A 54,016-nucleotide genomic window follows, 5' to 3' on the forward strand; every position below is an offset into this window, starting at 1 on the left:
TGCCGTCGAATGAGAGGTTGAGCGCGAAATCCGGTGTCATGCCCTGTCCTTACCATTCCGCGCCGGCGCTTGGGAGTCACTTGGCCGTCACGGCGCGCGCCTCAGGCGCGGTTCTGCCGATCCTTGCAGGGTGACTTGCAGCTGCCGCCGCCGGGGGCAAGACTGCCTGCGAACTCCTTGCTGATCGGGAAAGGACCCTGCGATGCGCGCGATGACACTGGCCGTTCTCTGCCTCGGACTGGCGCTTCCGGCCGCCGCCCAGGAGATCGCGCCCGAGACCGGCCGCCTGACCGTCACCGGCAGCGGCGAGGCGGCGGCGGCGCCGGACATGGCGACGCTGACCATCGGCGTCAGCGAACGCGCCGATACTGCCGCGGCGGCGATGGATGCGACCTCGGCGGTCACCGCGCGGCTGCTCGAGCGGCTGGCGGAATTCGGGGTCGCTGCGCGCGACGTGCAGACCGGGTCGCTGTCGCTGAACCCGGTCTATGCCGAACCCGACGGCCCGCGGCAGGCGCCCGAGATCGCGGGGTTCGAGGCCGGCAACATGCTGACCGTGCGGCTGCGCGAGATCGACCGGGTCGGCGCGGCGCTGGCGGCGCTGCTCGACGACGGCGCCAACGCGCTGCACGGCATCGCCTTCTCGGTGGCCGATCCCGAGCCGCTGCTGAACGAGGCGCGCCGCCGGGCGGTGGCCGATGCCAGGGCGCGGGCGGAACTCTATGCCGACGCCGCCGGGGTGGGCCTGGGCCCGCTGGTGGAGCTGCGCGGCGAGACCGGCCGCCCGCCGCATCCGATGCCGATGGCCGAGATGCGCATGGCCGCCTCGGTGCCGGTGGCCGGCGGCGAGACCGGTTACAGCGCCGAGGTCACGCTGGTCTACGAGATCGCGCCCTGAGCGCGTTCCCGGCTCAGCGCGCAGCGTCGCCGCGGCCGGCGCCCCGGCGGTAATGGTCGAGCACGAAGAGCCGGATGGCGGTGGCCAGCCCGGTCTCGAGCCCGCGCGCCGCGTCGATCCGCGCGGCCAGCAGATTGACCGCGACGCCGCGCTCGCGGGCGATCTCGCGGAAGGCCTGCCAGAAGGCGTCCTCGAGCGACACGCTGGTGCGGTGGCCGCGCAGGGTCAGGGAGCGCTTGACCGGGCGGCCGGCGGCGATGGCGGCCGGGATGTCGTCATGCGGGGGCTGGGACACCGGCGCGGTCTCAGCTGTCCTGGGGATCGTCGCGGCGATGGCCGTCGAGATGCGCCCGGGCGCGCGCGGCGGCATCGTCCTCGCGCTGGCGCTGCGCCTTGCTGCGCCCGAACTTCGCGGCATTGGCGTCGCCCGCGGCGCGTTTTTGTGCGCGGGCGCGGGCCTTGCGCGCCTGGTTGAGATTGGTGACCTTGCTCATGCTCGCTCTCGACCGCGTCCTGCCTGCTCTGGTCCGGGGCGCGGGTCGGGCCCGCGGCGGGTCACAGGATGCGCCGGGGCCGGGCGCGCCGCAAGCCGTTGCGCGGCCGGGCGGCGGCGGGGGCGCGCGGCACGGCCGGCCGCGCGCCCCCGATCGGTCTCAGTCCTTCGGGCCGATCATGTCCTCGGGGCGGACCACCCGGTCGAAGGTCGCCTCGTCGACGAAGCCCAGCTTGACCGCCTCCTCGCGCAGCGTGGTGCCGTTCTTGTGCGCGGTCTTGGCGACCTTGGTGGCGTTGTCGTAACCGATGGTCGGGGCCAAGGCCGTCACCAGCATCAGGCTTTCCTTCATCAGCTTTTCGATGCGCGCCTCGTTGGCCTCGATGCCCACGACCATGTTGTCGGTGAAGGCGGAGGCCGAGTCGCCCAGCAGCTGCATGCTCTGCAGCACGTTGTAGGACATCATCGGGTTGTAGACGTTGAGCTCGAAATGGCCCTGGCTGCCGGCGAAGCCCACCGCCGCGTCGTTGCCCATGACATGCGCGCAGACCATGGTCAGCGCCTCGGCCTGGGTCGGGTTGACCTTGCCCGGCATGATCGAGGAGCCGGGCTCGTTCTCCGGCAGGATCAGCTCGCCCAGCCCCGAGCGCGGGCCGGAGCCCAAGAGCCGGATGTCGTTGGCGATCTTGAAGAGCGAGGCCGCGACGGTCTTGAGCGCGCCTGAGAACATGACCATGGCGTCATGCGCGGCCAGCGCCTCGAACTTGTTGGGCGCGGTGACGAAGGGCAGGCCGGTGATCTCGGCCATGTTCTTCGCGACCATTTCGGCCCAGCCCTTGCGGGTGTTGAGCCCGGTGCCGACGGCGGTGCCGCCCTGGGCCAGCTCGTAAATGTCGGGCAGGCAGGCATTGACGCGCTCGATCCCCTTGCGGACCTGGTGCGCGTAGCCCGAGAATTCCTGGCCCAGTGTCAGCGGCGTCGCGTCCTGGGTGTGGGTGCGGCCGATCTTGATGATGTCGGCGAAGGCGTCGCGCTTGGCCTCGAGCGCCGCGGCCAGCTTCTCCAGCCCGGGCAGCAGCACGTCGCGCGCCTGCATGGCGATGGCCACATGCATGGCGGTCGGGAAGGTGTCGTTCGAGGACTGGCCCATGTTGCAATGGTCGTTGGGGTGGACCGGTGTCTTGGAGCCCATCTCGCCGCCCAGCATCTCGATGGCGCGGTTCGAGATCACCTCGTTGGCGTTCATGTTCGACTGGGTGCCGGACCCGGTCTGCCAGACCACCAGCGGGAAATTGTCGTCGAAGCGGCCCTCGACCACCTCGCCGGCGGCGGCCACGATGGCCTCGCCGATCTCGCGGTCGATGGCGCCGAGTTCCAGATTGGCTTGGGCGCAGGCCTTCTTGACCACCCCGAGCGCCCGCACGATCGGCACCGGCTGCTTTTCCCAGCCGATCGGGAAGTTCTTGATCGAGCGCTGGGTCTGGGCGCCCCAATACTTGTCGGCGGGCACCTCGAGCGGGCCGAAGCTGTCGGTTTCGGTGCGGGTGGCGGTCATGTCGTCGTCCTCGTCCCTGGATACGGTCGCGCGGGGGATAGCGCGGCCTGCCGGGCCGGGCAACGGGGATCGGCCGGGCGCGGCGGCGGAGACGACAGGATCGGCGGCGCGGCTACTTGCGGAACGAGTCGAGGCTGACCACGTCGGCCTCCTTCTGGGCCGCCGGGGCGTCGTCGTCCTCGGCCTCGGGTTCCGGCGCCGGGCGCGGCCCGCGCTCGCCCAGATCGCTTTCCTGGGTCTCGAAGCGCAGCCCGAACTCCACCGACGGATCGACGAAGGTCTTGATGGCGTCGTAGGGAATGTAGAGCCGTTCCGGCGCGTCGCCGAAGTTCAGCGACACCGCGAAGCCCTCGTCAGTGACGTCGAGATCCTCGAACCAGTGCTGCATCACCACGGTCATTTCGCCCGGATAGCGGTCGGACAGCCAGTCGGCGATCTCCACGTCGGGGTGGCCGGTATCGAAGGTGATGAAGAAGTGATGCTCGCCGGGCAGGCCCTCGGCCGCGACGCCGGTGAGCACCTCCTGGATGAGGTTGCGCATCGCGCGGTGCATGAGGTTGCCGTAATCGATGCCCTGCGACATGGGTCTTCGCCTCTCCTGTGCCTGGACCCACCATATTCGATTTGAGGACGAGGAAAAGGGTGCCTCCGGCATTTCCCGGTCCCGGCCTCGACGCGCGGCCCGGCCCGGCCGTGACCACGGCGCGCGGCGACGGGACCGTCCCCTCGCCAGAACCAGTGCAACCGACGGCTGTGCGAAAGTGCAGGCTTCTGTTGCCAGGTGCCTGCGAACCCCGCCTTACGCTGCTAGGCGCAAGGACTTAGATTTCGGTATTGCTAACTGCTTACGCAGCCAGCGCAACCGGAGCACGATTGTCGTTGGCAATTATGCTTTACGGACCGATAACGGTGGTACCTCACCGGGACAAAGCCACACCTTTACACGTTCGTCGATCCTATTTCGGCCCCATGCCCCGCCAACGACCGGGGAGTTTGGTGGAGCCGCCGGGTACCGCCCCCGGGTCCGATCCGCTTATTACGTGCGCGTTTATGCCCATAGTCCGTTGCCGGACGCTTCCGAATATAGGCGCAAGCGCCGGCGGTGCAAAGAGGGGGCGGGGCAAAACTTCCGCCCGGGCCTCGCGGCGGCGGCGCGGCGCCCGCCCCGCCTCAGAGCGCCATGTTGGCGCCGATCAGCCACGCCGCGAAGATCGCCTCGAAGGCGAAATACCCGCCGGCCTTCTTGCGAGGCGGAGCGTCGGCGATGAGCGAGACCAGCCGCCCGGTGCCGGCGCCGAGATAGGCGATGCCCAGCATGGCATAGGCCCAGTCAGTGCCGAGGATCAGGCAGGCTGCGCCCAGCGAGACGAACATGCCGCCGGCCGAGGCGCGCAGTTCGCTCAGGCCCATATTCGTGGCGCCGGTTTTCAGGTCGAGCACGCCGGCCGTGTAGCGCGGCGCGACGAGGCCGAAGAGGCCGATCGCGATGGTGATCAGCGCCGCGGCGATGTTGAGGATGTCGATCATGGAGCACTCCCAGGGTTCGGCCGCTATCTAGGCTGGCCGCGCGGCGCTTCCATCCGCTTGCGTCACGCCGCGCGGTCCTGTCATCTGGCCCGGTCACAGATGGGAGGCGTCGCATGGTTCGGGCATTGCTGGTCGAGAAGGACGAGGACAGCGGCAAGACGCAGGCCGCGGTGAAGGACATCGCGGAGACCGATCTGCCCGAGGGCGAGGTCACGGTGGCGGTGGCACATTCGACGCTGAACTACAAGGACGGCCTGTGCCTCGGGCCGGGCGGCGGGCTGGTGCGCAAGTACCCCCACGTGCCGGGCATCGATTTCGCGGGCACCGTCGAGACCTCCGAGGATGCCCGCTACAAACCCGGCGACAAGGTCGTGCTGACCGGCTGGCGGGTCGGCGAGGCGCATTGGGGCGGCTATGCCGAGATGGCCCGGGTCAAGGCCGACTGGCTGGTGCCGCTGCCCGAGGGGCTGACCACCCGGCAGGCCATGGCGGTGGGCACGGCGGGCTTCACCGCCATGCTCGCCGTGATGGCGCTCGAGGATCACGGTCTGGCGCCGGGGCAGGGCGAGGTGCTGGTCACCGGCGCGGCCGGCGGCGTGGGCTCGGTCGCCACGGCGATCCTTGCCCATCTCGGCCACGAGGTCGCCGCGGTCACCGGCCGGCCCGAGACCGAAGCCTATCTGCGCGAGCTCGGCGCCGCCCGCATCGTGCCGCGCGGGGAGCTGGCCGAGACGGTCAAGCGTCCGCTCGAGACCGAGACCTGGGCGGGCTGCGTCGACGCGGTCGGCGGCGCCATGCTGGCGCGGGTGCTGGGGCAGATGAAATACGGCGCCTCGGTGGCCGCCGTGGGTCTGGCCGGCGGCGCCGACCTGCCGGCGCGGGTCGTGCCGTTCCTGCTCCGCGGGGTCAACCTGCTCGGCATCGACAGCGTCATGCAGCCCTACGAGAACCGCCGGCGCGCCTGGCAGCGGATCGCCCGCGACCTGCCGATGGACAGGCTCGAGGCGATGGTGCGCGAGGTCGGACTGGCGGAGCTGCCGGAACTCGGCCGCGCCATCCTGGCAGGGCAGGTGCAGGGCCGCGTGGTGGTCGATCTGAGCGCCTGAGAGCCGGGATTTGCCCCTCGGCCGGCCGGAATTGCAGAACTTTTCGAGCATACCCGGGGCCGCAAGCCGGCGCCGGGGTCGACACCCGCGCCAGATGCGTTAGGTAGCCCGCCACAACGAACCGTCAGCTTTTTTGTTCCTCGGTCGGCGGAACCCCGCCGTGCCGGGCAAAACAGCTGTCTCTTGTATGGGTAAATGGCAAAGGGAAATCCTGACTATGTCATCCTCGTCATCCGCCGACGACGTCGTCGCCGAGGGCGTGCCAGCGCCGGAAGGCAACGCCAATGTCATCGAGACCGATTACGACATCGGGCAGGACAACATTGAGGGCAAGCTCGGCCGCATCGGCTTCGACATCCACAACCCGGTCTTCGTGATCTCGGGCTCCGTGGTCGTGCTCTTCGTGCTCTACGCCCTGATCTTCCAGCAGCAGGCCTCGGACTTCTTCGGCTGGCTGCGTCCGGCGCTCACCTCGACCTTCGACTGGTTCTTCCTCGGCGCCGCCAACATCTTCGTCATCTTCTGCCTGTTCCTGATCGTGTCGCCCTGGGGCAAGGTGCGGCTGGGCGGCAGCGAGGCCACGCCGGACTTCACCTATGCCGGCTGGTTCGCGATGCTTTTCGCCGCCGGCATGGGCATCGGCCTGATGTTCTTCGGCGTGCTCGAGCCGGCCTATCACATGGCCATATCGGAGCCGCTGGGCACACCGTCGCCGATCGCCGAGGACGGCTCGATCATCGAGGCCAACGTCGCCGAGGCGTCGCGGATGGGCCTCGCCGCCACGATCTACCACTGGGGCCTGCACGCCTGGGCGATCTACGCCGTGCTGGCGCTGGCGCTGGCGCTGTTCTGCTACAACAAGGGCCTGCCGCTGACCGTGCGCTCGGCCTTCTATCCGATCTTCGGCGAAGCGGTCTGGGGCTGGGTCGGCCACATCATCGACATCCTCGCCGTCTTCGCCACGCTGTTCGGGCTCGCGACCTCGCTCGGCCTCGGCGCGCAGCAGGCGGTGGCCGGCCTGGAATATGTCTACGGCCTGCCCAACACGATCACCACGCAGGTGGTGCTGATCGCGCTGATCACCGCCGTGGCCCTGATCTCGGTGGTGCGCGGCCTCGAGGGCGGTGTGAAGGTGCTGTCCGAGATCAACATGGTGGTCGCGGCGCTGCTGCTGCTCTTCGTGCTGCTGGTCGGGCCGACGCTCCTGCTGCTCTCCGATTTCGGCACCGGCCTGCTGTCCTACGCGCGCGAGATCATCCCGCTGTCGAACCCGATCGGCCGCGAGGACGACAGCTACCGCCAGGGCTGGACCTCGTTCTACTGGGCGTGGTGGATCTCCTGGTCGCCGTTCGTCGGCATGTTCATCGCCCGCGTCAGCCGCGGCCGCACGGTGCGCGAATTCGTCACCTGCGTGCTGCTGATCCCGGCCGTGGTCTGCGTGTTCTGGATGGCGGTCTTCGGCGGCACGGCGATCGACCAGATCCTGACGAACCCCGACACCAGCGAGGTCAAGAACTACGTCATCGACAATTACAGCCCCGAGCTGTCGCTCTTCGGGATGCTGTCGGAACTGCCGCTGACCGCGCTGACCTCGACCGTGGCGGTGATCCTGGTGATCGTGTTCTTCGTCACCTCGTCGGATTCCGGGTCGCTGGTGATCGACACGATCACCGCCGGCGGCAAGGTCGACGCGCCGGTGCCGCAGCGCATGTTCTGGGCCATCTTCGAGGGCCTGGTGGCGATCGTGCTGCTGGTCGGCGGCGGGCTGAACGCGCTGCAGGCCATGGTGATCTCCACCGGTCTGCCGTTCACCGTCATCCTGCTGATGATGTGCTGGGCGATCATCGCCGGACTGCGCTCCGAACCGCGCTGAGCCGGTCCCAGGGCGTCATATGAAAAAAGGGCCCCGGCCGGATGGCCGGGGCCCTTTGCGCCTCCAGTGGCGCGGTGTCAGGGGATGATGCGGCTGTACTTGGTGCCTTCGAGCGTCGCGCCGACGCGCAGGCCGGACTGCCCGAAGATCACCGCGATCACCGGCGAGGTCGAGGTCAGCGTCTCCGCCGCCAGCGTCTCGCCGCCCTCGGGCACCGCGTATTCGATGTTCGCGCCGGCCGTCCAGCCGGGCGAGCGGCGGAAGTTCATCAGCGCGTTCTGCGTCATGAAGAACAGCACATGAGCGTATTGCTGGGCGCCGATCTGCAGCCCGCCGCTCGCCTTGGTAAGCGAGTAATAGTCGACGGTGGTGTCGTTGACGCGCAGCGCCCCGCGGCCATAGGCGCCGCCGAAGCCCAGCCCGGCCTCGGTGACCAGCGGCATGACGAGGATGCCGGCCGACTTGTTGCGCAGATCGGTGGTGCCGGGATATTGCCGGTAGAGGGTGGCGAGGGTCTGGTCGACGCGCGCGTCGATGCGCGCGGGACCGGAGCCGCCGACGGCGTTGTTGCAGGCCGAAAGAAGGCCCGCGCCGAGGGCGAGACCGAAGCCGCGTCGGGTGAAATCTGTCATGGAACCACTGCCCGTTCTGAAGGTTTTCCGCTCGGTGTCATCCGGCCGTTGCCGCCGGTTGCGCCCACCCTACCTGCGAAGGTCGGCACTGTCACCTCACAGGTGCGGATCGGCCGGCCGTGGCGCGGCGGGCCGCCGGCGGCGTTAGCCGTTCATCAGGCGCGCCGCCGCCGGGGCGAAATAGGTCAGCACGCCGTCGCAGCCGGCGCGGCGGAAGGCCATCAGGCTTTCCAGCATGATACGCTCGCCATCGACCCAGCCGCGCTCGGCGGCGCCGGCGATCATCGCGTATTCGCCCGAGACCTGGTAGGCGAAGGTCGGCGCGCCGAACTCGGCCTTCACCCGGTGGCAGATGTCGAGATAGGGCATGCCCGGCTTGATCATCACCATGTCGGCGCCTTCGGACAGATCGCGCGCCACCAGGCGCAGCGCCTCGTCGGCATTGGCCGGGTTCATCTGGTAGCTCTTCTTGTCGCCTTTGAGCGCGCCGGAGGCGCCGACCGCGTCGCGGAACGGGCCGTAGAAGGCCGAGGCGTATTTCGCCGAATAGCTCAGCAGCGCGACATTGGCGAAGCCCTCGGCCTCGAGCGCGCCGCGCAGCGCGCCGATGCGGCCGTCCATCATGTCGGAGGGGCCGATGATGTCGGCGCCGGCGCGGGCCTGGCTCAGGGCCTGGCGGACCAGCGCCTCGACGGTCTCGTCGTTGACCACGTAGCCGTCGCGGACAAAGCCGTCATGGCCGTCGATGTTGTAGGGGTCGAGCGCCACGTCGGTCATCACCGCGAGCTCGGGCACCGCCTCCTTGATCGCGCGGGTGGCGCGGTTCGACAGGTTCTCGGGGTTCCAGGCCTCGGCGCAATCCGCCGTCTTCTTCGCCGGGTCGGTATAGGGAAAGAGGCAGATCGCCGGGATGCCCAGCGCGTGCGCCTCGCGCGCCGCCTCGACCACCTTGTCGACCGAGCGGCGCACCACGCCGGGCATCGAGGCCACAGGTTCCTCGATGCCGTCGCCGTCGCGCACGAAGACCGGCCAGATCAGGTCGGCCGGGCTCAGGTGGGTTTCCTGGGTCAGTGCGCGCAGCGCCGCGGAGCGGCGGGTGCGGCGGAACCGGGCGGCGGGGAAGGGGGCCTGGACGGATTGCATGGCGGTCGGCGTCTCCAATGCGAAGGGTCGGGCGAGCCATGCATCCGGGGGGCGGGCCTGTCCACCCCCCGGAACGCTGCATCAGCCGAGCGGGCCGTCGGCGATGTCGAGCCCGTGCGGCGCCTCGCTGCGGTCGGCCAGGAAGGCCGGGCGCGGGCGGTTCGCCGCGAAGGGCGCCTGCAGCCGGTTCGACACGGCGTTGTAGACGAAGAACGCGTTCGACCGCGGGTCCGGCGTGATGTTGCCGTTCGAGCCGTGGATGGTGTTGCAGTCGAACAGGATCAGCGTCCCGGCCGGACCCTCGGCATCGGTGATGCCGTGCATCCGCGCCAGATCCGCGAGGCTCTGCTGCGACGGCGTGCCGACCTCCTGCTTCTGCAGCGAGCTTTCGTGGTTCGCGTCCGGGGTCTCGCCCTGGCAGGAGACGAAGATCTTGTGGCTGCCCGGCATCAGCATCAGCGCGCCGTTATGCGCCTTGTTATCGGTCAGCAGCAGCGAGGCCGAGATCGCGCGCATCCGCGGCATGCCGTCCTCGGCGTGCCAGGTCTCGAAATCCGAGTGCCAGTAGAATTCCTTGCCGGTGAAGCCGGGTTTGTAGTTTAGACGGCTCTGGTGGATGTAGACGTCGTCGCCCAGCAGGAACGACACGATCCCGGCCAGCCGGCGGTCGCGCGACAGCCGGTCCATCAGCGGATCCTGGGTTTCCAGCTTGAAGATGGTGCGCACTTCGTCGGTGCCGCGTTCGAAGACCACGTCCTCCTGCTTGAGGCTGCGGCCGTTGTCCCGCAGGCTCTGGGCGCGGTCCACCAGCGCGGTGACCTCGGCCGGGCTGAACAGGTTCTTCAGCACCAGGAACCCGTTGCGGTCGAAACTCTGCGCCTCGTCGCGGGTGATCGGAGCGCTGTCCGTCCAGTCGGACCACACCACGGGATCCTGACGCTCCAGCCAGCGCTCCTCATCTGGCGTCCGGGTCGGGTACAGATCCTGCGACAGGTCGGTTTCGGCGTGCCTGGCTGCGAACTCCAGAGGCATTTTCTGCTCCTTCCGTGTCATTGTGGTTGCACTGGGCCAAGTGCCGGGGCTACCGCTCGGTTCCAAGATCGTTCGGGCCTCGGCGCCGGGCGGCGGGCGGAGCGACGGGCGAGGGACGCGTGGACTGGCATCAGACGCTTTTCGAGGTCATCGACACCCGTTCCTTCTCCAATCTCTGGTTCTGGATTGCCCTGGCGGCGATCTGGTCGACCGCCAGCCACCGCGTCATCGGCGTGCCCTGGGACATGGTGGTGCGGGCCGGGCAGGGCGGCGCCTCGGCCGAGGCCGAACTCGAGGAGATGGCGCGGGTCTCGGCGGCCCGGCTGCTGCGCATCGCGCGCGAGGCCGGTCTGCTGATGACCGTGCTGGGCAGCTTCGCCCTGACCACGCTGGCGGTGCTGGGCTTCGCCTTCGGCTTCGAGATCGCCCAGGCGGTGTTCCTGCTGGCCGCACCGATGACCCTGGTCGGGCTGCTGAGCCTGCGCACGGCGCGGCGCATCCAGGCCGCGGGCTGCCGCGGCACTGTGCTGCGGCGGCGCCTCGCGGCGCATCGCCGCGCCGTGCAGACGATCGGCATGGCGGCGATCCTCGTCACCACCATGTGGGGCATGTACCGCAACCTTGTGGTGGGCCCGTTCGGCGGTTGACGCGGGCCGCGCGGAGCGCCATTTGAGCGGCCCATGGCAGAGCCTTCCTCCCTGACGATGGGAGGTGCGCCCGAAGGGTTCGACGCGCGCCTCGTCCTCGCCGAAGCCGACCGCGCCGCCGGTCCGGTGATCCATGTCGCGCGCGACGACAAGCGCTTGGCGCAGATGCGCGACGCGCTGGCCTTCTGGGCCCCCGACATGCCGGTCTTCACCTTCCCGGCCTGGGATTGCCTGCCCTATGACCGGGTCTCGCCCAATCCCGACATCTCGGCGGCGCGGATGGCGACGCTGGCGGCGCTGGTCCACGACATGCCGGGCCGCTTCGTGCTGCTGACCACGCTGAACGCCGCGACCCAGCGCCTGCCGGCGCGCACGGTGCTGCGCGAGGCGGCCTTCTCGGCCCAGGTCGGCGGCCGGGTCGACGAGGCGGCCTTGCGCGGCTTCCTGGTGCGGATGGGTTTCAGCCAGGCGCCCACGGTGATGGAGCCCGGCGATTACGCGATCCGCGGCGGCATCATCGACATCTACCCGCCGGGCGAGGCCGGGCCGGTGCGGCTCGACCTCTTCGGCGACGTGCTGGACGGCGCCCGGCGCTTCGATCCGGCGACCCAGCGCACCACCGAGACGCTCACGGCGGTGGAGCTGGCGCCGGTCTCCGAGGTCATCCTCGACGAAGAGGGCATCCGCCGCTTCCGGCAGAACTACCGCATCGAGTTCGGCGCCGGCGGCTCCGACGACCCGCTCTACGAGGCGGTCAGCGCCGGGCGCAAGCATCAGGGCATGGAGCACTGGCTGCCGTTCTTCCACGAGGATCTGGAGACGCTCTTCGACTACCTGCCGGGGGTTCCGGTCTGCCTCGACGACCAGACCGAGGCGGCGCGCATCGCCCGCTGGGAGGCGGTCGAGGACGCCTACGGCACCCGCCGCCACGCGCTCAAGGAGCGCATGGGCATGGACAGCGTCTACAAGCCGGCGCCGCCGGGCCTGCTCTATCTCGATCCGGCTTCCTGGGACGCGGCGCTGGCCGGGCGGCGGCAGGTCAGGTTCCACCCGCTGCCGCAGGCGTCGGGTCCGGGCGTGGTCGATGCCGGGGGCCGCATCGGACGGTCCTTCGCGCCGGAGCGCCAGCAGGAGAACGTCAACCTCTTCACCACCCTGGCCGACCATATCCGGGCCAAGCTGGAGACCGGTCCGGTGGTGGTGGCAAGCTATTCCGAGGGCGCGCGCGAGCGGCTGTCGGGGCTGATCGAGGATGAGGGCCTGGCCGAGACCGTGCCGATCACCGACGGCACGCGGATCGGCAAGCGCGGCCTGCATCTCGCGGTCTGGGCGCTCGAGCACGGCTTCGAGGGGCCGTGGCAGAAGGACCGCCGGATCACCGTGATCTCCGAGCAGGACGTGCTCGGCGACCGGCTGATCCGCCAGCCCAAGAAGCGCCGCAAGGCGGAGAACTTCCTCACCGAGGTGCAGGCGCTGACGCCCGGCGACCTCGTCGTGCATGTCGATCACGGCATCGGCCGCTTCCAGGGCATGGAGGTGATCACCGCCGCCGGCGCCGCGCATGAATGCCTGGTGCTGGAATATGCCGAGGGCGCGCGGCTCTACCTGCCGGTGGAGAATATCGAGCTCTTGTCCAAGTACGGCCACGAGGAGGGCCTGCTCGACAAGCTCGGCGGCGGCGCCTGGCAGGCCAAGAAGGCGCGGATGAAGGAGCGCATCCGCGAGATGGCCGACCGGCTGATCCGGCTGGCGGCCGAGCGCGCGCTGCGCAAGGCGCCGATCGTCGATCCGCCGCCGGGCGCCTGGGACGCCTTCGCCGCGCGCTTCCCCTACGAGGAGACCGACGACCAGCTGCGCGCCATCGAGGATGTCATGGCCGACCTGCAATCGGGCCACCCGATGGACCGGCTGGTCTGCGGCGATGTGGGCTTCGGCAAGACCGAGGTGGCGATGCGCGCGGCCTTCGTCGCCGCCATGTCGGGGGTGCAGGTGGCGGTGATCGCGCCGACCACGCTGCTCGCCCGCCAGCACCTCAAGAGCTTCAAGGAACGCTTCCGCGGCTTCCCGCTGGAGGTCCGTGGCCTGTCGCGCTTCATCTCCGCCAAGGAGGCCGCGCAGACCCGCGAGGGGCTGACCAAGGGCACGGTGGATATCGTGGTCGGCACGCACGCGCTCCTGGCCAAGAATGTGAAGTTCCAGAACCTGGGCCTTCTGATCGTCGACGAGGAGCAGCATTTCGGCGTCTCTCACAAGGAGCGGCTGAAGGCGCTGCGCTCGGACGTGCACGTGCTGACCCTGACCGCGACGCCGATTCCGCGCACCCTGCAGATGTCGCTGACCGGCGTGCGCGACCTGTCGATCATCGGCACGCCCCCCGTGGACCGGCTGTCGATCCGCACCTATGTCTCGGAATTCGACGCGGTCACCGTGCGCGAGGCGCTGCTGCGCGAGCATTACCGCGGCGGCCAGAGCTTCTACGTCGTGCCGCGGGTCTCCGACCTGGCCGAGATCGAGGAGTTCCTGAAGGAGCAGCTGCCCGAACTCTCCTACGTGGTGGCGCATGGCCAACTAGCGGCCGGCGAGCTCGACGACCGGATGAACGCCTTCTACGACGGCAAGTTCGACGTGCTCCTGGCCACCACGATCGTCGAGTCCGGGCTCGACATCCCGACCGCCAACACCATGGTGGTGCACCGCGCCGACATGTTCGGCCTGGCCCAGCTCTACCAGATCCGCGGCCGTGTCGGGCGCTCCAAGACCCGCGCCTATGCCTACCTGACCACCAAGCCCAAGGCGCGCCTCACGGCCACCGCGGAGAAGCGCCTGCGGGTGCTGGGCTCGCTCGACACGCTGGGCGCGGGCTTCACCCTGGCCTCCCAGGATCTCGACATCCGCGGCGCCGGCAATCTCCTCGGCGAGGAGCAGTCGGGCCAGATGAACGAGGTCGGCTACGAGCTTTACCAGTCGATGCTGGAGGAGGCGATCGCCAAGATCCGCGCCGGCGAGACCGAGGGCGTGGCGGAAACCGACGGGCAGTGGGCGCCGCAGATCAATCTGGGCGTGCCGGTGCTGATCCCGGAGGAGTACGTCCCCGATCTCGACGTGCGTCTCGGCCTCTACCGCCGCCTCGCCTCGCTCACCACCAAGGTCGAGCTCGAGGGCTTCGCGGCCGAGCTGATCGACCGCTTCGGCAAGCTCCCGCGCGAGGTCAACACGCTGCTCCTCGTGGTCCGCATCAAGGCCATGTGCAAGCGCGCCGGCATCGCCAAGCTCGACGGCGGCCCCAAGGGCGCCACCGTGCAGTTCCACGAGAACCGCTTCGCCGCCCCCGAAGGGCTGGTGGAGTTCATCAAGGAGCAGAACGGGCTGGCCAAGATCAAGGACAACAAGCTGGTGGTCCGCCGCGACTGGGGGCGCGACAAGGACAAGATCCAGGGCGCCTTCGCGATCGCCCGGGATCTGGCCGAGAAGGTCAAGGCGCGCCGCAAGGTGGAGGCCTGAGGGCGTCGGCCGGGCCCGGCGGTGGCGCGCCGATGGTTTGGCAAGTCATTGGAAAGGCGCGGATAAACGCCGCGTTGACTTGGGCGGGCCTAGTCTTTAGACGGGCGGGCGGCACGGGCAAAGGAGCGACGACTTGCGGGTGATGGTGAAGATCAGCGGCGAGGCTCTGGCGAGCGGCGCGGCGGGCGTGTTCTCTGACAGCGCGATCAGCGCGGTGGTCGAGGAAGTTCTCAAGCTGCACCGCTCCGGGGCCGAGGTGGCCTGCGTGATCGGCGGCGGCAACATCTTCCGGGGCTCGGTCTCCTCGGACTGGAACATCGAGCGGGTCGAGGCCGACAATGTCGGCATGCTGGGGACCATCGCCAACGGCATCCTCTTGCGCGCCAAGGTCGAGGCGATCTCGGATGTCGAGGTGCGGCTGATGTCGGCGCTGACCATTCCGCAGATCGGCGAGCCCTATATCCGGCGCCGCGCCGCGCGGCATCTCGAGAAGCGCCGCCTGGTGCTGCTCTGCGGCGGCATCGGCGAGCCTTATCTGACCACCGACTACCCGTCGGTGCAGCGCGCCATCGAGCTCGACTGCGACTGCGTGCTGGCGATGAAGAACGGCATCGACGGCGTCTACGAGAGCGATCCGCGCAAGAACCCCGATGCCCGGCTCTACAAGACCCTGACCTTCGAGAAGGCGATCAAGGACCGGCTGACCTTCATGGACCAGGCCGCGCTGGTGCTGGCCCAGCAGCACCGCATGAAGGTCCATGTGGTGGGCTTCGACCAGCCCGGCGCCGCCGAACGGGTCCTGAAGGGCGAGGAGCTCGGCACCACGCTTAGCGACGAGGGCAGCGTCACCTATTACTGACGCTTGCCGGCCCGCGGGCGGCGCGATACCCCTGATACGGTCTGGTGCCCGGCGCGGCTGCGCGCCGGGAGACCCGGGAAAGCGGCGCGGCTCCGCGACGGGCCCGGCGCCGGGAGGCCGACGGGGCGGCTTCGGCCAAGGGCCCCGGCCGGGAAGGCGCCGCGCCCGGCGGATGCCGGGTCGGAAGACCGGCCAGACGGCATGGCCCCGACCGCGTGGCGGCGGCGGGGCGCGCGGATGTGAACAGGGGGACCATGTCATGCCGCAACGCCCGTCCGGGCCGGCGCCCGCCGGCCCCTTCAGCGCCGCCGAGCGCGCCGCCGTCTACCGCGCCATCGAGACCCGCCGCGACGTGCGCGGCCAGTTCCTGCCCGACCCGGTCGAGGACGCGCTCCTGATGCGCCTGCTCGCGGCCGCGCATCACGCGCCCTCGGTGGGGCTGATGCAGCCCTGGAACTTCATCGTGATCCGCGACCCGGCGGTGAAGGCGCGGGTGCAGGGCGCCTTCGCACGCGCCAATGACGAGGCCGAGACGCGCTTCGAGGGCCGCCGGCGGGCGCTCTATTCGCAGCTCAAGCTCGAGGGCATCGTGCAGGCGCCGGTCAATCTCTGTATCACCTGCGACCGCTCGCGCGGCGGGAGGGTGGTGCTGGGCCGGACCCACGACCGCGACACCGATCTATATTCCACCGCCTGCGCGGTGCAGAACCTGTGGCTCGCCGCCCGCGCCGAGGGCGTCGGCGTGGGCTGGGTGTCGATCTTCCGCGACGGCGACCTGCGCGACATCCTCGGCCTGCCGGACCACGTGGTGCCGCTGGCCTATCTCTGCATCGGCCATGTCGCGGAGCTCTACGAGGAGCCGGAATTGCAGGCCCGGGGCTGGGGACGGCGCCTGAAGCTGGCCGACCTGGTGATGCAAGAGAGCTGGACCGGGTCGTGAGGGCTTCGCGGGCACAAGGCGGCGCGGGCGGGGCCTTGAGGGGCGCTGCCCCTCTGCGCGCGCTGCGCGCATTCACCCCGGGATATTTTTCCCAGGAGAAGGGCTGGGGGTGGCGCTGGTCCCTGGCCGCGGCGCTGCTGGCGGGGCTGGTGACGGGGGGCGGGGCGGCGCGCGAGGCGGGCTGGCCCGAGCCGCTGGGCGCGGCGGATTTTCCGCCTCACGCGCCGGCCGAGGTCGCGCTTGGCCAGCTGCTGTTCTACGATCCCATCCTGTCGGGCAACCGCAACATCTCCTGCGCCACCTGCCACCATCCGCGCTTCGCCACCGGCGACGGGCTGTCGCTGGGGATGGGCGAGGGCGGGCTGGGGCTCGGGCCGGAGCGCGTCGCCGATCCCGCCAACCCGCCCGAGGAGCTGATCCCGCGCAACGCGCCGCCGCTCTTCAACATGGGCGCGCGGCAGATGACGGTGATGTTCCATGACGGCCGCATCGAGGTCGATCCCGGCCGGCCCTCGGGGCTGCGCACCCCGATGGAGGAGGAGATGGTCGCGGGCTTCGCCTCGCTGCTCTCGGCGCAGACCATGTTCCCGGTGCTCTCCGCCGACGAGATGGCCGGGCATTACCAGGAGAACGAGATCGCCCGCGCGGTGCGGCAGGGGCTGATCACCGGGCCCGGCGGCGCCTGGGAGCTGCTGTCGGCGCGGGTGGCGGCGATCCCGGGCTACGCCGGGCGTTTCGCCGGCGTCTATCCCGAGATCGCCGCCGGCCGCGCCATCGCCTTCACCGACATCTCGAACGCCATCGCGGCCTTCGTCGCGGTCGAATGGCGCGCCGATGACAGCCCGTTCGACCGCGCCCTGCGCGGCGAGGCGCGGCTCGAAGGCGCCGCGGCGGCGGGGGCGGATCTGTTCTACGGCACTGCGGGATGCGCGTCCTGCCATTCCGGGCCGCTGCTCTCGGACATGGGCTTCCACGCCATGGGTGAGCCGCAATTCGGCCCCGGCAAGAAGGCGCGGTTCGAGGACCATGCCCGCGACGACGGCCGGCTGCGGGTCACCGGCCGGGCCGGGGACGCCTTCGCCTTCCGCACGCCGCCCCTGCGCAACGTCACCCGCACCGGGCCCTGGGGCCATGCCGGCGCCTTCGACGATCTCGCGGCGTTCCTGCGCCACCATGCCGACCCGGTCGCGGGGCTGGCGGCCTACCGGCCGCGCGCCGTGCTGCCCGGCGGCGCGCTGGCCGACGCGGCCTGGGAGGTCTGGGAGGCGGGCAGCGACCGCGCGGCGCTTTCGGCAGCCGCCGTTTCCGGGCGGGCGCTGTCGGAGACCGAGGTGGCGGCCCTGCTGGCCTTTCTCGCAGCGCTGACCGACGAGGCGGCGCTCGCCGGGCGGCTCGGCATCCCGGTCAGCGTGCCGAGCGGCCTGCCGGTTCAGCGCTGAGGCGGCCGTTCGCACCGCGGCGGAGCAGGTGGGTCCGGCCCGCCTCGAGGCGCTGCCAATTGCTCCAGGCGCCGTCCGGCCAGCGCACGCGGATCTCGGCCCCGGCGTGCCGGCCGAGACCCAGATGCACCGGGCCGGCGCGGCCGCCGGCATGGCCGCCGCCCACCGTTACCTCGCGCGCCTGCACGCCGTCGGGGCTGCGCGCCTCGATCCAGGCGCCGACGGCGTGGCGGTTCGGGCCGGGCTGGGCGAGCTCCAGCGCCAACGCGTGACCGGCCCCGGCGGTGACGTTCTGCCAGAGCTCCAGCGCGGCGCGCCGGTTCACCACCACCAGGTCGAGCCGCCCGTCGCCGTCGAAATCGGCGAAGCCGGCGCCGCGGGCGCGGTCCGGCGTGGCGATGCCGGCGGCCACCGAGACCTCGCGGAAGGTGCCGTCCGCCCCCTGCCGGAGCAGCGAGTTCGGGTCCGCCATGGCATTCGACGGCATCTGGTCGACATTGCCCTTGGCGATGAACAGGTCGAGCCGGCCGTCATTGTCGATGTCGGCGAACTCCGCGTGCCAGCCGGTCGAGGGGCGGCCGTCATCGCCGGCATGCGGCCGCTGGGCATAGGTGCCGAGCGCGTAGGGCGCGCGGGACAGGGTGCCGGCGGCGTTCAGCATCACCAGCTGGTCGCCCATCGAGGTCAGCATCACGTCGGGATAGCCGTTGCCGTCGAGGTCGCCCGAGGCGATGCCCATGCCCCAGAGCGAGACCCGCTCCCAGCCGTCGGCGGGGCCGCGCTCGGCCAGCGGGTCGAGGCGCCACATCTGTTCGTGGCCGTCGCGCAGGTAATAGTGCCGGTCGTTGGAGATACGCAGCTCCGGCCTGCCGGTCCGCTGCCAGTCGGAGATCAGCATGGAGAGCGCGCAATAGCCGGGCTCGAGCGGCAGCGGATCCACGTAGCGCCCGCCCTCGGGGCGGTGCAGCTCGTTGCCGTCGCAGGCGCCGAACGGCCCCTCGGGGTCGCTTCGGTCGACGTAATTGCCGATTGCGAGGGTGGGCAGGTTCCGGCCCGGCTCCCAGGTGGCGGCGAAGGCGGTGCTCCAGGCGTCGCCCGCCGCGAAGCCCCAGGCCTCCCCGTGATCGGCGAAGCCGCAGGCGCCGTCGCCCTTCAGGAGCAGGTTCGGCCCGACCCGCAGCACGGCGAGGTCGAGCGCGCCGTCGCCGTCGATGTCGAGGGGATAGGCCCCGGTGACCCCGGTGAGGTCCTTGAGCCCGCCGTCGCGGAAGGCCAGCTTCGCGCCCGGCGCCGGGGTCGCGTTGACGTAGAGCCGGGCCGGGTTGCTGCCGCCGGCGGCCAGAAAATCGGGCCGGCCGTCGCCGTTGCAATCGAGGATCGCCACGCCGCCGCCGACGAAATGCTCCCAGCCGCCGGCATAGACATGGGCCGGGCCGGGCAGGGCATCGGCGCGGTCCTCGAAGCGCGGGCTGCCGGCCGCGGCGAGGGCGGGCAGGATGATGAGCGCGGCGGCCAGCCTCATGCCGGAACCTCCTCGCGCGCCGCACCCAGTTCGCGTTCGGTCACCGCCGAGAGCGCCAGCGCGGCGGCGCCGTAGCCCCAGAGCAGGTCGCCCCAGGCATGGACCTCGATGCGCGGCGCGCCGCGGCCGGTGTTGAGCGCCAACCGGCCGGCCTCCTCCAGCGTCTCGGCGGCGTAGAGATAGTCGTAGCGCATGCGCTCGCCGGAGAGGATGATGAGCTCCGGGTCGAACAGGTTGACGACATTGGCGAGGCCCAGCGCCAGGTAGCGCCCGGCGCGGTGGAAGATGGTGCGTGCCGCGGCGTCGCCGCCCTTGGCGCGGTCATAGAGCCGCTCCAGCAGCATCGGCACCGGCAGGGCCGGGCGGTCGATGCGGTTCAGCGCCACCGTGGCCTCGCGGGCGAGGGCGTAATCGGCGACATAGGCCTCGAGGCAGCCGCGCTGGCCGCAGCGGCAGAGCGCGCCGTCGAGCTGCACCTTGGTGTGGCCGAGCTCCATGCCGAGCCCCTGGGCGCCGCGGTAGAGCCGGTGGTTGATGACCAGCCCCATGCCGACGCCGTGCTCGATGGTGACCACGGCGAAATCCGCCAGGGTGCGGCCGCGGCCGAACCAGAGCTCGGCCAGGGCCACGAGGTTGGCGTCGTTGTCGATGGTCACCGGCCGGCCGAGCCGTGCGCTGGCCGCCGCCGCCAGCGCCACGTCGGGCGCGTCGATCACCGGCGACCAGAAGACCCGGCCGCTGGCATTGTCGACGAAGCCGGGCAGGCCGAGCCCCACCGCGGCGAGCGCCTCGCGGCGCAGCCCGGCGCCGGCGCAGACCTCGTCCAGCAGCGTCTCCATGGCGTCGAGCAGCGCGCCCAGCGTGTCGACGCCGCCGCCCGGGGCGCTGGCCGAGGCCAGCGCGTTGCCGGCGAAATCGACGATCACCGCGCTGTGCTCGCGGTCGGAGAGCTTCAGCCCGGCCACCACGAAGGCGCCGGGCCGGACGCCGAGCCCGACCGGCGGGCGGCCGCAGCCGCTGTCGTCGGGGTCGCGGTTGAGCCGCAACCCGGTGAGCAGGCCGCGCTCGATCAGTTCCGAGGTCTGGGCGGTGACCGAGGCGGGACTGACGCCCAGTTCCTTGGCTATCTGGGCGCGGCTGATGGCGCCGGCGGCGCGGACCCGCTCGAAGACCTGCTGGCGCAACGGCCGCATGGATTCCGACATCGGGGCGATTCGCGGACCGCAGCCCGGGTTCGGCGCCCCGTCACCGGAGATCTCCGCACACATTATGTTCGGCCCCCGAACTAAAATTCTGAGAAATCGCCGCAGCGCAGCGCCATCGGAGCAAGAGACGCGCCAACCTTCGGTATTTCCTCCCTGTGCCGCAGTATGGGGCGCGAGTTTTATTTTGACAACCGAATTTAATATGCGAGTATGACCGGGCCCCGGCACACTGACCGGAGACCCGCAAAGGGTCAGACCCAAGGGAGGACATCATCATGCATCGTAGAACGCTGTTCGCAGCGCTGGCGGCGGCCACCTGCCTCACGGCGCCGGCCTTCGCCCAGGACATGACCGTCGGCGTCAGCTGGTCGAACTTCCAGGAGGAGCGCTGGAAGACCGACGAGGCGGCCATCAAGCAGGCGCTCGAGGCCGCCGGCGCGGAATACGTCTCGACCGACGCGCAATCCTCCTCGGCCAAGCAGCTCTCCGATGTCGAGAGCCTGATCGCCCAGGGCGTCGACGCGCTGATCGTCTTGGCGCAGGACGCCAGCGCCATCGGCCCCGCGGTGCAGGCCGCGGCCGACGAGGGCATCCCGGTGGTGGCCTATGACCGCCTGATCGAGGACGAGCGCGCCTTCTACCTGACCTTCGACAACGTCGAGGTCGGCCGCATGCAGGCCCGCGCCGTGCTCGAGGCCGCGCCCGAGGGCAATTACGTGATGATCAAGGGCTCGCCCACCGATCCCAATGCCGACTTCCTGCGCGGCGGCCAGCAGGAGGTCCTGCAGGAGGCGATCGATGCCGGCAAGATCACCATCGTCGGCGAGGCCTATACCGACCAGTGGCTGCCGGCCAACGCGCAGCGCAACATGGAGCAGATCCTGACCGCCAACGACAACAACGTCGACGCGGTGGTTGCCTCCAATGACGGCACCGCCGGCGGCGCCGTCGCGGCGCTCTCCGCGCAGGGGCTCGAGGGCATCCCGGTCTCCGGCCAGGACGGCGACCACGCGGCGCTGAACCGGATCGCCAAGGGCACCCAGACCGTGTCGGTCTGGAAGGATGCCCGCGAGCTCGGCAAGCGCGCCGGCGAGATCGCCGTGGAGCTGGCCGGCGGCACCGAGATGTCGGCGATCGAGGGCGCCGAGGAATGGACCTCGCCCGCGGGCACCACGCTCTGGGCGCAGTTCCTCGAGCCGGTGCCGGTGACCAAGGACAACCTGTCGGTGGTCTCCGATGCCGGCTGGATCGAGGTCGACGCGCTCTGCCAGGGCGTGGAGAACGGCCCGGCGCCCTGCAACTGAGCTGAGACCCGGCCCCGGGACCCGCGGCGCACGCGGGGTCCGGGGCCCCGGGCACCGGCGGTCCGCCGCCGCGCCCGGGCCCGCGCCGCCGGCCGACCTCGGGGGGACGCCCCGGCCGGCGCGGGCCGCAACCCTGTCTGCCACCGCCATCACGAGGATCGAGGGATGAGCGATTCCGCCGGCGCCACCGCCACACCACCGCGCCGCAAGGGGCTTCTCGACACGCTGGAGGTGGATACCCGCCTGCTCGGCATGATCGGCGCCTTCGTGGTGCTTTGCCTGGTCTTCAACGTCTTCACCGACGGACGTTTCCTGACCCCGCGCAACATCTTCAACCTGACCATCCAGACCGTCTCGGTGGCGCTGATGGCGCAGGGCATGGTGTTCATCATCGTCACCCGCCACATCGACCTGTCGGTGGGCTCGCTGCTCGCCACCACCTCGGCGGTGATGGCGATGACCCAGACCGTCTGGCTGCCGCAGGTGCTGGGCCTCGATCTCGGCTCGGCGCTGATCGCGCCCCTGGCGATCCTGGTCGGGCTGCTCGCCGGCATCGCCATCGGCGGCTTCCAGGGCTGGCTGGTGGGCTACCTCGCGATCCCGGCCTTCATCGTCACGCTGGGCGGGCTGCTGATCTGGCGCAACGTCGCCTGGTACCTGACCCGCGGCCAGACCATCGGCCCGCTCGACGAGACCTTCCAGCTGTTCGGCGGCATCAATGGCACGCTGGGCGAGCAGGCCTCGTGGATCGTCGGCATCGTCGCGGTGATCCTGGCGCTGCTGGCGCTGGCCGCCGGACGGCGCTCCAAGCTGAAGCACGAATTCCCGGTCAAGCCGCTCTGGGCCGAGGTCGTGCTCGGCGCCATCATCGCCGCGGTGATCTTGGGCTTCGTCGCGGTGCTGAACGCCTATGACGTGCCTTCGAACCGGCTCGAGCGGATGTTCGAGGCGCGCGGCGAGACCATGCCGGAGGGCTATTCGGAGGGCTACGGCATCCCGTATTCGGTGCTGCTTTTGATCCTCGTCGCGGTGGTGATGACGGTGGTGGCGCGCAAGACCCGGCTCGGGCGCTACATCTTCGCCACCGGCGGCAACCCGGACGCGGCGGAGCTGTCGGGCATCAACACCCGCTTCCTGACCGTCAAGGTCTTCGCCATCATGGGCTTTCTCTGCGCCCTGGGCGCGGTGGTGGCCTCGGCCCGCCTGACCTTCCACTCCAACGACATCGGCACGCTGGACGAGCTGCGGGTGATCGCCGCGGCGGTGATCGGCGGCACCGCGCTGGCGGGCGGCATCGGCACGATCTACGGCGCCATCCTCGGCGCGCTGATCATGCAGTCGCTGCAATCGGGCATGGCGATGGTCGGGGTCGACGCGCCGTTCCAGAACATCGTCGTGGGCGGCGTGCTGGTGCTCGCCGTGCTGATCGACATCCTCTACCGCAAGCGCACGGGAGCGAAATGATGGTGGACCGCAGCGGAACCCCCCTCGTGGAGATGCGCGACATCTCCATCGCCTTCGGCGGCATCAAAGCCGTGGACCACGTCTCGGTCGATCTCTACCCCGGCGAGGTGGTGGGCCTGCTGGGCCATAACGGCGCCGGCAAGTCGACCCTGATCAAGTGCCTGTCGGGCGCCTACAAGCAGGATTCGGGCGAGGTCTTCGTCAACGGGGAGAAGGCCGTGATCAACAATCCCCGCGACGCCCGGCGCTACAATATCGAGACGATCTACCAGACGCTGGCCCTGGCCGACAATCTCGACGCCGCCTCCAACCTCTTTCTGGGGCGCGAGCTGACCACCGCCACCGGGCTGGTGGATGACAGCGCTATGGAGGCCGAGACGCGCAAGATCATGGCGCGGCTGAACCCCAACTTCCGCAAGTTCAACGCGCCGGTCTCGGCGCTCTCGGGCGGCCAGCGGCAATCGGTGGCGATCGCGCGCGCGGTCTATTTCAACGCCAAGATCCTGATCATGGACGAGCCCACCGCGGCGCTCGGGCCCCAGGAGACGCAGATGGTCGCCGAGCTGATCGAGGAGCTGAAGCGGCAGGGCCTCGGCATCTTCCTGATCGACCACGACGTACATCAGGTGAAGAAGCTCTGCGACCGCGCCGCGGTGATGAAGAACGGCGAACTGGTGGGTGTGGTCGATGTCGACGCGGTGACCACCGACGACATCCTGGCGATGATCATTGCCGGCAAGAAACCGGCGCACCTGGCCGCCTGAGGCTGGCCGCGCGTCCGCCCGGGGGGCGGGCGCGCGGGCGCCGGGCCGGCTCAATCCTCGAGCGAATCCTCGCGCTTGGCCTCGACGAGCTTCATCTCCTCGTCCTTGCGCTTCTTGAACTCTTCGCCGTAGCCCTTGATCTCGCTGGCGGGGATCACCTCCTTGGCGCGGCCGAAGACCTCGTCCTCCTCCTCGTCCATGTGGTGCTCGTATTCCTCGCGCAGCGTCTTGAACTTGGTCAGCCAGCCCGACGAGGACATGTCCATCTCGTTGAGTTCCTCGAGCAGGTCGTCCATCTCGGCATGCTCCTCGACCGAGTGGCGCGCCGCGTCCTGACCCCAGGTCTTCGACATCAGCTTGGAATAGAAGGTCTCCTCCTCCGCCGCGGCGTGGCTCTTGACGTCGTGGTAGAAGGCGTCCCAGGCCTCGCGGCGCTCGTCGGAGGCGCCCTCGGTGGCGGCGATGCGCGCCATCAGGTCGCGGTGGGTTTCGTGATCGGCCTTGATCGCCTCGTAGATCGACATGTCGGCTCCTGCTGTGAGAAATATCTGGCTGACTGCATGTGACCCAGACGAACTTCGGCGGTGCGGCCCGGGTTCCCGGGCGGGCCCGAAACGCGACGCGCCCGCCCGGGGATGCCGGACGGGCGCGCAGGGACCGGCGGTGCCGGGGTCAGGCTTCGGGCGCGGCCCGGCTCTCGGGGTTGCGGGAGGTGAGCCCGCCCGACACCTCCTCGGTGGCTTCGGCGCTCAGCTCCTGCGGCAGCAGCAGGTTCAGCACGATGGCGATCAGCGCCGCCGGCAGGATGCCGGAGGTCAGCAGCACGCGCGCCGTCTCCGGCAGGTGCTGGAGCGCGCCGGGTTCGAGCTGCAGGCCGAAGCCCAGCGACAGCGCGATGGCGAAGATCACCATGTTGCGCCGGTTCCAGTCGACATCCGACAGCATCGAGACACCGGCCGCCACCACCATGCCGAACATCACGATGACGCCGCCGCCCAGCACCTCGATCGGCACCGTGGAGATCGCCGCGCCGACCTTCGGCATCAGCCCGCAGAGGATCAGGAAGATCGCCCCGATGGTCACCACGTGGCGGCTCATCACCCCGGTCATCGCGATCAGGCCGACATTCTGGCTGAACGAGGTGTTGGGCAGCGCCCCGAACAGCCCCGAGATCGCGGTGCCGATGCCGTCGGCATAGGTCGCGCCTTCGATCTCGCGGTCGGTGGCCTCGCGGCCGGCGCCGCCCTTGGTGATGCCCGAGACGTCGCCCACCGTCTCGACCGCCGAGACGAAGGCCATCAGGCAGAAGCCGAGGATCGCCGCGAAGGAGAAGGACATGCCGAAATGGAAGGCGTCGGGCAAGGCGATCACCGCGGCATTGCCGATATTGCCGAAGCTGACCATGCCCATCGGGATCGCCACCAGGTAGCCGGCGATCAGGCCGAGCAGCACCGCCGAGACCGACAGCATGCCGCGGGCGAAGAATTTCAGCCCGAGCGTCACCAGGATCACCACGAAGGCCACGAACCAGTTGCCGAGGCTGCCGTATTCCTCGGTGCCGATGGCCGGCACGCCGCCCGCGGCGTACTGGATGCCGACCCGCACCAGCGCCAGGCCGATCATCGTCACCACCAGCCCGGTGACCAGCGGCGGCAGGGCGAAGCGGATGCGGCCGATGAAGAGGCCGAGGCTGGCGTGGAACAAGCCGCCCACGAAAACCCCGCCCATCAGCACCGAGATGGCGCCGACGCCCTGGCCGGCGACCAGCGGGATCATGATCGGCAGGAAGGCGAAGGAGGTGCCCTGCACGATCGGCAGCCGCGCGCCGACCCGTCCCATGCCGAGGGTCTGGAACAGCGTGGCGATGCCGGCGAAGAACATCGACATCTGGATCATGTAGATCAGCTCGGGGAAGTCCGGGCTGTTCGAGCCGAAGCCGAAGCCCGCCGCGCCGGCGACGATGATCGCCGGCGTGACGTTCGAGACGAACATGGCGAGGACGTGCTGGATGCCCAGCGGCACGGCCTGGGCCAGGGGTGGCGTGTAATCCGGATCGCGCAGCTGCTGCGGCGTTCCCAATGCGGCATAGGTCATCAAAAATCCCCCTGTCGGGTCTGGGCCTGCAGGCGGTCTTGGCGCCGCGTTCCGCAGGGATGGGCGCCGCCCTGGCGGGCGACGGGGACGACGTCGCTCAGGCGACGGTGTAGGGCGTGTCGAACCAGTGTTCCTCGAGGTTGGCCCCCGGGCCGATGCGGTCGATGACGGCAAACAGCCCGGGCGCGGAGAGCGGCGTCAGCACGCCGTGCCAGACGCCGCGGTGGAAGTTGACGGCCTGGCCCGGGGCAGTGCAGAAGGCCCGCGGCCGGCCCGGCCGGCCGGCCTCGTCGGGGGCCACCACGACGAGGAAGGCGTCATGGCTCATCGGCACGAAGCACTGGCTGCCCTCGGGGTGGCGCTCCACCATGTCGAGGAGCAACGGCAGGCTGCGCGGCTCGGCGTCGAACAGGCTGATACCGGCCCGGCCGTCGCCGAAATCGAGCCGCGCCCGGTCGTGGTAGCGCCCGCAGAGCCCCTGGTTGATGAGCCGGTCCGGCGCGCCCTCGGTGTCGAGCACATCGCCGAAGGGCGCGAAGGCCGCCCGGTCGAGCGGTTCTATGGCGATGTGCACGCTCATCGCCCGAGCTTCTCCAGCAGGCGCAGTTCGGCGATGCGCTCGACCTGGCGGCAGGCCTCGGCGAACTCGGTGTCGCGGGCATTGTCGAGCCGGCGCTCGAAGGCCGCGAGGATGCCCGCCTTGTCGTGGTCGCGCACCGCGATGATGAAGGGGAAGCCGTGCCGCGCGGTATAGGCGTCGTTGAGCTCGGTGAAGCGGGCGCGCTCGGCATCGGTCAGCGCGTCGAGCCCGGCCGAGGCCTGCTCGGAGGTCGATTCGGCGGTCAGCCGCTTCGCCGCGGCGAGCTTGCCGGCGAGGTCGGGGTGGGCCGTCAGCACGCCCAGCCGCTCCTCCGGGCTGGCGCCGCGGAACATTCGGGCGAGCGCGGCATGGACGCCGCGCGCGGTGTCGTGGGTGGGGCCGAGTTCCAGCCCGTGCGCGCGCTCGGCGATCCAGGGCGAATGCTCGAAGATGCCGCCGAATTCGCGCACGAAGGTCTCGCGGTCCATCTCCGAGGGCCGGGCGCGACGCGGCGCCGGATGCGTGGCGGCCCAGTGCTCGGCGATCTCTAGCCGGGTGGCGAACCAGACGCCGTCATGGCCGGCCATGTGGTCGAGCGCCCGCTTCAGCGCCGCGGCGCGGCCCGGACGGCCGGCGATGCGGCAATGCAGCCCGATCGAGAGCATCTTCGGCGCGCCGGCGCAGCCCTCGGCGTAGAGCTGGTCGAAGCTGTCCTTCAGGTAGGTCTCGAACTGCCCGCCCTCGGTGAAGCCGGCCTGGATCGCGAAGCGCATGTCGTTGCAATCCATGGTATAGGGCACGATGAGCTGGTCGTGTCCGCCCAGGCGCTGCCAATAGGGCAGGTCGTCGGCGTAGCTGTCGGCGATGTAGGCCAGATCGCCTTCCTCGGCCGCGAGCCGCAGCGTGTTCATCGAGCAGCGCCCGGTATACCAGCCGCGGGCCGGGCTGCCGGTCACCTCCTCGTGCAGCCGCAGCGCCTCGCGGATCTGGGCCCGCTCCTGGCATTCCGGCATGTCCTTGTGCTCGACCCATTTCAGGCCGTGGCTGGCGATCTCCCAGCCGGAGGCGCGCATCGCCGCGACCTGTTCGGGCGCGCGCGCCAGCGCCGTGGCGACGCCGTAGACGGTGACCGGCAGCTCGCCGAGCATCCGGTGCAGCCGCCAGAAACCCGCGCGGGCGCCGTATTCGTAGAGCGATTCCATGTTCCAGTGCCGCTGCCCCGGCCAGGGCTGGGCGCCGGTGATCTCGGACAGGAAGGCCTCGGAGGCCGCATCGCCGTGCAGGATGTTGTTCTCGCCGCCTTCCTCGTAATTCAGCACGATCTGCACCGCGATCCTGGCGCCGCCGGGCCAGCACGGATCCGGGGGTGTGGCGCCGTAGCCGGTCATGTCGCGCGGGTATCTCTGCACGTCTTGCTCCCTCTTGCCTTCATTTCCTTGTAATCCGAACGAACCGGATCGTTTTTCAAATTCCATTGGAAGCTGTTGCCAACCGCCACGAAATTGCGGGACGGACAGGCCTGTAGGACACTGCCCTGCAACAGAGGAGACGGAAATGGCAGGATATCTCACCACCCACGTTCTCGATACCGCGCGGGGCCGTCCCGCCCAAGGCTTGGGCATCACGCTCTACCGCATCGAGGGCGACCGCCGCAGCCGCATCGCCGAGGCGACCACCAACGCCGATGGCCGCACCGACACGCCGATCCTCGGCGAGGGCGACTTCGCGCCCGGCACCTACGAGCTTGAATTCCGCGCCGGCGCCTATCTCGACGCCAGCGGCGTGCCGGCCGAGGATCCGCGCTTCCTCGACGTGGTGCCGATCCGCTTCGGCATGTCCGAGCCGGTGCATTATCACGTGCCGCTGCTGCTCTCGCCGTTCGGCTACGCGACCTATCGCGGCAGCTGAGGGGCGGCCGCGGCGCGGTTTCCTTCCCGCCTTTGAGGGCTACATCTTGTTGCAGCGGCCGGACGCCCGACGAAGGGAGGGCGTTCCGGCAGCTTTCGCTCTGGCAGGGCGAGCTTGAAAAGGGTTAGTCTCGCCCCCAATTTCAGAGACCGAAAGAGGAGACGGCGGCGCTGCCGGACTGGGGCGCGGGCCGTCTTGCCGAGACGAAGGAAAGCTCATGCAACAGCCTCTCAACACGTCCTATCCGGTGCTGCCGCTCCGCGACATCGTGGTGTTCCCGCACATGATCGTGCCGCTCTTTGTCGGGCGCGAGAAATCGGTGCGCGCGCTGGAGGAGGTGATGGCCGACGACAAGCAGATCCTGCTTGCCAGCCAGGTCGATCCGGCCGAGGACGATCCGAGCTCCGATGCGATCTACAAGGCCGGCGTGCTGGCCAACGTCCTGCAGCTGCTGAAGCTGCCCGACGGCACCGTGAAGGTGCTGGTCGAGGGCCAGGCGCGGGTGAAGATCACCGAATATCTCGAGAACGACGCCTTCTTCGAGGCGCGCGCCGAATATCTCAACGAGATGCCGGGCGACGCCACCGCGATCGCCGCGCTGGTGCGGTCGGTGGCCGACGAGTTCGAGCGCTATGCCAAGATCAAGAAGAACATCCCCGAGGAGGCCCTCTCGGCGGTCGGCGAGACCACCGAGCCGGCGAAGCTGGCCGATCTCGTGGCGGGTCATCTCGGCATCGAGGTGAAGCAGAAGCAGGAGCTTCTGGAGACCGTCGCGGTGTCCGACCGGCTGGAGAAGGTCTACGGCCTGATGCAGGGCGAGATGTCGGTGCTGCAGGTCGAGAAGAAGATCAAGACCCGCGTCAAGAGCCAAATGGAGCGCACCCAGCGCGAGTACTACCTGAATGAGCAGATGAAGGCCATTCAGAAGGAGCTGGGCGACGGCGAGGACGGCCAGAACGAGGTCCAGGAACTGGAGAAGAAGGTCTCCGAGACCAAGCTCTCCAAGGAGGCCCGCGAAAAGGCCGATGCCGAGATCAAGAAGCTCAAGAACATGAGCCCGATGTCGGCCGAGGCCACGGTGGTGCGCAACTATCTCGACTGGATGCTGTCGATCCCGTGGGGCAAGAAGTCCAAGGTCAAGAAGGATCTGGGCCGCGCCCAGGGCGTGCTCGACGCCGATCATTACAGCCTCGACAAGGTCAAGGAGCGCATCGTCGAATATCTCGCGGTGCAGCAGCGCTCGAAGAAGCTGAAGGGGCCGATCATGTGCCTCGTGGGTCCCCCGGGCGTCGGCAAGACCTCGCTCGGCCAGTCGGTGGCTAAGGCGACGGGGCGCGAGTTCATCCGCATCTCGCTCGGCGGCGTGCGCGACGAGAGCGAGATCCGCGGCCACCGCCGGACCTATATCGGCTCGATGCCGGGCAAGATCATCCAGGCGCTGAAGAAGGCCAAGACCACCAACCCGCTGATCCTGCTCGACGAGATCGACAAGATGGGCCAGGATTTCCGCGGCGATCCGGCAAGCGCCATGCTCGAGGTGCTCGACCCCGAGCAGAACGCGACCTTCGTGGACCACTATCTCGAGGTGGAATACGACCTGTCTGACGTGATGTTCATCACCACGGCCAACTCCTACAACATGCCGGGCCCGCTTCTGGACCGGATGGAGATCATCCCGCTCTCGGGCTACACCGAGGACGAGAAGGCCGAGATCGCCAAGCGCCACCTGCTGTCGAAGCAGATCGGCAATCACGGGCTGAAGGAATCCGAGTTCGAGGTGACCGATGCCGCGCTGACCGACGTGATCCGCTACTACACCCGCGAGGCGGGCGTGCGGAATCTCGAGCGCGAACTGGCCAAGCTGGCGCGCAAGGCGGTGACCAAGATCGTCAAGAAGGAGGTCGAGAAGGTCACCATCACGCCGGAGAACCTCGCGGATTATCTGGGCGTGCGGAAGCACCGCTACGGCTTGGCCGAGGAAGAGAACCAGGTCGGCGTGGTGACCGGGCTGGCCTATACCTCGGTGGGCGGCGACCTGCTGCAGATCGAGGCACTGCGCCTGCCGGGCAAGGGCCGGATGAAGACCACCGGCAAGCTCGGCGACGTGATGAAGGAATCGATCGACGCCGCCTCGTCCTATGTGCGCTCGATCAGCCCGCAGATCGGGGTGAAGCCGCCGCGCTTCGAGAAGTGGGACATCCACGTCCACGTCCCCGACGGCGCGACGCCCAAGGACGGCCCCTCCGCGGGCCTCGCCATGGTGACGGCGATCGTGTCGGTGCTCACCGGCATTCCGGTCCGCAAGGACATCGCGATGACCGGCGAGGTGACGCTGCGCGGCAATGCCAGCGCCATCGGCGGGCTGAAGGAGAAGCTCTTGGCGGCGCTCCGGGGCGGCATCAAGACGGTGCTGATCCCCAAGGAGAACGAGAAGGACCTGGCCGAACTGCCCGAGAACGTGACCTCGGGGCTCGAGATCATCCCGGTGACGCATGTCTCCGAGGTCCTGAAACTGGCCCTGGTGCGCGAACCCGAGGCGGTCGACTGGGACGAGGAGGCCGAGGAGGCCGCGGCCCAGGCCATCGCCAAGTCCGACGCCGAAACCGGCGCCGTGGCGCACTGATCCGGGCTGTCCCGGAGCGACCTCGACAGGGGCGCCGCGCATCCGCGCGGCGCCCTTTTTCGATCGCGATAGCGGGCGCCCGACCGCCGGGAAAAACCGCTTGCACCCGCTCCGGGGCCTCGCTAAGACGCGCGGCATCGGGTGATTAGCTCAGTGGTAGAGCGCTTCGTTCACATCGAAGATGTCGGGGGTTCAAATCCCTCATCACCCACCATCCTCTCCCGATATCGACGCTGACCGGCACGCTGCACGCGGCCCGTCGCGGCGGCGCGCGCCCACCGCCGCCCCTTCTTCTGAGCCGAAATATCCCGGGGGTCCGGGGGCAGCGCCCCCGGTCCGCCCCCCGCCGCACCTCCCGCCGGCACGACAAGGGGCCGGCCCCGCCTCCGGCCTCGACGCGGCACCAGCGCCGGAATATCACCGGAGCACGGCCCCGTGCCGGCCCTGTGCCGGTGCTCCCGGGGGGCAGGAACAGGAGCGCGGCGCATGAGCTATCTCGGTCTCGATCTCGGCACGTCCGGCCTCAGGGCGCTCCTCGTCGACGATGCCGGACGGGCCATCGCCTCGGTCGAGGAGAGCTACGCCGCCAGCCATCCGAAGCCCGGCTGGTCGGAACAGGATCCGGCCGACTGGATCGCCGCGCTCGACCGGGCGGCCGGGCGGCTCGCGGCCGAGCAGCCGGCCTTCCGCGCGCTGGCCGGGATCGCCGTGGCGGGGCACATGCACGGCGCCACGCTGCTCGACGCGGAGGACCGGGTGCTGCGGCCCTGCATCCTCTGGAACGACACCCGCGCCCATGCCGAGGCGGCGCGGCTCGACGCCCTGCCGCACCTGCGCGAACGCTCCGGCAACATCGTGTTTCCCGGCTTCACCGCGCCCAAGCTGCTCTGGGTCCGCGCCCATGAGCCCGAGATCTTCGCCCGCACCGCGCGGGTGCTGCTGCCCGCGGCCTACCTGAACCTCTACCTGACCGGCGAACACGTCACCGACATGTCGGACGCCGCCGGCACCGCCTGGCTCGACACCGCGCGGCGCGACTGGTCGGCGCCGTTGCTGGAGGCCGGCGGCATGCGCCGCGCGCAGATGCCGCGGCTGGTCGAGGGCTCGGAGCCGGCCGGCACCCTGCGCGCCGATCTGGTGCGGCGATGGGGGCTCGACCGCGCGCCGGTGGTGGCCGGAGGCGCCGGCGACAACGCCGCCGCGGCCTGCGGCATCGGCGCGCTCGACGAGGGCCAGGGCTTCGTGTCGCTCGGCACCTCGGGCGTGCTGCTGGCGGCGCGCGACGGCTACCGCCCGGCGCCCGAGACCGCGCTGCACACCTTCTGCCACGCCGTGCCGGGACGCTGGTACCAGATGGGGGTGATGCTCTCGGCCACCGACAGCCTGAACTGGCTCGGGCGGATCACCGGGGCGCGGCCGGGAGACCTGGCCGCGTCGCTCGACGGGCCGCTGCAGGCGCCCGGCCGGGTGCGGTTCCTGCCCTATCTCTCGGGCGAGCGCACGCCGCACAACGATTCCGCGATCCGCGGCAGCTTCACCGGGCTCGGCACCGACACCACGCGCGACGACCTGACCCGCGCGGTGTTCGAGGGCGTGGCCTTCGGCCTGCGCGATTCGCTCGAGGCGCTGCGCGGCGCCGGCGCGCGGCTTGAACGGCTCGCGGTGATCGGCGGCGGTGCCCGGTCGCGCTACTGGGTGGAGCTGATCGCCACCGTGTTCGGCCTGCCCCTGGTCCCGCCCGAGGGCGGCGAGTTCGGCGCGGCGATCGGTGCGGCGCGGCTGGCGAGGATCGCCGCGACCGGCGCGCCGCTCGAGGAGGTCATCCGGCCGCCGGCCATGGCCGAGCCGGTGGTGCCCGACCCGGCGCATATCGGGGCGTTCGAGGACGCCCATGCCGCCTTCCGCACCGCCTATCCGGCGATCCGCGCGGTGCAGTGACGCGCGCGGCGCGGCGCCCGGCGATGCCGCGAAGCGCGGGCGGGGGCCGTCATGCCCGGCGCACGCGCCGGGGTTGACTTGATCTCGGTCAATGCATCCGGCCGTCGATGCGCTAGGATCGCGGTATCACCAATCAGGGGAGGGCATGGGATGGCCGAGGATCACACCCAAAGCAGCGCGGAGACCGCGACGCCGGCGCCCCCGTGGCGCCAGGCATCGCCCGATCTGCTGCCGGCGGTACTGATGGCGGAACGCTGGACCGCGTTCGGCGCGGAATGGATGGACTTCGCCGCCCGCCGGGCGCGGGCCGGGACCGAGGCGCAGCAACGCATCCTGCATTGCTCCAATGCGCTCGACGCGCAGGTCGAGCTGCTGCGCTACGGCTGCCGGATGCTGGACGATTACCAGCGCGAGGGCGCGCGGCTGGCCGACATGCTGGCCGGGAACGGGGCCGCGCCGGAAGACGCCGCGGACGAGGCCTCGCGCAACGTCGCGGTCTGAGCCGCACGAAACGCCGCCCGGCGCCGGAGCGCGCCGGCCGTCCCGGAAGCGGGCGGCCGGGCAGGGACCGTGCGCGCGGATTTCTGCACAACCCGATCAGGGAGGAAGCCATGCGCGCCATCGCGTCGATCCTCGTCTTCGCCGCCTCGGCGGCGCTGGCCGAGACTCCGGAAACGCCGCCCTCGGTCGAGACCGGCGGCCGGCTCTACGCCGAATTGTGCAGCGGGTGCCACGGCCGCGACGCTCGCGGAGACGGCCCCTTTGCCGAACTTCTGGTCGCGCGGCCGCCCGATCTCACCGGGCTCGCCGCGCGCAACGGCGGCGCCTTCCCGCAATTCGAGGTGGTGCGCAAGATCGACGGCCGCGCCCTGGTGCGCGCCCACGGGCTCATCATGCCGGCCTTTGGCCCGGCGCTCGACACCGAGCCCGCCTTCGGCCGGACCTGGACCGGGCAGAGCATCCTGACCAGCCGCGCCATCGCCGACCTCGCGGCCTACCTGAAGAGCATCCAGGCGCCGCAGTGATGGCCCGGCCCGCGCCCGTTCGGACCCCGCATCCGCGGGGCTGCCGGGCGGGGTCCGCCGGTGGCCCGCGGAGCCCCGCGGCCTTCCGGTTGCCGGCCGCGCGGTGCTAGTCCTGCGCGCCGCTCCCGGCGATGGCGGGCGTTTCTCCCTGCCGGGCGGCCCCGGCGCAGAACGTGTCGTAAAGCGCCGCCATCATGGTTTCGACCTCGCCGTCGGCCAGGCGGTAGAAGATGGTCTGGGCCTCGCGGCGCGTCGCCACCATCTCGGCGTTGCGCAGTCGCGCCAGGTGCTGGCTGAGCGAGGACTGGCTGATCCCGACCTTGCGCTGCAGCTCGCCCACCGAGGTCTCGCCCTCCGCCAGCGCACAGAGGATCAGCAGCCGGCTGGCATTGGCCATCAGCCCCAGCCGCTCGGCAACGTATTCGGCTTTCTCCCGGAGCTCCGGGAACCCTTCGGACGCGTCTTGCATTGTCATATTATCTTATCGTAATAAACGAGATGCGAATATAACCCACCTGCGCGGATTTGGGAAGTTGAACCGGAAGGGGTGCCCCATGGAGCTCGAGACCGCAACCGCCTTCACGCCATGGGCCTCGCTCTTCGGGGGCATCCTGATCGGCATCAGCTCGGTGATGGTGATGGTCCTGCTGGGCAAGATCGCCGGGATTTCCGGGATCACCAAGGGCCTGATCGGCGCGGTGGTGCCGCAGGCCGGCGGACCCCGGGACCGGGGCTGGCGTATCACCTTCATCCTCGGCCTGCTGGCGGCGCCGCTGCTCTACGCGGCCTTTGCCGGGCAGCGGCCCCCGCAGACCGTGCCCGACAACCTGTTCGGCATGGTCGCGGCGGGCCTGCTGGTGGGCCTCGGCACCGCGATCGGCTCGGGCTGCACCTCCGGGCACGGCGTCTCTGGGCTGGCGCGGCTCTCGAAACGCTCGCTGGCGGCGGTGCTGACCTTCATGGCGACGGCGGCGCTGGCGGTCTTCGTCCTGCGCCACGTGATCTGAGGAGAGCGCCATGCGTCTCATTGCAGGATTCGTCTCGGGCTTGGTCTTCGGCCTCGGCCTCGTCATCTCGGGCATGGCCAACCCGGCCAAGGTGCTGAATTTCCTCGACCTGTTCGGGACCTGGGATCCGAGCCTCGCCTTCGTCATGGGCGGCGCCTCGCTGACCGCCTTCCTGGGCTATCGCTGGGCCTGGAAGCGTCCGGCGCCGGTTTATGGTGAAACGTTCGACATGCCGACCAACAATGCGATCGACGGCAAGCTGCTCACCGGGGCGGCGATCTTCGGCCTGGGCTGGGGCATCGGCGGCTTCTGCCCCGGCCCGGCCTGGACCGCGCAGCCGATGCTGGCCCCGGGCGCCCTCGTCTTTTTGCCCGCCATGCTGATCGGGCTGTGGCTCGGGCAGGGCGGGGCCAAACCCCTGATGCAAGCGAAAGGAGCCTGAAATGGCCAAGGATTACAGTGAGGGCGACAAGAAAGTCCGCTTCTCGCCCTCCACCGGAGCGGGCAGCCCCGAGGTCTGGGGCATCTACGAGCCGGATACCGGGTCCATCCAGTACATCTGCGCCGATCCGGCGACCCGCAAGGCGGCGCTGATCGATGTCGTGCTGAACTACGATCCCGGCGAGTCGACGACTTCCGAAGAGAGCATCGACCAGGTCATGAGCATCGTCGAGGGTCAGGGGCTCGAGGTCGCATGGGTGCTCGACACCCACCCCCATGCCGACCACGTCATGGCCTCGGCTCGACTGAAGGCGCGCACCGGGGCGCCCAACGCGATCGGCGGCATGGTGCCCGAGATCGCCGAGATCTGGCGCGGCATCTACAACATGCCCGATGCCTTCGATCCGGAGAAGGATTTCGACCGTCTGTTCAAGGCCGGCGAGACCTTCAAGCTCGGCGAGCTCGACATGCGGGTCATGCTGTCGCCCGGGCATACGCTGGGCTCGATCTCCTATATCTGCGGCGATGCGGCCTTCGTGCACGACACGTTCATGCATGTGGATGTCGGCACCTCGCGGGCCGATTTCCCGGGCGGCACCACCGGGGAATTGTGGGACTCGATTCAGGAGATCCTCGCGCTGCCCGACAACACCCGTCTCTTCGTGGGCCACGATTACGGCACCAAGGAGCGCAAGGAGCCGGCCTGGGAAGCCACCGTGGCCGAGCACAAGACGCGCAACCCGCATGTCAAGGAAGGCACCCGCAAGGAGGATTTCATCAAGCTGCGCGACGCGCGCGATGCCACCCTGCCGCTGCCGGACCGGATGCTCGCCGCGCTGCAGATCAACCTGCGCGGCGGGCGCCTGCCGGAGCCCGAGAGCGACGGCCATTCCTACCTGAAGATCCCGATCGACAAGGACCTGTGAGAGCCCCCGAGACCTCCGAGACCCCCCTAGAACTCTGAAAGGAGCGTTGCGATGCCGATGAGCGTGAAGGACCTGGTGGCCGATGCGAAGGCCAACATCACCTCGGTCACCCCGGAAGAGGCGCAGAAGGCGCAAGCGTCGGGCGATTTGATCCTCGATGTCCGCGAACCCGGCGAGCTGGACAGCGACGGCCGGATCGACGGGGCGCTGCACGTGCCGCGCGGCGTGCTGGAGGCCAAGGCCGATCCCGACAGCGGGGCGACCGAGGCGCGGCTCGCCGGGATCCGCGACAAGGCCAGGGTGCACGTGCTCTGCGCCTCCGGTGCCCGGGCCGCCATGGCCGCCCACACCCTGACCCGCATGGGCTACCGCGCCAGCGTGATCGAGGGCGGTCTGAAGGGCTGGACGGAGGCCGGGCTGCCGGTCTCCTGATCCGCACCGGGCAGGGGGTCCGTCATGCTGAAGCGCTATCTCCCGATCCTCGACTGGGGCCGGCGCTACAACCGCGCCTGCCTCTCCGGCGACCTGCTCGCCGCGGGGATCGTGACGATCATGCTGGTGCCGCAATCGCTGGCCTACGCGATGCTGGCGGGCCTGCCGCCCGAGGCGGGGATCTACGCCTCGATCCTGCCGATCATCCTCTACGCCGCCTTCGGCACCAGCCGCAGCCTCGCGGTCGGGCCGGTGGCGGTGCTGTCGCTGATGACCGCGGCGGCGATCGGCAAGCTCGGCGGCGCGGGCATCGACCCGGTCACCGCGGCGCTGTCGCTGGCGCTCCTGTCGGGGGCGATGCTGCTGGCGCTCGGCCTGCTGAAGCTCGGCTTTCTCGCCAATTTCCTGTCGCACCCGGTGATCGCGGGCTTCATCGCCGCCTCCGGCATCCTGATCGCGGCCAGCCAGCTGCGCCACATCCTCGGCATCGAGGGCGGCGGGCACGACCTGATCGAGATCGGCGCGAATCTCTACGAGGGGCTGGGCGACATCCACCTCGTCACCGTCGTGATCGGCGTCGCCGCGCTGGCCTTCCTGTTCTGGGTGCGGCGTGGGATGAAACCGGCCCTGCGCCGGATCGGGCTCGGGGAGCGCGCCGCCGATGCCGGCGCCAAGGCCGGGCCGATCCTCGCCGTGGTGGTGACGACGCTGGCGGTCTCGGCCCTCGACCTGGAGGCCCGGGGCGTGGCCATCGTGGGCGCCGTGCCGGGCCAGCTGCCGCCCCTGACCCTGCCGGATCTCTCGCCCGCCACCTTGGGCGCGCTGGCCCTGCCGGCCTTCCTGATCTCGATCATCGGCTTCGTCGAGTCGATCTCGGTGGCGCAGACGCTGGCCGCCAAGAAGCGCCAGCGCATCGACCCCGACCAGGAGCTGATCGGCCTCGGCACCGCCAATCTCGGCGCCGCCTTCACCGGGGGCTTCCCGGTCACCGGCGGCTTCGCGCGCTCGGTGGTCAACCACGATGCCGGGGCCGAGACCCAGGCGGCGGGCGCCTTCACCGCGGTGGGGCTGGCGCTGGCGGCTTTGTTCCTCACGCCGCTGCTCTATTTCCTGCCCACCGCCACGCTGGCGGCGACCATCATCGTCGCGGTGCTGAGCCTCGTCGATCTCACGGTGCTGCGCCATGCCTGGTGGATCTCGCGCACCGATTTCGCCGCGGTCAGCCTCACCATCCTGCTCACCCTCCTGATCGGCGTCGAGGCCGGCGTGGCCGCCGGCGTGGCGACCTCGATCCTTTTGCATCTCTACAAGACCTCGCGGCCGCATATCGCCGTGGTGGGCCGGGTGCCCGGCACCGAGCATTTCCGCAACGTGCTGCGCCACCGGGTCGAGACCCAGCCCCACATGCTGATGCTGCGGATGGATGAAAGCCTCTACTTCCCCAATGCCCGGTTCCTCGAGGACCGGCTCTCCGAATACATCGCCGACCGGCCCGAACTCCGCGAAGTGGTGCTGCAATTCTCCGCGGTCAACGAGATCGACCTCTCGGCGCTGCATTCGCTGGAGGCGATCAATGCGCGGCTCCACGAGGCCGGCATCCGCCTGCATCTGAGCGAGGTGAAGGGCCCGGTGATGGACCGCCTGCGCCGCAGCCATTTCCTAGACGCGCTCACCGGGCGGGTCTTCCTGTCGCAGCAGGAGTCCTGGGATGCGCTGCGCCACGGCGGCCGGGTGGACGTCTCGACCCCGACCGTGGGGCCGCATGCCAAATGCGCGCCCGACGCCGCGGGCGTTTCGGGGGAGAGGGCCAGAGTGATCCGCGGGAAGTAGACCAGATCGGCGGTATCGATCGCCCGCGCCCGCGCCTGCCGGTCGTCGCCCAGGTGCCGGGCGGCGGATTGCCCCCGCCAGTAGGAGAAACTGCGCTCCCCCCGATCGAGGGCGATGAGATAGAGCCCCACGGTCCGACCCGGCAGTGTGCGCACATGGACATCGTCGATGCCGGCCGCCGCGAAGGGCGCGGGCCTCTCGCGCGACAGCTTGTCGGTGCCGACAGCGGTGCCATGGGAGACGGCCGCGTCGGGCCGCAGGCGGGCCAGATACCAGGCGGTGTTGGACGTATCCCCGGCGAACCCCCGGGCGATAGTCCCCCGGTGCCTAGAGCGGCGCGCGTTCGGCCATGCACTCGCCGCTGGCAAGAACGCGGAGCCCCAGCCGGCTGGGGGTCAGTAGTTCCACATCGTGCCATCCGTGAGCCGGACGACCGGGTGGCTGCCGGGCGTGTACTCGTAGCGCGCGGCCTCAGCCTCGTCGAAGTCGACGCCGAGGCCCGGTGCATCACTGACATGCATCATTCCGTGCTCCATCCGGTGCTCCGAGGGAAACAGCGCGTCGCATTCGGGCGTGCCGAGGACGAGGTATTCCTGGATTCCGAAGTTCGGCGCCCAGGCGTTCAGGTGCGCCTGCGCCGCCATGCTGATCGGGGAATGGCTCGGGGCGCCGTGAAACCCGGTGCGCACGTGGTGCAGACCGGCCAGATCGACGATGCGCCGGACATGGGTGATGCCGCCGGCATAGGTGACGGCGACGCGGATGAAGTCGATCATCTCGGTCTCGATCAGCCGGTTGCACTCCCAGATCGAGTTGAACACCTCGCCGATCGCGATGGGCGTGGTGGCGTGCTGACGGATGAGCCGCAGCGCCTCCTGGTCTTCGGCCGGTGTCGGATCCTCGAGCCAGTAGAGGCCGACCGGCTCGACGGCCTTGGCGAACTCCGCCGCCTCGCGCGGCAAGAGCCTGTGGTGGACGTCGTGCAGGATGTGCAGGTCGGGGCCGAAACGGTCGCGGATCTCCATCAGCGCGCCGGGCATGTAGCGCATGTAGCGCCCGGTATCCCAGGTCTCGATCTTGGGCCGGATGCCGGAGAAATCGGAGATGTAGTGCTTGCCCTCGCCGCGGGTCTCGGGAACCGCGTAGCTGGCCGAGGGCATGCCGGGGATGCCGCACTGCACGCGCACGGCCTTGTAGCCCTGGTCCACGTAATGCGTGATCGCCTCCATCAGGTCCGGCAGGTCGGTCCCGGTGGCGTGAGCATAGACCAGCGCACCGTCGCGGCTCTTGCCGCCGAGAAGCTGGTAGACCGGCAGGCCCGCCAGCTTGCCCTTGATGTCCCAGAGCGCCATATCGACGGCGCCACACGCGGCCATCGCGACTGGGCCGCGCCGGAAATAGGCGCCGCGATAGAGAAACTGCCAGATGTCCTCGCTGTTGCGCGGGTCCATGCCGATCAGGTTCGGGACGATGTAGTCGCGCAGGTAGGCGGCGGGCAGGGTTTCGCGGTTGTTCAGCGTGGCGTCGCCCAGCCCGTAGACGCCCTGGTCGGTCAGGATCTTGAGCGTGACGTAGTTCTTGCCGGGGCCGCCGACGAACACCTTGGCATCGGTGATCTTCATGGCCGGGCCGCCCTAAGTTCGGTCGATCCGTCCAACTCCGTCCAGCTGCCGTTCCGCCGGATCAGGTCGATGATGTGCTGGTACTGGCTGCCTTCGCGGAAGGTCGGATAGGGCTCCACCGCCTCACCGCTTATGTCGCGCAGGAACTCCCGCACGAGGTGATGCCAGCACTGTTCCGTCTCGCCGGCGACATCCGGCACCGCCTCCGCGATATCCTGCGGCAGCGGCGGTTGCCGCCACGCCCCGTCCCACAGGTGGAGCGGCCCGCTGCCGTAATGGCCTTCGAGGTAGAGCGCGCCTTTCGTGCCGTAGAAGACGATGTGATCCTCGCGAAAGCGGGGCACCAGCGCGCCATGGCGAAACAGCGCCGAGACCGGGCGATCGGCGTAAGGGCTCCCGATCTGCGCGAGCGCCGTGTAGGACCATTCGACGTTGCTGTCGCCCCATGTCAGCGCGGGATCGGACAGGTCCTTGGGGATGAAGTCGCGCCGTTTGGTGAAATCATGCACGCCCTCGACGATGGGCGCGCGGCCGAGATCGTCGCGCACCTCTCCGGCGACCCGGAGGATGTCGTCGCCGATCACCGAGCACACGATGGACAGCGTGTGCGTGAAGTTGTTGTTGAGCCGCCCGCCGCCCTGTTCCGCCCGGTGCGACCAGCCGAACGGAATGCCGCGTTCGAGGTTGAAATGCGAGATGCACTCGACCTCGGTCGGCGCCCCGATGGCGCCCTCGGCGACCAGCCGCCGGGCATGCAGGACCGACGGGGTATAGCGAAAGCTGGCCGCATAGGCGGTCTTCACGCCTTTCGCCTGTGCGAGGTCACGCAGGGCGGCCGCCGTCGCGCCGCTTTCGGTCATCGGCTTGTCGACAAAGACGTGACAGCCCGCTGCGATGGCCTGCCGGATGGGATCGTAATGCGCGCCGCCCGGCGTCGCGATCGACACGATATCCGGGCGGCACAGGGTCAGCGCCTCCTGCCAGTCGGTTCCGGCATGGGGAATGCCCTTCTTCGCGGCGACGTCGCGGACAATCTCGGGCGTGCGCCCGACCATGCCCACCACTTGGGCCCCCGCCGCGCGGAAGGCATCGGCGTGTCCCTGGCCGGCAAAGCCGGTTCCGGCAATGAGGACTTTCAGCATGCAGGTCTCCTGTGCGCCCGAGGGCGTGGCGATGGCGGCGGCGGGATTGCGGGGTGGCGGGGCGCTCAGCTGAAGAGCACGCCGCCGTTGATGTCGACATTGGCCCCGGTGATGAAGGCCGAGTCGTCGCTGGCCAGGAACAGCACGAGGTTCGCGATGTCCTCGGGCAGGCCCTGGCGTTTCACCGGGGCCGCAGCCTCGTAGCCGCGCCGCGCGGCGTCCGCGGTGTGGATGTTGTGGAAATCGGTGTCGATCATCCCGGGACAGAGAGCGTTCACGCGGATCGCCGGGCCCAGTTCCTTGGCGAGGCCGCGGGTCATGGTCATCACCGCGCCCTTGGACGTGGCATAGGCCACGGCGCCGGGCCCGCCGCCGTCGCGCGCGGCCTGACTGGCGATATTGACGATGGTGCCGGCCGTCATGTGCGACAGGCATGCCTTGATCATGAGGAAGGTGCTGGTGAGGTTGACGTCCATGACGGCCCGCCAGTGCTCGAGCGGCATCTCGGCAATGGACTTGCGGGCGATCAGGCCGCCTGCATTGTTGACGAGGATATCGACGCGCCCGAAGGCATCGACCGCTCGGGATACAAGCGTTTCGACATCTGCGGGATCGTTCAGATCGCCTTGAACGGCGATGGCCTTGCCGCCCAGCCCCTCTATCTCAGCCACGGTGGCTTCAGCGCCTGCGCTGCTGGAGAAATAGTTGATGGCCACATTGGCGCCCTCGGAGGCCAGCTTGATCGCGCAGGCCCGACCGATATCCCGCCCGCCGCCGGTCACGATGGCTGTCTTGTTTCTCAGTCTCATCAGGTTGCTGCCATCGTCTTGCGCGCTTCGGCGCCTTTGCCGTCGATCTCCAGGTTCAGGAAATAGTCGAAGATTTCCGGCACGTTGCCGTCGCCCAGACCGGCCTCCACGGCGGCCTGAAGGTTGTGCGACGTGCCTTCGGCAATCTCGGCCCGGGTGCCAAGATCCTCGGCCATCTTGAGGAAATAGCCGAGATCCTTGTTGGCGTTGTTGATCGAGAACCCGAGGTCGCTGACACCGTCGACGGCGTAGTTCTTGCAGAAGCCCATGAAGGGCGAATTCGACGGCCCGGTCGACATGATCTCGTAGAGCTGCTGGCGGTCGACGCCGGCGCGGGCCGCGACAGCGAAGGCCTGGCTCATCGTGCAGACCGTGGTCATGCCCATGAAGTTGTTGATCAGCTTGGTGGTATGGCCCGCGCCAAGCGCGCCCAGGTAGAAGACGTTTTCGCCCTGCTCGTCGAGCACCGGCTTGACCTTGTCGAAGGTGGCCTTGTCTCCGGCGGCCATGATGTTCAGCAGCCCGTCCTTGGCATGGGCCGGTGTGCGGCCCAGCGGCGCATCGACCATGCCCGCGCCTTTCCTGGCCAGATCGGCGCCGATCTTGCGGGTAGAGGCCGGTATCGAGGTGCCGAAATCGATCAGAACGGCGCCGTCCCGGATGCCGGCCAAGATGCCGTTGTCACCATAGACGACCCGTTCGACCACCTCGGATGTGGTGAGACACAGCATCACGATGTCGCTCGCCTCGGCGAGTTCCCTGGGCGATCCGGCCTCTTTGGCGTTGCCACGGGCGAGGACCGCGTTCACCGCGTCCTTGTTGAGGTCCATGACGACCAGTTCGAAGCCTTTCTTCTGGAGGTTCTCCACCATGTTGCCGCCCATGAGGCCGAGACCGATGAAGCCGATGACAGGTTTGGTCATGTCGTGCTCTCCCATTCGTCTGTGTCGTGATGTGCTGGATCAGAGGAAATCTTCGCGGTGCGGCGTGAAGATATCGAGGAGGGTCCCTGCCTCCAGGCAGGTCGCGCCGTGTTCGATGTCGGGCTGCTTGTAGAGCGAGTCCCCGGCTCCGACGACGTAGGTGTCGTCGCCGACGGTGAACTCGAACTTGCCCGAGATCACGTAGGTGATCTGCTCATGCGGGTGGTGGTGGCGCGGGGCCACCGTGCCGGTCTCGAAATGCACCTCGACGACCATGGCGTTCTCGTTCCAGGCGCCGACCTTGCGGCTGAGGCCGCCGCCGGCGTCGAACCGGGCGTTCTCGCTGGCCGGGAAGTAGTTCTTTACGGGCATGTGCGTGTCTCCGCGTAGGCGTGTCAGGTCTTGGCCAGCTTCTTCATCACCACCCGAAACGTGTTCTCGTCGGCATCGGTGAAGTAGAGGTCGGCGTCGTAGCCCTGGTCGTCGAGGAAGTGGAAAATGCGCTTGGGCTCGGCCAGGCGGTAGGGCACCAGCAGCGTAGCGATGCGGTGGCGCGTGGCGGCGGGGTAGCGCGCCTGCAGGCAGGTGGAGACTGGGAGCCCCTCGTATTCCGCGGGGTCCACGTCGGGAAACCCGGTTTCCTGCGTGATCTCGGGCTTGCCCGCCTCGGACCAGACGACCTGTCCGTAGAAACCCGCCCGTTCGCCGGTGTTGCGGAACGAGGTCCGGCCAAGGTCGTAGGGCTGGTTGGCATGCAGCAGCCAGTCGATCGTCACCGGGCTGTCGGCGTCGACGCTGTCGACGATCACGAAGTAGCTGTTGCGGACGAAATAGACCTCGCGCTCGACCAGCGTCACCTCGGGCGAGAGGCTCTGGTAGGCGGCGGTCGCGTCGCCCTTGATGTAGGTGTGATCGTCGCGTTCTTCGGCCGCGAGGATGCGCCCGGTCGCGGCCATCGCCTTGGCCTTGTCCTTGTCGGCGTACTGGCCCTTGCCGTTGATTAGGATGGCGTTCTTCGACCGGGTCTGGCGCCGCCAGAGCCGGTGCATGGTCGAATTGAAGGCCACGTAATGCCCCGACTGGATCGCGAGATCCTCGCCGAAGGCGGCCAGGCAGAAGGCGTTCTGGTCGCCGTGGCTGTGGCTTATCGACCCGAAGCGGGAGGATTTGAACACGAACTGGATATGCTTTTCGGGGTCGGCCATGTCGTGCTGGATGCCGACCCACCCGATGCCCCGGAAATGGCGCATGCCCGACGGCGGGTCCGACGCTTCGACCAGCGGGAAATCGGTCAGGTAGGTCAGCTCGTCGAAATGGGTGTCCCACCAGCCCCAGTTGTAGAACGCGCCTTCGGTGCCCGGATTCAGGCGCATCAGCGCCTCGTGGTACCACTGGTACGCACCGTTGCCCGTGACGCCCGCGTATTGGCGCAGATTGATGCCGGTCTTGATGCAGGGCAGATCACCTTGCGTGCTGTCGTCGCCGAAGGTGGCGCGGCGGGTGTTGGGCGCCTTGCAGAAGAGCGGAAAGTCCCCGGTATTGCGGAAGAAGGGCCGCTCGTAGAGATCGATGCCGGTGAAGCTCTTCAGCCGGTTCGCCGCCTCGATGAGATAGGCCATGCCCATCATCCAGTAATTGGTGCCTTCGGCCCAGCCGCCATCGCTGTCGCCCCACGGCGAATAGACCGTGGCGAGGAACTCGATGCAGTAGTTCAGCCAGTCGCGCGCCTCGTCGTCCGCGTCGTCGCCGAGCAGCGCGATGCAGGCGGGGATCAGCGTCAGCGAGACCGAACGCACCGCGTGGCTGTCATACGGAAAGAGGTGGATCTTGGCGTTGAGCATCGCGTGTTCCGCGATGTCGCGGGTGCGCGTCAGGAGGGCACTGCGCACCCGCTCGCGCTCGTCCTCGTCCAGCTGGTCGTGGAGCCAGTCGTACCCCCAGGCGAGCGCATTGGTGACCCGGTAAGCCCATTCGTCCGTATAGGCGCGCGAGGTGACCCCCATCGGGTCCCAGCTTGCCGCCTCCAGCAGCCACGCCTTGGCCCGGTCCAGCATTGCCTGATCCTGCGTAACCTGACCGCCGATGGCGAGGTGGCGGATGGCATACATGGCCTCTTGCAGGTCGATGTAAGTCTGCCGCCAGACCGGCGCGGTGCGCTGGTGGCCGGGATAGCCCGCGGGCTCTGTCATGACCTCGCGGTCCATCCAGGGCAGGACGGATTTTTCGTAGAAGGTGGACCAGGTGCAATGGCTTGGATCGGCCTTTACCGCGTCTCTGAACTCCGCCAGCCGGGATTGCGTCAACCAAAGCCGCGGATGGCTGGCGGGGGAGTTGCGGAACCGCGCGTCGCGAGAGGGCAGGGGCGATTGCGGCAGGCCTTCGGTGATCGTGAAGCTGCGGGTGCTGCTCCAGCTCGACGCGGGTTTCCCGGCCGCATCGCAGACAGCGTAGGTCCAGTGATAGGTCCCCGGAGCCAGCGCCACGTCGGGGGTGAAGAAGTTCCAGGGGATGTTGGCAAAGACCTGCGTGTTCCCGGCCTTGAACTCGGGATCGGCAGAGATGCGCAGCACATATTCGGCCTCATCCTCGATCACCGGAAGCCAGGTGAACCGCGGCGGGTTCTCGACGATCTCGGTTTCGCCGTCGGGTGCGTACTGGATCGTCAACCGTCCGGTTCTGGGTTCGTCGAGCTTGGGAAGGACAACGGCGACGCGCATCACTGAGGACTTTCTTCTGGGTAAAGGGGGGTGGTGCGGCCGCTGATCGGCCGCACGCGATGACCGTGGGGAAGGATCGGGGGGATCAGCCGCCGTACTGACGCTCGTAGGCCGAGTTCATGACCTCGAGGACGTCCTGGTAGCCCATCTTGTTCAGCGCCGACATGTAGCCGTCCCAGTCCTCCTTGACGTCGCCCGTGCCGAGGATCCAGGCCTGCTGACGCTCCAGCATGTAAGTCTGGATCGAGGGGTAGTAGCGGTCGTAGACGGCCTGCTCCTCCTCGTTGAAGGCCACGCCGAGGAACTGCTCGACCAGGAGATCCTCGGTGTCGTAGAGCTCGATGCCCTCGCGCGCCGCGTCGCGGGTCCACTGCCATTCGTAGCGGTAATCCTGCGGGTAGCCGCGATAGATCTGCGCCCCTTCGAGGTACATCTGGCTGTTGACCGGCTGCCCCGAGTCCAGCACCGCCGATTTGTAGATCGGCTCTCCGTCGACCATGTCCCAGGTCTTGCCCTCGACGCCGAAATTCGCCAGCAGCGCGCCTTCCTCGGAGAACCAGAAGTCGAAATACTTGATGGTCTCGACCGGGTGCTCGTTGGTGTAACTGATCGCCCAGCCGTCCGGCTTCATCGGGATGCGGCGGTTTTCCTCGATGCGCTGACCGCTCACCGATTTCGGCGGCAGGAAGGGCACGAAGTTGAAGCCCTCGATCTTGTCCGCCAGCGCCACGTTGTAGCCCGAGGTGGAGGCGAACCAGTCATGCGTCATGCCGCCCAGGTTCTCGCCCAGCAGGTAGTCGCGCGCCGAGGAACCGCGGGTGAAGAGCTCGGCGTCGATCAGGCCCTCTTCATACCATTGCGCGATGTTGGCCAGCCCATCGCGATAGGCTTCCTGCGCGTAGGGATGCACCACTCTGCCGTCCTTGAGGTAGAACTGGTGGTAGACATCCGCCCCGGTCGAGCGCGCGTCCCACAGGTTCAGCAGGCGCAGCACCTCTTCCCAGTCGCGCACGAAGAAGGGGATCTCGTCCTTCTGGCCGTTGCCGTTTGGATCCTGATCGCGGAAGGCCACCAGCACGTCGTAGAGCTCATCGACGGTGTCGGGACGCTCCAGACCCAGCGCGTCCAGCCAGTCCTGGCGGACATACCAGGCCCGGGCATATTTGCCGTCGGGCAGGTAGGGGATGTAATAGACGTTGCCGTCATAGGCCGCGATGGCGTCCCAGATGTCCGGGTGTTCGTCGAACCACGCCTTGATGTTCGGCGCGTGCTCGTCGACGAGCTCGTTCAGCGGCACGAAGGCACCCTGGGGGCCGTACTCGTTCACCGGTTGCCGGATGTTTGCGCCGCCGACGATGTCGGGCAGGTTGCCGGCGGCCAGAAGCAGGTTCATCGCCTCGCTCTGTTCGGTCGTGTTGCGGCCCGAGGTTTGGTCGACGAGGTGGATGTTGGTCTTTTCCCGCGCCACTTCCTCGACCGGGTAGATCTTGGAGGTGTCGCCGCCGGGGCCGTAGCCCTGGGCCCGCGCCCAATGCATGTGAATGGTCAGTTCCAGCGGATCGTCGACGATCGGCAGTTCGATGTTCTGTGCAAAGACCGGGGTTGTCAGTGCGGTGGTTCCGAGGATTGCCGCGGCTGCCAGTTTCAAGGTTCGCATGGTGTCCTCCCTTTTGCGAAACGATCGAATGAGGGGCTGATGGAGACGTCGAGCGTCGCTCATTCCTTCACTCCTCCCAGCAGGATGCCCTTGCTGAAGTACTTCTGGAGGAAGGGGTAGATGAGCAGGATCGGGATGATCGAGCAGACGATGATCGCGGCGGTGACCGTCTCGACCGAGTAGGCCGCGGTCAGCAAGCTGGTGGCGAACTCCTCGTCGTCGGACAGCTCCTCGATGACCTTGCGCAGGTAGACCTGCAGCGGGATCTTCTCTTCATCCTGCAGGAGCACCATGGCCCAGAAGAAGCCGTTCCAGCGCGACACGATGCAGAACAGGGCCACCGTGGCAATCGCCGGCTTCGACAGCGGCATGTAGACCTTCCAGAGCACCTGGAATTCGTTGGCGCCGTCCATCCGGGCCGCCTCTTCGAAGCTCTTCGGAATGCCCTCGAAGAAGTTGCGCAGCAGGATGATGTTGAAGCCGTTGACCGCGAAGCCGATGATGATGCCGAAGTAGCTGTCCAGCAGGCCCAGATCGCGCATGTTCAGGAAGAACGGGATGAGGCCGGCGTTGAACCACATGGTGAAGGCCACGACGAGGTTCCAGAACCGCCGCCCGTAGAGCTGGGGCTTCGACAGGGCGTAGGCGCCGGGGATGATGAACGCGAGGCTCATCAGCGTGCCGCCGATCGTGTAGATGAAGGTGTTCATGTACGACGACCAGAACAGCGGCTCGCTCAGCACCTGCTTGTAGGCTTCCAGGGTGAACCCGACCGGGGTCAGGACCACATTGCCGGCGCGGGCTTCGAACCCTGTGCTCATCGACAGCGAGGCGATGTAGATGAACGGGTAGAGCGTCGAGAGGGTGAACAGGCCGATCAGGACCATGTTCAGGATGACGAACATCTTGTCGCCGCGGGAATAGAGATTCATGTTGGTCATGGCCCGGTCTCCCTCACCACAGCGATGTGCGCGAGTAGCGCTTGGAGATTGCGTTGGCGGTCATCACCAGCACGAAGGCTACCACCGCGTTGAACAGGCCCGCTGCCGCGGCGAGGTCGTACTGGCCGCCCTGGATGCCCTGGCGATAGATGAAGGTGTTGACGACGTCGGCGGTCTCGTACGTGGCCGGCTGGTAGAGCAGGATGATCATCTCGAAGGAGACCTCCAGCATGTTGCCGATCCGGATGATGAGCATGATGATGATGGTCGGAAGGATCGACGGCAGGGTGATCTTCCACATCATCTGCCAGCGGCTGGCGCCGTCGACGACCGCGGATTCGTAGAGCGTCGGAGAGACCCCCGCGATGGCCGCCAGATAGACGATCGACTGGAACCCCGCCTCCTGCCAGATGCCGGTGCCGACAAAGATCGGTCGGAACCATTCCGGCTTGGTCAGGAAGTAGATGGGCTCTATCCCGAACCACCCGAGCATGGTGTTGACGATCCCCGCCGACGGGCTGAAGGCGGTGATGACGATGCCCGCGATGATCACCGACGAGACGAAGTGGGGCAGGTAGACGATGGTCTGCGCCGTCTTCTTGAAGGTCTGCCTGAGGATCTCGTTGAACATCAGGGCCAGCAGGATCGGCATGGGAAAGCCGAAGATCAGGCCGTAGAAACTGATGATGATCGTGTTCTTCAGGGCGCGCAGGAACTGGTCGTTGCCGAACAGCGTCTGGAAATGTTCCAACCCGATCCAAGGGCTTCCTGCGACGCCGCGGAAGACCGAGTAATCCTTGAACGCGATCTGCAACCCGTACATCGGCTTGTAGAGGAAGATGGCAAGCCACAGGATCGTCGGGATCAGCATGACGTAGAGCTGCCATTCCCGCCTGAGGTGGTCGCCGACCCGCTCGATGCGGCTGGGTTGGCGGCGGCGCTGGGCTTCTGTGGCGTCGAAGATCAACTCTTCGGTCGACGGCCCGGCAGCCGAGGTGAAGTTGGGATCGTTGGTCATTGCTCCAGCACCTGACCGGGCAGCGCATCACCGGTTTTGGCGTCGAACACCTTCACGAGGTGAGGTTCGATGGTGAAACCCTTGATGCCGTCGAGGATATGCATCTGGCCGACGGTATCGGTGCGGATGACAAAGGGATCGCCCTGCAGGCTGGCATGGATCAGAGCCTCGGATCCCAGCGTCTCCACCAGATCCACATCGAGCTTGATCAGGTTCGGATCGGTCTGGTCCGAGACCGAGACGAATTCGGGCCGGATGCCGAGGATGACCTCTTGCCCCACCGCGATGGTCAGCGTCGGAATCTGCTGAAGCTGAACGCGCTGACCGTCGAATTCGGCCACCGGGCCCTGGTCGCCCGCCACGATCCGGGCCTTGACCATGTTCATCGGGGGCGATCCGAGGAAGCCTGCCACAAACGTATTGGTCGGGTTCAGGAACAACTCCATCGGGGAGCCGATCTGCTCGATCCGGCCGTCATGCATGACGACGATCCGGTCCGCCAGCGTCATCGCCTCGACCTGATCGTGGGTCACATAGATGGAGGTCGCGCCCAGCCGCTTGTGCAGGCGCTTGATCTCGGCGCGCATCTGGGTGCGCAGCTTGGCGTCGAGGTTCGAGAGCGGCTCGTCGAAGAGGAAAACCTTGGGGCGGCGGACGATTGCCCGCCCCATGGCGACCCGCTGACGCTGACCGCCGGACAGGTCGGCCGGGCGGCGCTCGAGGTATGGCGTCAGGCCGAGGATGCCGCCGACCTCTTCCACGGAGGAGGCGATCTTCTCCTTGCTCTCCTTGCGGATCCGCAGTCCGAAGGCGATGTTGTCGGCCACGTTCAGGTGCGGATAGAGCGCGTAGTTCTGGAACACCATCGCCACGTCGCGATCCTTGGGTGCAACGCGGTTCACGAGCTTCCCGTCGATCTTGAGATCGCCGTCCGAGATCTCTTCGAGGCCGGCGATCATGCGCAACGTCGTCGACTTGCCGCAGCCGGATGGGCCGACCAGTACGACGAATTCCTTTTCCTGAACCTCCAGGTCGATCCCGTGGACCACCTGGAGCGCCCCGTACGCTTTCACGATTCCGCTGAGATGTACGCCAGCCATGGCTCCTCCCCCTGATGCGCCGTCTCCCGCCGGCGATGGTGTCGGGACAGCCGATTCGACCGCCTCTCCATCTGGTATACTAGTAATTTGACTGGTATACTAGTCTCAACCATGGTAAACAGGAGTCGAGCTGCTTTAGACCGCTGAAAAGTGGGGAAATTTAACGACGAAGGCCGGGTTCGGGGAATGCCCCAATGTCCGTTCCCCGTCTCGAAACCGCACGATGCGAGCACGCAAAACGGCGTGGCCAGAGCGGGTCGGAGGGCAGATCGAAGGGCGAACCGGACCACGAGGCCGGGGATCAGGATGCAGGCAAGCCACGGGCCCACTGCCGTGAGGCGATCTCGGAAGAGGCGCTGAATCCGGCAGTGGGACGGTACGACAAGGTGGAGACGACGCGATGGACCAGGTAACGCAACTCGGCGAACGACGGACAGCCGTAGACGACATTTTCGATTTTCTGCACGAGGAGATCCTGAAACTCCGACTGCGCCCGGGCGACAAGATCTCGGAGGCAGACATCGCGGCCCGCTTCGGCGTCTCGCGGCAACCGGTCCGCGACGCGTTCAGCCGGCTCGCAAATCTGGACCTGCTGCTGATCCGGCCCCAGCGCGCCACCGAGGTGAAGCGCTTCTCGATGAAGGAGATCGTCAAGTCGCGCTTTGTTCGGGCGGCAGTCGAACGGGAGGTGCTGCGCCTTGCCGCCGCCAATTGCGATGCCGCCGGCGCGGAGAGATTGGACGAGTCGCTGGCACAGCAGGGACGGGCGATGGTCGACAAGGACGTCGAGGGCTTCGGCACTCTGGACTACGAGTTCCACAAGACGCTTTGCGAGATCGCCGGGATCGACTTCGCGTTCGACATCATCATGACGGAAAAGGCGAAGGTCGACCGCCTCTGCATGCTGGGCCTCTCCAAGGAGGACCGCATGCCGGAACTGGTGGACGACCATCGCGGGATCGCCGAGGCCGTGAAGGCGCATGACGCCGAGCGGGCCATCGAGGTCGGCATGCTGCACCTGTCCCGGCTCGACAGGACGATCGAGAGCATCTCGGAGAACAGCGCCCACTACTTCGAAACCTCGGCGGTCTGACGCCCCCAGACCAACCCTTTCTTCCACGCTCGCCGCGGGTGCGCGTCCGGTGATCGCCCGGGCGCCTGTTGCGCTGCGCCCCTGAAAGCCTCGCTCCGATGTCCGTGACACCCGTTCTGATCCAAGGCGCTGGCCCGTCCGGCCCGACATGGCGCAACGTGCTCGCTTTCGCGTGGCCGATGACGCTGAAGGCGATCATCCTGCATGGCACGGTGGTGATCGACACCTATCTCGTCTCGGCGCTGGGGGAGACCTCGCTCGCGGCCATGGGGCTCGCCGCGGCCATCGCGGGGTTCGTTCTCGGCGGCATCCTCGCCTTCTCGAACGCGATGCAGATCCGGACGGCGCAGGCCTACGGAACCGGCGAGACGGTGTTTCTGAAATCGGCGCTGGCCGCGGGTCTCGCCATCAACCTGGCGGTCGGCGTGATCGGCCTCATTGCGATCGCGCTGTTCGGCGGCCCGCTGCTCGACGCCATGGCGCCGAGCGCGGAGGTTGGCGCCCTCGCGCGGGACTACCTCGCGGTCTTCGCTCTGGTGATCCTGGGAGAGGCGATCGGCCAGACCCTGTCGAGCTATTTCAACGGCTGCGGCGCGACCCGGATTCCGCTCTACAGCTTCTGCCTGTCCCTGCCGGTCAACGTCGCGACCAGCATCGTACTGATCCACGGATACCTGGGCCTTCCGGCCTTCGGCGTCACCGGCGCGGCGATGGGCAGCGCCATAGCGATCGCGGTGCAAGTCGCGTTCCTGGTGCGCCGTTTCCTCCGCCGCGACGGACAGATCCTGCGCGACGAAGGGTGGCGTCAGGGGAGTTTCCCGGCAACGCTGCGCCGCCATCTCGGCTTTGCCCTCCCGATCGCCGCGACCTTCTTCAGCGCCACCTTCGCCACCCAGGTCTGCACGCTGATCTATGCCAGGCTGAGCCTCAACGAGTTTGCCGCGATGACGCTGATCGCGCCCTGGATCATGGTGACCGGCACGGTCGGGATGCAATGGGCGCAGGCGACCGGGATCATCGTCGCACAGCTGCTCGGGCAGAAGCGGCCCGAGCCCGTGCTCGACCGCTTCCTGCTCAGCGCCTGGCGCGGCGCGCTGGTCGCCTCGGGGATCGTCGCGGCGCTCCTGTTCGCGGTCTGTCTGTCCGCCGGCATGCTCTACGCCGATCTGAACACCGAGACCCGCGCCGTCCTCCTGGGCTTCCTCCCCGTCCTGCTGGTCCTGCCCTTCCCGAAGGGCTCGAACGCGATCTGCGGCAACACCCTGCGGGCCAGCGGCGACACGATCTATGTCATGCACATCTTCGTCTGGGCGCAATGGCTGTTCCGCGTCCCGGCCACGGTGCTCGCGGTGATCTGGCTCGACCTTCCGGCATTCTGGGTCCTGTCGCTCTTGCTGTGGGAGGAATTTCTCAAGTTCCCCGCCTTCCATCGTAGGCTCCTGCGAGGGGACTGGAAGCGCGCGGAGGTCGCAGCCTGAGCGGTGTCCAGAATTGTCCGTGCCGAGAGGGACGCATCAAGTCTGCCATCCATGGCCACGCGACGCGCGCGACCCCGGGGGATGGGCTCTCGGGACACTCCGGCAGGTCTTCCAGCAGGCCGGGTCAAATCCGGGTGCGGTCGACCGCCGCAATGTTTTTTCTAGCGAGGTCTGGGTGACGTAGGCGGTCTTGCTGCGGCTCCCCGGAGATCTGATCGCTTCTCGACCGTTCCACCTGCGCCTGATCCGGGGACGAAGGAAGCGCGCGAAACCTTCGGACTGAGCCAGCCCAATTCGGCCAGCGAGGACATTGCATGACGTTTTTCAGCCTCGAGGGCCGCCGCCAACACCGGGATCGGTCAGACCGTCACGGTCGACCTTGCGCGGCACGGCAGCGAGGTCGTGGCAGTTGGCCGCACGTCCATGGACGACACGCTCGCAGCGCTTCACGAAGCGGGCGGCTGCACCGACATGCGTCGCGCCGATCTTGGTACGGTAGCGGGCGCCACCGAATCCTTCGCATCCCACTCCGCGACCAACTTCCCGATCCAAGTCTGCACAAATTTTCGTTTGTTGGCCTAAGGCCAAAAAAGATTGGCGGAAGAGATGTGGAGATACGGGGAAGCCTGCGCCGGAAATAGAATCCCCCACAGTGGCGGTAGGGGTCGGTGCTGGGCAGGAGATGTGGAGTGCCCCCCATTTCACCGGACAGCCTGGCTGGAGTTGAGCGCTGATCTGAACTCGACGGGCGAGCGCATTGCCAGCGCGGAATGTGGATGGACGGTGTTGTAGTCGTTGAGCCAGGTGG

Annotated in this window: 50 protein-coding genes, 1 tRNA gene, 1 other RNA gene and 1 pseudogene (1 of these 53 only partly in view); 25 read left to right on the forward strand and 28 right to left on the reverse strand. The window is 68.5% G+C overall.

The features are described 5' to 3' along the window. Positions 1-40 carry the beginning of a hypothetical protein gene (locus ACXYMW_RS05250; protein ID WP_459034246.1) on the reverse strand. The gene continues 3,215 nt to the left of window position 1, outside the view, so only the first 40 of its 3,255 coding nucleotides appear in the window; its start codon is at positions 38-40; its stop codon lies off the left edge, out of view. A gap of 162 nt (positions 41-202) precedes the next feature. Here ACXYMW_RS05250 and ACXYMW_RS05255 point away from each other — a divergent pair, with 162 nt between their 5' ends. Continuing rightward, on the forward strand, positions 203-898 hold the full coding sequence (locus ACXYMW_RS05255; protein WP_459034247.1) for an SIMPL domain-containing protein: 696 nt from the start codon (positions 203-205) through the stop codon (positions 896-898). A 13-nt stretch (positions 899-911) separates the two neighbouring features. Here ACXYMW_RS05255 and ACXYMW_RS05260 read toward each other — a convergent pair whose 3' ends face one another. From ACXYMW_RS05260 to ACXYMW_RS05285, 6 genes are all read right to left on the reverse strand, one after another. Continuing rightward, a complete protein-coding gene (locus tag ACXYMW_RS05260; RefSeq protein WP_459034248.1) occupies positions 912-1,193 on the reverse strand; it encodes a ribbon-helix-helix domain-containing protein in 282 nt (93 codons plus the stop codon). 10 nt (positions 1,194-1,203) lie between these two features. Then, on the reverse strand, positions 1,204-1,392 hold the full coding sequence (locus ACXYMW_RS05265; RefSeq protein ID WP_459034249.1) for a DUF4169 family protein: 189 nt from the start codon (positions 1,390-1,392) through the stop codon (positions 1,204-1,206). Between the two features lie 159 nt (positions 1,393-1,551). Continuing rightward, positions 1,552-2,946, reverse strand: coding sequence for a class II fumarate hydratase (gene fumC / locus ACXYMW_RS05270; protein WP_459034250.1), 1,395 nt, complete (start codon positions 2,944-2,946; stop codon positions 1,552-1,554). Positions 2,947-3,058: 112 nt separating this feature from the next. Beyond that, positions 3,059-3,529: an SspB family protein gene (locus ACXYMW_RS05275; RefSeq protein ID WP_459034251.1), complete on the reverse strand. Its 471-nt coding sequence runs from the start codon at positions 3,527-3,529 to the stop codon at positions 3,059-3,061. A 177-nt stretch (positions 3,530-3,706) separates the two neighbouring features. Next, positions 3,707-4,059, reverse strand: a transfer-messenger RNA (tmRNA) gene (gene ssrA, locus ACXYMW_RS05280). 57 nt (positions 4,060-4,116) lie between these two features. Continuing rightward, entirely contained in the window at positions 4,117-4,473 is a 357-nt protein-coding gene (locus tag ACXYMW_RS05285; protein ID WP_459034252.1) for a DUF4345 family protein, read from the reverse strand. Between the two features lie 113 nt (positions 4,474-4,586). Between ACXYMW_RS05285 and acuI the strand changes: the two genes are divergently transcribed. Beyond that, positions 4,587-5,579: an acryloyl-CoA reductase gene (gene acuI, locus ACXYMW_RS05290; RefSeq protein WP_459034253.1), complete on the forward strand. Its 993-nt coding sequence runs from the start codon at positions 4,587-4,589 to the stop codon at positions 5,577-5,579. A gap of 217 nt (positions 5,580-5,796) precedes the next feature. Continuing rightward, a complete protein-coding gene (locus ACXYMW_RS05295; protein ID WP_459034254.1) occupies positions 5,797-7,452 on the forward strand; it encodes a BCCT family transporter in 1,656 nt (551 codons plus the stop codon). A gap of 77 nt (positions 7,453-7,529) precedes the next feature. On the opposite strand, the gene ACXYMW_RS05300 is transcribed toward ACXYMW_RS05295, so the two are convergent. From ACXYMW_RS05300 to thpD, 3 genes are all read right to left on the reverse strand, one after another. Further along, a complete protein-coding gene (locus tag ACXYMW_RS05300) occupies positions 7,530-8,084 on the reverse strand; it encodes a lipid-binding SYLF domain-containing protein (RefSeq protein WP_459034255.1) in 555 nt (184 codons plus the stop codon). Positions 8,085-8,228: 144 nt separating this feature from the next. Next, the gene (gene hemB / locus ACXYMW_RS05305; RefSeq protein ID WP_459034256.1) at positions 8,229-9,227 is read right to left on the reverse strand and encodes a porphobilinogen synthase; all 999 of its coding nucleotides are present in this window, start codon (positions 9,225-9,227) and stop codon (positions 8,229-8,231) included. Positions 9,228-9,308: 81 nt separating this feature from the next. Then, positions 9,309-10,259: an ectoine hydroxylase gene (thpD, locus tag ACXYMW_RS05310; protein WP_459034257.1), complete on the reverse strand. Its 951-nt coding sequence runs from the start codon at positions 10,257-10,259 to the stop codon at positions 9,309-9,311. A gap of 119 nt (positions 10,260-10,378) precedes the next feature. Between thpD and ACXYMW_RS05315 the strand changes: the two genes are divergently transcribed. From ACXYMW_RS05315 to ACXYMW_RS05335, 5 genes are all read left to right on the forward strand, one after another. Continuing rightward, positions 10,379-10,906 carry a component of SufBCD complex gene (locus ACXYMW_RS05315; RefSeq protein ID WP_459034258.1) on the forward strand — a complete coding sequence of 176 codons (528 nt, stop codon included), beginning with the start codon at positions 10,379-10,381 and terminating at the stop codon, positions 10,904-10,906. A gap of 33 nt (positions 10,907-10,939) precedes the next feature. Then, entirely contained in the window at positions 10,940-14,407 is a 3,468-nt protein-coding gene (mfd, locus tag ACXYMW_RS05320) for a transcription-repair coupling factor (protein ID WP_459034259.1), read from the forward strand. A gap of 142 nt (positions 14,408-14,549) precedes the next feature. After that, positions 14,550-15,266, forward strand: a complete 717-nt coding sequence (gene pyrH, locus ACXYMW_RS05325; protein WP_459034296.1) for a UMP kinase — start codon at positions 14,550-14,552, stop codon at positions 15,264-15,266. Positions 15,267-15,525: 259 nt separating this feature from the next. Further along, positions 15,526-16,206, forward strand: a complete 681-nt coding sequence (gene bluB, locus ACXYMW_RS05330) for a 5,6-dimethylbenzimidazole synthase (protein WP_459034260.1) — start codon at positions 15,526-15,528, stop codon at positions 16,204-16,206. A 134-nt stretch (positions 16,207-16,340) separates the two neighbouring features. Then, complete coding sequence (locus ACXYMW_RS05335; protein WP_459034297.1) at positions 16,341-17,645, forward strand: cytochrome-c peroxidase; 1,305 nt, start codon at positions 16,341-16,343, stop codon at positions 17,643-17,645. Here ACXYMW_RS05335 and ACXYMW_RS05340 read toward each other — a convergent pair. Further along, positions 17,611-19,167 carry a CRTAC1 family protein gene (locus tag ACXYMW_RS05340; RefSeq protein ID WP_459034261.1) on the reverse strand — a complete coding sequence of 519 codons (1,557 nt, stop codon included), beginning with the start codon at positions 19,165-19,167 and terminating at the stop codon, positions 17,611-17,613. The two genes, ACXYMW_RS05335 and ACXYMW_RS05340, sit on opposite strands and share 35 nt — an antisense overlap. Then, on the reverse strand, positions 19,164-20,435 hold the full coding sequence (locus ACXYMW_RS05345; protein ID WP_459034262.1) for an ROK family transcriptional regulator: 1,272 nt from the start codon (positions 20,433-20,435) through the stop codon (positions 19,164-19,166). Before ACXYMW_RS05345 ends, ACXYMW_RS05340 begins: the two co-directional genes overlap by 4 nt. 212 nt (positions 20,436-20,647) lie before the next feature. On the opposite strand from ACXYMW_RS05345, the gene xylF reads away from it, so the two are divergent. From xylF to ACXYMW_RS05360, 3 genes are all read left to right on the forward strand, one after another. Continuing rightward, complete coding sequence (xylF, locus tag ACXYMW_RS05350; protein WP_459034263.1) at positions 20,648-21,676, forward strand: D-xylose ABC transporter substrate-binding protein; 1,029 nt, start codon at positions 20,648-20,650, stop codon at positions 21,674-21,676. Positions 21,677-21,841: 165 nt separating this feature from the next. Then, positions 21,842-23,140 carry a sugar ABC transporter permease gene (locus tag ACXYMW_RS05355; protein WP_459034264.1) on the forward strand — a complete coding sequence of 433 codons (1,299 nt, stop codon included), beginning with the start codon at positions 21,842-21,844 and terminating at the stop codon, positions 23,138-23,140. Continuing rightward, positions 23,140-23,904: an ATP-binding cassette domain-containing protein gene (locus tag ACXYMW_RS05360; RefSeq protein WP_459034265.1), complete on the forward strand. Its 765-nt coding sequence runs from the start codon at positions 23,140-23,142 to the stop codon at positions 23,902-23,904. The genes ACXYMW_RS05355 and ACXYMW_RS05360 overlap by 1 nt, the downstream gene beginning before the upstream one ends. 50 nt (positions 23,905-23,954) lie before the next feature. On the opposite strand, the gene ACXYMW_RS05365 is transcribed toward ACXYMW_RS05360, so the two are convergent. The 4 genes from ACXYMW_RS05365 to puuE form a co-directional block, all read right to left on the reverse strand. Next, positions 23,955-24,428, reverse strand: coding sequence for a hemerythrin domain-containing protein (locus tag ACXYMW_RS05365; RefSeq protein ID WP_459034266.1), 474 nt, complete (start codon positions 24,426-24,428; stop codon positions 23,955-23,957). 148 nt (positions 24,429-24,576) lie between these two features. Beyond that, positions 24,577-25,998: a uracil-xanthine permease family protein gene (locus ACXYMW_RS05370; protein WP_459034267.1), complete on the reverse strand. Its 1,422-nt coding sequence runs from the start codon at positions 25,996-25,998 to the stop codon at positions 24,577-24,579. Positions 25,999-26,095: 97 nt separating this feature from the next. After that, positions 26,096-26,578, reverse strand: coding sequence for an ureidoglycolate lyase (locus tag ACXYMW_RS05375; protein ID WP_459034268.1), 483 nt, complete (start codon positions 26,576-26,578; stop codon positions 26,096-26,098). Further along, positions 26,575-27,987, reverse strand: a complete 1,413-nt coding sequence (gene puuE, locus ACXYMW_RS05380) for an allantoinase PuuE (protein ID WP_459034269.1) — start codon at positions 27,985-27,987, stop codon at positions 26,575-26,577. The genes ACXYMW_RS05375 and puuE overlap by 4 nt, the downstream gene beginning before the upstream one ends. A 145-nt stretch (positions 27,988-28,132) precedes the next feature. On the opposite strand from puuE, the gene uraH reads away from it, so the two are divergent. The 6 genes from uraH to ACXYMW_RS05410 all read left to right on the forward strand — a co-directional run bounded on the left by uraH (position 28,133) and on the right by ACXYMW_RS05410 (position 34,072). Further along, entirely contained in the window at positions 28,133-28,486 is a 354-nt protein-coding gene (uraH, locus tag ACXYMW_RS05385) for a hydroxyisourate hydrolase (protein WP_459034270.1), read from the forward strand. A 217-nt stretch (positions 28,487-28,703) separates the two neighbouring features. Next, positions 28,704-31,109 (forward strand): endopeptidase La, encoded by a 2,406-nt coding sequence (gene lon / locus ACXYMW_RS05390; RefSeq protein ID WP_459034271.1) that lies wholly within the window; start codon positions 28,704-28,706, stop codon positions 31,107-31,109. 139 nt (positions 31,110-31,248) lie between these two features. Continuing rightward, positions 31,249-31,323 (forward strand) — tRNA-Val (locus ACXYMW_RS05395). A 272-nt stretch (positions 31,324-31,595) separates the two neighbouring features. Beyond that, positions 31,596-33,047, forward strand: a complete 1,452-nt coding sequence (gene xylB, locus ACXYMW_RS05400) for a xylulokinase (RefSeq protein WP_459034272.1) — start codon at positions 31,596-31,598, stop codon at positions 33,045-33,047. A gap of 150 nt (positions 33,048-33,197) precedes the next feature. Beyond that, positions 33,198-33,548, forward strand: a complete 351-nt coding sequence (locus ACXYMW_RS05405) for a hypothetical protein (RefSeq protein ID WP_459034273.1) — start codon at positions 33,198-33,200, stop codon at positions 33,546-33,548. 110 nt (positions 33,549-33,658) lie between these two features. Next, the gene (locus ACXYMW_RS05410) at positions 33,659-34,072 is read left to right on the forward strand and encodes a c-type cytochrome (protein WP_459034274.1); all 414 of its coding nucleotides are present in this window, start codon (positions 33,659-33,661) and stop codon (positions 34,070-34,072) included. A gap of 106 nt (positions 34,073-34,178) precedes the next feature. On the opposite strand, the gene ACXYMW_RS05415 is transcribed toward ACXYMW_RS05410, so the two are convergent. Next, a complete protein-coding gene (locus tag ACXYMW_RS05415) occupies positions 34,179-34,541 on the reverse strand; it encodes an ArsR/SmtB family transcription factor (RefSeq protein WP_459034275.1) in 363 nt (120 codons plus the stop codon). 85 nt (positions 34,542-34,626) lie between these two features. Here ACXYMW_RS05415 and ACXYMW_RS05420 point away from each other — a divergent pair, with 85 nt between their 5' ends. From ACXYMW_RS05420 to ACXYMW_RS05440, 5 genes are read left to right on the forward strand one after another with little or no spacing between them, the layout of a single operon-like run. Beyond that, positions 34,627-35,079 carry a YeeE/YedE family protein gene (locus ACXYMW_RS05420; protein WP_459034276.1) on the forward strand — a complete coding sequence of 151 codons (453 nt, stop codon included), beginning with the start codon at positions 34,627-34,629 and terminating at the stop codon, positions 35,077-35,079. A gap of 10 nt (positions 35,080-35,089) precedes the next feature. Then, the gene (locus tag ACXYMW_RS05425) at positions 35,090-35,521 is read left to right on the forward strand and encodes a DUF6691 family protein (RefSeq protein ID WP_459034277.1); all 432 of its coding nucleotides are present in this window, start codon (positions 35,090-35,092) and stop codon (positions 35,519-35,521) included. A gap of 1 nt (position 35,522) precedes the next feature. Continuing rightward, a complete protein-coding gene (locus tag ACXYMW_RS05430) occupies positions 35,523-36,446 on the forward strand; it encodes an MBL fold metallo-hydrolase (RefSeq protein WP_459034278.1) in 924 nt (307 codons plus the stop codon). A 51-nt stretch (positions 36,447-36,497) separates the two neighbouring features. Continuing rightward, positions 36,498-36,878 carry a rhodanese-like domain-containing protein gene (locus tag ACXYMW_RS05435; RefSeq protein ID WP_459034279.1) on the forward strand — a complete coding sequence of 127 codons (381 nt, stop codon included), beginning with the start codon at positions 36,498-36,500 and terminating at the stop codon, positions 36,876-36,878. Between the two features lie 24 nt (positions 36,879-36,902). Beyond that, positions 36,903-38,708, forward strand: a complete 1,806-nt coding sequence (locus ACXYMW_RS05440) for a SulP family inorganic anion transporter (RefSeq protein WP_459034280.1) — start codon at positions 36,903-36,905, stop codon at positions 38,706-38,708. A 5-nt stretch (positions 38,709-38,713) separates the two neighbouring features. Here the strand turns inward: ACXYMW_RS05440 and ACXYMW_RS05445 are convergent. The 11 genes and pseudogenes from ACXYMW_RS05445 to ACXYMW_RS05495 form a co-directional block, all read right to left on the reverse strand. Next, positions 38,714-39,076 (reverse strand): annotated as a pseudogene (locus ACXYMW_RS05445) (PfkB family carbohydrate kinase); the annotation flags it as partial. A 27-nt stretch (positions 39,077-39,103) separates the two neighbouring features. After that, entirely contained in the window at positions 39,104-40,330 is a 1,227-nt protein-coding gene (manD, locus tag ACXYMW_RS05450) for a D-mannonate dehydratase ManD (protein WP_459034281.1), read from the reverse strand. Continuing rightward, a complete protein-coding gene (locus ACXYMW_RS05455; protein WP_459034282.1) occupies positions 40,327-41,472 on the reverse strand; it encodes a Gfo/Idh/MocA family protein in 1,146 nt (381 codons plus the stop codon). Before ACXYMW_RS05455 ends, manD begins: the two co-directional genes overlap by 4 nt. A 65-nt stretch (positions 41,473-41,537) precedes the next feature. Further along, the gene (locus ACXYMW_RS05460) at positions 41,538-42,281 is read right to left on the reverse strand and encodes an SDR family NAD(P)-dependent oxidoreductase (protein ID WP_459034283.1); all 744 of its coding nucleotides are present in this window, start codon (positions 42,279-42,281) and stop codon (positions 41,538-41,540) included. Continuing rightward, positions 42,281-43,204 (reverse strand): NAD(P)-dependent oxidoreductase, encoded by a 924-nt coding sequence (locus ACXYMW_RS05465; RefSeq protein WP_459034284.1) that lies wholly within the window; start codon positions 43,202-43,204, stop codon positions 42,281-42,283. The genes ACXYMW_RS05460 and ACXYMW_RS05465 overlap by 1 nt, the downstream gene beginning before the upstream one ends. Positions 43,205-43,243: 39 nt before the next feature. Next, a complete protein-coding gene (locus ACXYMW_RS05470; protein ID WP_459034285.1) occupies positions 43,244-43,576 on the reverse strand; it encodes a cupin domain-containing protein in 333 nt (110 codons plus the stop codon). Positions 43,577-43,599: 23 nt separating this feature from the next. Continuing rightward, positions 43,600-45,921 carry a DUF4962 domain-containing protein gene (locus tag ACXYMW_RS05475; RefSeq protein ID WP_459034286.1) on the reverse strand — a complete coding sequence of 774 codons (2,322 nt, stop codon included), beginning with the start codon at positions 45,919-45,921 and terminating at the stop codon, positions 43,600-43,602. An 85-nt stretch (positions 45,922-46,006) separates the two neighbouring features. After that, positions 46,007-47,578, reverse strand: a complete 1,572-nt coding sequence (locus tag ACXYMW_RS05480) for an extracellular solute-binding protein (RefSeq protein ID WP_459034287.1) — start codon at positions 47,576-47,578, stop codon at positions 46,007-46,009. A 59-nt stretch (positions 47,579-47,637) separates the two neighbouring features. Next, the gene (locus tag ACXYMW_RS05485) at positions 47,638-48,519 is read right to left on the reverse strand and encodes a carbohydrate ABC transporter permease (RefSeq protein WP_459034288.1); all 882 of its coding nucleotides are present in this window, start codon (positions 48,517-48,519) and stop codon (positions 47,638-47,640) included. 13 nt (positions 48,520-48,532) lie between these two features. Beyond that, the gene (locus ACXYMW_RS05490; protein WP_459034289.1) at positions 48,533-49,537 is read right to left on the reverse strand and encodes an ABC transporter permease; all 1,005 of its coding nucleotides are present in this window, start codon (positions 49,535-49,537) and stop codon (positions 48,533-48,535) included. Then, on the reverse strand, positions 49,534-50,637 hold the full coding sequence (locus tag ACXYMW_RS05495) for an ABC transporter ATP-binding protein (protein ID WP_459034290.1): 1,104 nt from the start codon (positions 50,635-50,637) through the stop codon (positions 49,534-49,536). The genes ACXYMW_RS05490 and ACXYMW_RS05495 overlap by 4 nt, the downstream gene beginning before the upstream one ends. A 400-nt stretch (positions 50,638-51,037) precedes the next feature. On the opposite strand from ACXYMW_RS05495, the gene ACXYMW_RS05500 reads away from it, so the two are divergent. From ACXYMW_RS05500 to ACXYMW_RS05510, 3 genes are all read left to right on the forward strand, one after another. Continuing rightward, positions 51,038-51,730 (forward strand): GntR family transcriptional regulator, encoded by a 693-nt coding sequence (locus tag ACXYMW_RS05500; protein ID WP_459034291.1) that lies wholly within the window; start codon positions 51,038-51,040, stop codon positions 51,728-51,730. 179 nt (positions 51,731-51,909) lie between these two features. Continuing rightward, complete coding sequence (locus tag ACXYMW_RS05505; RefSeq protein ID WP_459034292.1) at positions 51,910-53,208, forward strand: MATE family efflux transporter; 1,299 nt, start codon at positions 51,910-51,912, stop codon at positions 53,206-53,208. Positions 53,209-53,631: 423 nt separating this feature from the next. Next, complete coding sequence (locus ACXYMW_RS05510; protein WP_459034293.1) at positions 53,632-53,790, forward strand: hypothetical protein; 159 nt, start codon at positions 53,632-53,634, stop codon at positions 53,788-53,790. The last annotated feature ends 226 nt before the right edge of the window (positions 53,791-54,016 follow it).

This window comes from Roseivivax sp. CAU 1761 (assembly GCF_054482755.1).

What these genes read in the sequence shown, in the direction of transcription:
- ACXYMW_RS05255 (WP_459034247.1), top strand. Translation starts at nt 203, where the DNA reads ATGCGCGCGATGACACTGGCCGTTCTCTGCCTCGGACTGGCGCTTCCG.
- ACXYMW_RS05265 (WP_459034249.1), bottom strand. Translation starts at nt 1,392, where the DNA reads ATGAGCAAGGTCACCAATCTCAACCAGGCGCGCAAGGCCCGCGCCCGC.
- fumC (WP_459034250.1), bottom strand. Translation starts at nt 2,946, where the DNA reads ATGACCGCCACCCGCACCGAAACCGACAGCTTCGGCCCGCTCGAGGTG.
- ACXYMW_RS05275 (WP_459034251.1), bottom strand. Translation starts at nt 3,529, where the DNA reads ATGTCGCAGGGCATCGATTACGGCAACCTCATGCACCGCGCGATGCGC.
- ACXYMW_RS05285 (WP_459034252.1), bottom strand. Translation starts at nt 4,473, where the DNA reads ATGATCGACATCCTCAACATCGCCGCGGCGCTGATCACCATCGCGATC.
- acuI (WP_459034253.1), top strand. Translation starts at nt 4,587, where the DNA reads ATGGTTCGGGCATTGCTGGTCGAGAAGGACGAGGACAGCGGCAAGACG.
- ACXYMW_RS05295 (WP_459034254.1), top strand. Translation starts at nt 5,797, where the DNA reads ATGTCATCCTCGTCATCCGCCGACGACGTCGTCGCCGAGGGCGTGCCA.
- ACXYMW_RS05300 (WP_459034255.1), bottom strand. Translation starts at nt 8,084, where the DNA reads ATGACAGATTTCACCCGACGCGGCTTCGGTCTCGCCCTCGGCGCGGGC.
- hemB (WP_459034256.1), bottom strand. Translation starts at nt 9,227, where the DNA reads ATGCAATCCGTCCAGGCCCCCTTCCCCGCCGCCCGGTTCCGCCGCACC.
- thpD (WP_459034257.1), bottom strand. Translation starts at nt 10,259, where the DNA reads ATGCCTCTGGAGTTCGCAGCCAGGCACGCCGAAACCGACCTGTCGCAG.
- mfd (WP_459034259.1), top strand. Translation starts at nt 10,940, where the DNA reads ATGGCAGAGCCTTCCTCCCTGACGATGGGAGGTGCGCCCGAAGGGTTC.
- pyrH (WP_459034296.1), top strand. Translation starts at nt 14,550, where the DNA reads ATGGTGAAGATCAGCGGCGAGGCTCTGGCGAGCGGCGCGGCGGGCGTG.
- bluB (WP_459034260.1), top strand. Translation starts at nt 15,526, where the DNA reads ATGCCGCAACGCCCGTCCGGGCCGGCGCCCGCCGGCCCCTTCAGCGCC.
- ACXYMW_RS05340 (WP_459034261.1), bottom strand. Translation starts at nt 19,167, where the DNA reads ATGAGGCTGGCCGCCGCGCTCATCATCCTGCCCGCCCTCGCCGCGGCC.
- ACXYMW_RS05345 (WP_459034262.1), bottom strand. Translation starts at nt 20,435, where the DNA reads ATGTGTGCGGAGATCTCCGGTGACGGGGCGCCGAACCCGGGCTGCGGT.
- xylF (WP_459034263.1), top strand. Translation starts at nt 20,648, where the DNA reads ATGCATCGTAGAACGCTGTTCGCAGCGCTGGCGGCGGCCACCTGCCTC.
- ACXYMW_RS05355 (WP_459034264.1), top strand. Translation starts at nt 21,842, where the DNA reads ATGAGCGATTCCGCCGGCGCCACCGCCACACCACCGCGCCGCAAGGGG.
- ACXYMW_RS05360 (WP_459034265.1), top strand. Translation starts at nt 23,140, where the DNA reads ATGGTGGACCGCAGCGGAACCCCCCTCGTGGAGATGCGCGACATCTCC.
- ACXYMW_RS05365 (WP_459034266.1), bottom strand. Translation starts at nt 24,428, where the DNA reads ATGTCGATCTACGAGGCGATCAAGGCCGATCACGAAACCCACCGCGAC.
- ACXYMW_RS05370 (WP_459034267.1), bottom strand. Translation starts at nt 25,998, where the DNA reads ATGACCTATGCCGCATTGGGAACGCCGCAGCAGCTGCGCGATCCGGAT.
- ACXYMW_RS05375 (WP_459034268.1), bottom strand. Translation starts at nt 26,578, where the DNA reads ATGAGCGTGCACATCGCCATAGAACCGCTCGACCGGGCGGCCTTCGCG.
- uraH (WP_459034270.1), top strand. Translation starts at nt 28,133, where the DNA reads ATGGCAGGATATCTCACCACCCACGTTCTCGATACCGCGCGGGGCCGT.
- lon (WP_459034271.1), top strand. Translation starts at nt 28,704, where the DNA reads ATGCAACAGCCTCTCAACACGTCCTATCCGGTGCTGCCGCTCCGCGAC.
- xylB (WP_459034272.1), top strand. Translation starts at nt 31,596, where the DNA reads ATGAGCTATCTCGGTCTCGATCTCGGCACGTCCGGCCTCAGGGCGCTC.
- ACXYMW_RS05405 (WP_459034273.1), top strand. Translation starts at nt 33,198, where the DNA reads ATGGCCGAGGATCACACCCAAAGCAGCGCGGAGACCGCGACGCCGGCG.
- ACXYMW_RS05410 (WP_459034274.1), top strand. Translation starts at nt 33,659, where the DNA reads ATGCGCGCCATCGCGTCGATCCTCGTCTTCGCCGCCTCGGCGGCGCTG.
- ACXYMW_RS05415 (WP_459034275.1), bottom strand. Translation starts at nt 34,541, where the DNA reads ATGCAAGACGCGTCCGAAGGGTTCCCGGAGCTCCGGGAGAAAGCCGAA.
- ACXYMW_RS05420 (WP_459034276.1), top strand. Translation starts at nt 34,627, where the DNA reads ATGGAGCTCGAGACCGCAACCGCCTTCACGCCATGGGCCTCGCTCTTC.
- ACXYMW_RS05425 (WP_459034277.1), top strand. Translation starts at nt 35,090, where the DNA reads ATGCGTCTCATTGCAGGATTCGTCTCGGGCTTGGTCTTCGGCCTCGGC.
- ACXYMW_RS05430 (WP_459034278.1), top strand. Translation starts at nt 35,523, where the DNA reads ATGGCCAAGGATTACAGTGAGGGCGACAAGAAAGTCCGCTTCTCGCCC.
- ACXYMW_RS05435 (WP_459034279.1), top strand. Translation starts at nt 36,498, where the DNA reads ATGCCGATGAGCGTGAAGGACCTGGTGGCCGATGCGAAGGCCAACATC.
- ACXYMW_RS05440 (WP_459034280.1), top strand. Translation starts at nt 36,903, where the DNA reads ATGCTGAAGCGCTATCTCCCGATCCTCGACTGGGGCCGGCGCTACAAC.
- manD (WP_459034281.1), bottom strand. Translation starts at nt 40,330, where the DNA reads ATGAAGATCACCGATGCCAAGGTGTTCGTCGGCGGCCCCGGCAAGAAC.
- ACXYMW_RS05455 (WP_459034282.1), bottom strand. Translation starts at nt 41,472, where the DNA reads ATGCTGAAAGTCCTCATTGCCGGAACCGGCTTTGCCGGCCAGGGACAC.
- ACXYMW_RS05460 (WP_459034283.1), bottom strand. Translation starts at nt 42,281, where the DNA reads ATGAGACTGAGAAACAAGACAGCCATCGTGACCGGCGGCGGGCGGGAT.
- ACXYMW_RS05465 (WP_459034284.1), bottom strand. Translation starts at nt 43,204, where the DNA reads ATGACCAAACCTGTCATCGGCTTCATCGGTCTCGGCCTCATGGGCGGC.
- ACXYMW_RS05470 (WP_459034285.1), bottom strand. Translation starts at nt 43,576, where the DNA reads ATGCCCGTAAAGAACTACTTCCCGGCCAGCGAGAACGCCCGGTTCGAC.
- ACXYMW_RS05475 (WP_459034286.1), bottom strand. Translation starts at nt 45,921, where the DNA reads ATGCGCGTCGCCGTTGTCCTTCCCAAGCTCGACGAACCCAGAACCGGA.
- ACXYMW_RS05480 (WP_459034287.1), bottom strand. Translation starts at nt 47,578, where the DNA reads ATGCGAACCTTGAAACTGGCAGCCGCGGCAATCCTCGGAACCACCGCA.
- ACXYMW_RS05485 (WP_459034288.1), bottom strand. Translation starts at nt 48,519, where the DNA reads ATGACCAACATGAATCTCTATTCCCGCGGCGACAAGATGTTCGTCATC.
- ACXYMW_RS05490 (WP_459034289.1), bottom strand. Translation starts at nt 49,537, where the DNA reads ATGACCAACGATCCCAACTTCACCTCGGCTGCCGGGCCGTCGACCGAA.
- ACXYMW_RS05495 (WP_459034290.1), bottom strand. Translation starts at nt 50,637, where the DNA reads ATGGCTGGCGTACATCTCAGCGGAATCGTGAAAGCGTACGGGGCGCTC.
- ACXYMW_RS05500 (WP_459034291.1), top strand. Translation starts at nt 51,038, where the DNA reads ATGGACCAGGTAACGCAACTCGGCGAACGACGGACAGCCGTAGACGAC.
- ACXYMW_RS05505 (WP_459034292.1), top strand. Translation starts at nt 51,910, where the DNA reads ATGACGCTGAAGGCGATCATCCTGCATGGCACGGTGGTGATCGACACC.
- ACXYMW_RS05510 (WP_459034293.1), top strand. Translation starts at nt 53,632, where the DNA reads ATGGACGACACGCTCGCAGCGCTTCACGAAGCGGGCGGCTGCACCGAC.